Raw genomic sequence first — 57,671 nt, forward strand, 5'->3', positions numbered from 1 at the left:
CACTGCCTTGACCAGATCGCCGATGGAAATCACCCCGTGCACGCGGCCGTTTTCGACCACCGGCAGATGCCGGAAGCGTCCATCGGTCATCAATTGCATGCAACGGTCTACCGTGTCCGATGGCGATACTGTCACCACTTCGTTGCTCATGATCTCGGCAACGCTGGTGGTCGATGAGGCCCGATCGCGCAATACCACTTTGCGCGCGTAATCGCGCTCGGAGACGATGCCAATCAGGCGCGGCCCGTCCATCACCAACACCGCACCGATGCCCTTCTCGGCCATCAAGCGGATCGCCTCGATCACTGCGGCGTCGGCCGCAACCGCAAACACCTCAACCTGTTTGGTCCCCAACAGCTGTCGTACGGTCTGCATGGCCCGCTCCGCGCTTGGTCTGGTGATCGCAGACTACTCCCACCGCGCCGCAGTGGGTATCGACCAGATACAGCGGGCGCTGCTTGGCCTCGTCATACAGCCGGCCCAGGTATTCACCGATCAAGCCCAACGCAATCAGCTGGATCCCGCCCAGAAACAGGATCACCGACATCATGGTCGGCCAACCCGCCACCGGGTCGCCCAGCAAGGCCGCCTTGATCACCACCCAGCCACCGAACAGGAACGCCACCAGTGCGGTCAGCAAACCGAGATAGGTCGCCGCGCGCAACGGCACCGTGGAAAAACTGGTGATGCCATCCAGCGCGAAATTCCACAACCGCCACACCGTGAACTTGCTGCGCCCCGACAGCCGCGGCGCACGCCGGTACGGCAATGCCACCTGACGAAACCCGACCCAGCCGAACAGGCCTTTCATGAAACGGTGGCGCTCGCGCAGCTGCTGCAAGGCCTGCACCACACGCGGCGACAACAACCGGAAATCCCCCGTATCGGCCGGAATCGGCGTGCGCGACAACTGCCGGATCACCCGATAGAACGCATGCGCCGCACTGCGCTTCAACCAGCTCTCGCCCTCGCGAAAAATCCGCGTGCCGAAGATGTTGTCGTAACCGGCGCGCCACAGCGCAACGAACTCCGGGATCAACTCCGGCGGGTCCTGCCCATCGGCATCGAGCAGCACCACCGCGCCGGGTAACACATGATCCAGCCCCGCAGAAATGGCCACTTCCTTGCCGAAATTGCGCGACAACCGCACCGCACTCACCTGCGCATCGGCCTCGGCAAGTGCCTGCAACACAGTCCAGGTGCCATCGGTGCTGCCATCGTCGACATACAGCACGTGCGTGTGCAATCCGCTCAATCCCGCGAGCACCGCGCACAGACGCGGATGCAGCAAAGGAATGCTGGTTTCTTCGTTGTAGGCAGCAATTACCACCGTGAGGCGATCTGCTGCAGCCGGCAGTTGCGCTGTTTCGAACGCGCTCATGCTCATGGCGCCTGCAGATACGCAGGACCGCCCAACTGGCGCGCCTGCCGCTGGATCCATGCCGTGCGCCGCTGCACATAGGCCCCGGGGCGCCGTGCGTCATAGCGACGTGGCGAGGGCAGCACCGCAGCCAGACGCGCCGATTCGGTCGGCGACAACCCTGCCGCGTCCTTGCCCCAGAACTGCCGGGCAGCGGCCTGCGCGCCATACACCCCATCGCCGAATTCGGCCACGTTGAGATACATCTCCAGAATGCGCTGCTTCGGCCACAACAGCTCGATCAGCACCGTGTACCAAGCCTCCAGGCCCTTGCGCACCCAACTGCGGCCCTGCCACAGGAACACGTTCTTGGCGACCTGCTGACTGATCGTGCTCGCCCCACGCACGCGCCCACCGCGCGCATTGTGATCGCGCGCCTTCTCGATGGCCTGCAGATCGAAACCGTGATGTACCGGGAACTGCTGATCCTCCGCAGCCACCACCGAAATCGGCAGGCTGGCAGCAATCTTGTCGTAGTCGCGCCATTGCTGATGCAGCGAAAAATTCCAGTCGCCTTCGCCCCAGGCTTCCAGATAGCGCCCCACCATCATGCTGCTGATCGGCGGATCGACCACCCGCAGCACCAGCACCTGCAACACGCTCGCGGCGGCGAACAACAACGGTGCCGCCAACACCCAGCGCAGCCAGCGCCGAGCGCGCCGCGGTGGCGCTACCTGCTTGCCATCCAATGCATCCGTCCCCATTGTTTGCTACGACCTATCATCCCGATGCCTGCCGCATTATCCGGCAACTAGCGTCCCTTACGTCCGATGTTCCCATGACCGATCACGATCAGCTTTCCCGTTTCCTGCTGCCTGCCGCCGGCGTGCGCGGCGTCCACGTGCGCCTGACCCAGGCCTGGCACGACATCCAGGGCGCAGCCGAGTACCCGCCGGCCGCCCGCCAGTTGCTCGGCGAAGCGGCGGTGGCTGCGGCATTGTTCACCGGCCATACCAAGGTCGACGGACGTCTGTCGGTACAGCTGCGCGGCAATGAAACACTGCGCACCTTGTTCGCCGAATGCACCGCGGCCGGTACCTTGCGCGGCATCGTGCAACTGGCCGATGGCGCCGATGCACCCACCGACCTGCGCGAACTGGGCGAGGCCGCACTACTCGCGATCACCATCGAAAATCCCGGCCTGGACCCGCGCGAACCGCAGCGCTACCAGAGCCTGGTCGGCATGCAGGCCCCGGATCTGGCCGAAGCCTTCGAGACCTACTTCCACCAGTCCGAACAGTTGCCGACCCGCCTGTTGCTGGCCGCAGGCCCGGACCAGGCGGCCGGCCTGTTGCTGCAGAAACTGCCCGGCGACGAGGGCGACAACGACGGCTGGACCCGCATCGGCGCGTTGTTCGACACCCTGGGTGCCCCGGAACTGCTGTCGGTGGCTGGCGAAGACCTGCTGCACCGCCTGTTCCACGAAGAGGAGCCGCAGTTGCTCGGCGACAAGCCGCTCAGCTTCGGCTGCTCCTGCTCGCGCGAGCGGGTCGCTTCGATGCTGCAGTCCCTGGGCGAAGAAGAAGCCCGCGCAGCGGCGGAGGCGACTGGCGAAGTCGAGGTGCGCTGCGAATTCTGCGGGCGTGAGTATCACTTTCCGTTGACCGCCCTCGACGTACTTTTCAGCGCAGCGCAACCTTCGCTGGAAGCGCCGGAAAGGTTGCAGTAGAAAGGTTTGACGGGTGCTTTCTGGGGAACGCACCCACTTGTTAAATAATCATAAACACCCTAGCATTCTCGTCGCCCGCTCTCGGGAACTTAACAACTCCTCCTGGGTCTGAACTCTGGTATGCGACACCTCCTGCGCCTTCCGCTTGCTTTGCTGGTTGCCCTTGCGGCAGCCACGGGTGTGCACGCGCAGTCGGCCGCCTCCCAGCAGCTGCGCGAAAGCACCATCCTGCCGGTGTGGAACAAGGGCAGCGGCAAGGTGGAAGCCTTTCTATATCTGGAGCCGACCGGCGAGCAGAAGGCAGGCGCACGCTGGCATTTCGGCCGCAATTCGCTGGATGCGGCCTTCGGCCTGACCTCCGGCGACTCGCTGGGCCTGATCTGCAACAGCAGCCGCGGCACCAACATCAATGGTCTGGCCAGCCATTGCCTGCTTGCCGGAATCGGTGACGAAGAAGACGACAGCGCTGCCGCATCGCGCCGGGTCTCGGCCACGCTGGGTTTCAATCGTGCTGGCGCCCGCGCTGGCGTCACCGCCGGCACCGGCCGCGACACCTTGCCCGCCTGGCTGATCGGCGCCGGCAAGGCACCGCTGACCCGCGTCGAACAGAACGACCTGACCGTGTTCGGCCAGAAGAACATCGGCCGCGAAGGCTTCGTCTCGATCGGCGGCACCTATGCCCGCGCGCGGCTGGTGCCCTTGGCAGACGTCTCCCCGGCCATCGCAGACCAGTGGGACACCAAGACCCTTAGCGTCGGCGGCGGCTATGGTGCCTTCAGCGCCAACGTCATCGGCCGCGTGGTCGACGTTCCCGGCCAGCCGGAAAAATGGGAAGGCCTGGGCCTCGGTCTGACCTGGCGCACCCCGTGGAGCGGACAGTTGACAGTCGGCGCGGAAAATGTCATCTCCCGCGGCAAGAACCCCTTTGCCCCGAACAACGAAAGCAATAACGACGGCACGATTCCGTACGTTCGGTACGAACAAGACCTGTAAGCTACTGATTCAAAAGTACTTTCCCAGAACGCCACCGGTTAGTAGCCGGTGGCGTTTTTCGTTCTGGATGTTGCCGCGCATCTCCGTTTCACGTCTTTCTTCTTTTTCGTTAACGGGACTTTAATTCTTCGCGCAACGCATATACCATCGGTTCACCCTGACGTTTTGGATCCGCTTCTTTCGGAACCCCCGACAGGCAAACAACCCTTGGCAGTACCCAAGATCACTTGGAGAGAGAGCTAATGAATTGCAAGTCCAACAAGCTGCGCGATGCAGTTGTCCTCGCGCTTGTCGTGGGCGTGGCCGGTACCGGTACCGCCGTCGCGCAGGAAGCCGGCACCACCAACCTCGACAAGATCGAAGTGACCGGTTCGCGCATCAAGAGCGCAGACGTTGAAACCTCGCAGCCGGTTCTGACGTTGACTCGCCAGGACATCGATAAGCAGGGCGTCACCTCTGTTGCAGATGTGCTGCAGCGTGTCGCGGCCAACGGCGCAGCCCTGAATCGCACCTTCAACAACGGCGGCGACGGCAGTTCCGGCATTGCGCTGCGTAACCTGGGCAGCGCGCGTACGCTGGTATTAGTCAACGGCCGCCGCTGGACCACCGGCCTGGACGGCAGCGTCGACCTCAACACCATTCCGACTGCGATGGTCGAGCGCATTGACATCCTGAAGGATGGCGCTTCCACGATTTACGGTTCCGACGCCATTGCCGGCGTGGTGAATATCATTACCCGCAAGAACTTCGACGGCGCCGAAGCTGGCGTCAACGTCGGTCAGTACAGCGATGGCGACGGCCAGCGTCAGGCATACGACTTCACCATCGGCACCACCACCGATCGCGCAAGCCTGTTGATCGGCGCTTCCTATGTCCAGGAAGAGTCGGTGATGGCGGGCGATCGGGAGATCTCTGCCGGCGGCCCGCCGTTCTTCAGCGGCCAGAGCGGCACCGGCTTCCCGGGTTCGTATATCCGGAATGGCTCACGCAACATTCTGATCAATGGCGTCGAAACTCCGTACGTTGCCAATGTTCACGGTTACAACACTGCACCGGACAACTATCTGCTCACTCCGCAGGAGCGCACCTCGCTGTTTGCCCAAGGTAGCTTCAACTTCACCGACAACGTGACGTTCCGCACCGAGGCGATGTACAACGAGCGCAAGTCTGAGCAGCTGCTCGCAGCAATGCCAATCACTGGCCTGACGCTCAGTGCAGATAGTCTTTACAACCCGTTTGGTCAGGATCTGACCGGCGTCAATCGTCGCTTCATCGAGTCCGGTGGCCGCTCTTTCAATCAGAATGTGAAGAACTGGCACTTCTATGGTGGCCTTGAAGGCTTCTTTGAATTTGCCGATCGCAGCTTCGACTGGGACGTGGGCTATCGCTACGACAAGTCGGATGAAAATGTCCTGACCTATGGCTTGTTCAACCTGTCCAATCTAAACAATGCCTACGGGCCGTCTGAGCTGCGCAATGGCGTGCCGGTCTGCGTTTCCGGTCCGGGCGGCGACGTGATTCCGGGCTGCGTGCCGGTCAATCCACTGGGACCCCGCGGCTCGATCACTCAGGATGCGCTGGATTACACCAGTTTCACTGCGCATGATTCGTCGATGGTCGAATCGAAGGGTTATACCGCAAACATCAGCGGCGATATCGTAGACCTGCCGGCAGGCCCGCTGGCCTTCGCTGCTGGCTACGAATACCGTAAGGAAAGTGGCCAGTTCGATCCGGACGCCTTCATTGCCGCAGGCCTGAGTACGGGCAATGGCGCGCGCCCGACGGCCGGCTCCTACAGCCTCGACGAGTTCTACCTCGAACTGTCGGTTCCGGTTCTGGCCGATCTGCCGGGTGCACAGTTGCTGGACTTCAGCCTGGCGACCCGCTACTCGGACTACAGCAACTTCGGCGATACCGTGAACAACAAGTTCGGCTTCCGCTGGAAGCCGATTCAGGACTTGATGATCCGCGGTAACTACAGCGAAGGCTTCCGTGCCCCGAGCATCAACAATCTGTTCGCAGGCAATTCCGATTCGTTCGAGACCTACGCCGATCCGTGCTCGAGCCAGTCCGGCCAGCTGAGCAACCCGGTGGTGGCGCAGAACTGTGCAGCGGCAGGCGTGCCTGCGAACTTCGTGCAGCCTGGTGCAGGCAATGGTGCCAAGCAGACCCTTGAGCCGTTCACCTGGACCTCCAACGATCAGCTGCAGCCTGAAACTTCGACCAGCCGCACGCTGGGCTTTGTGTTCAGTCCGAGCTTCGCGCAAGGCCTGAATGTGAGCCTGGATTGGTGGCAGATCGAGATCGAAAACGCGATCACACGTCCGGAATCCCAGTTCATCCTGGACAAGTGCTATGGCGGCAGTGCGGGTGAGCAGGCCGAGTACTGCGCGCTCATCACGCGCGACCCGAACTATGCCGATGGCGCTTACACCGTCACCAACATCAACATGCCACTGTTGAATTTGTCGTCGTACAAGGTGGAAGGTTGGGATCTGGCCATCAATTACCGCTTGCCGGAAACGGCATTCGGCCAGTTCACCATCAGCTGGGATTCGACTTATCTGTCGAGCTGGGAAACCAAGGCAACTGCCGATTCCGAACTCGAACAGTTCCAGGGTCGTTACCTGAACCAGGATCCTTACTGGCGCATCCGTTCCAACCTGTATGTCGACTGGTCGTTGGGTGACTTCGGTATCAACTGGGGCCTGCGTTACAAGTCCGGTATGGCGGAGTCCTGCCCCTTGTCAGCGGCATTGGCGCAGGCTTACTGCTCCGATCCTGATCGTGTCACGGCCGATGGTGCTGAACCGCGCAACCACATTGGCGCGACGACGTATCACGACATCCAGTTCCGTTACAGCACGCCTTGGAATGCGACCGTATCGCTTGGCTTAAACAACGCGTTCGACAAGGATCCGCCGGTTTCGTACAGCACGTCGGCCAACAGGTTCGACCCGCAGTACGACGTGCCGGGCCGCTATATGTACATGCAGTACCGTCAGCGCTTCTGATCGAAACAGCTGATAAAACCAGCTGCATAAAGTAACTACGGCCCCAATCGGGGCCGTAGTCATGTCTGGGCTTCAAGAAGCGAGCAACTCGCTATCTACTGTTTAGCTCACCCGGGAATCAACGTCTGAATCACATGCTCGACATAGGCTTCGAAGTCTTCGCGGGCCTGCTTGGGTTGCTGTAGTTGCAGCGACAGCTGCAGGAAGCCGACATAGGCGGCATAGGCCAGGCGGGCGCGGTGTTGGGCGTCGGTGCGAGTGAGGCCGGCCTGGCGGAACGAGGCGATCAGGTAGTCGAGGCGGCGTTGCGAGACGCGGTCGATAACCGGGCGCACGGCCGGGTGGTCGAGTGCCTTGAGCAGTTCGCTGTAGATGACATGCGGTTTGACTTCGTGCGCGACCAGTTGGAACAGCGCGCGTAAGCGTGCACTGGGATCCGGGACGTCTTCCAGGCTGCCGAACACTTCTTTTTGTTCGAAGATCTCCCAGCGTTCGAGGGCTGCCTGCAGCAGCGCATCACGCGAGGGAAAGTGCCAGTAGAAGCTGCCCTTGGTGACGCCGAGTCGACGCGCCAGTGGTTCTACGGCGACTGCACCGACACCTTGTTCGGCGATCAGGTCCAGCGCGGCCTGTGCCCAATCGTCTGCGCTGAGGCGCTGACCGCGACCGGAACTGGCGCGGGGCGTGGTGGGGCTGGAATCGGTGATGTCGTTCATTGCGACGATTTAACCATACGCTAGAGTCAGTTGCAGTATGCATCATGAAATGCAGGCACAACCGCCATGATTCAATGGCTTAACCATCCATACCACTGAGTATTGACAGTGAGCGCACTAGATCCATACCATTAGGTATGGTCACCTCTTCCTCTAGCCTCGCCTGCATTACGTCTGTCACCAACATCCGTATTGGTGAGACGTTGCTTGCGGTGTCGGCGCAGGGCGCAGAACGCGCACCGACCGTGCTGTTCGCGCATGGATTCGGCCAGACACGATACGCATGGGAAGGCACGGCCACCGCCTTGGCGGAAGCCGGCTACCGGGCGCTGTCATACGACGCACGCGGGCATGGCGATTCCAGCGTCAACGATGCTGAGGTGCCCTACTCGGCCACGCAATTCACCGACGATCTGATCGTGCTCGCCGGTGAGCAATCCGAGCCGCCGGTGCTGGTCGCCGCGTCGATGGGTGGGCTGTTTGGTCTGCTGGCAGAGGCGCGCTGGCCGGGTTTGTTTCGGGCGATCGTGCTGGTCGACATCACACCACGCTGGGACACGCGGGGCGTGGAGCGCATCCTGAGGTTCATGACTGCGCATCCCGGCGGATTCGCATCGCTGGATGCCGCGGCAGACGCGATTGCCGCATATTTGCCGCATCGTCCGCGCAAGACCGCAGACCAGTTGCAGGCCTTGTTGCGGCAGCGTGCCGACGGGCGTTGGCACTGGCATTGGGACCCGCGCCTGGTCGACGAACTGGCGGGGCAGGATCCGCATACGCAGCAGCAGGCATTGCTGGACGCCGCGTCCCAGGTGCGTTGCCCGATGCTGCTGATCAGCGGCGGGCGCAGCGATCTGGTCACGCCGGACACCATCAGCGAATTCCTGTCGATCGCACCGCATGCGCAGCACGTGCAGTTGCCCGATGCCACGCACATGCTGGCCGGCGACGACAACACCACCTTTACCGCCACCGTGTTGCATTATCTGGATGCACTGCCCTCGGTTGGCACCATCGCAGCGTCCAACATTACCGAGCATGTCACTGGAGCAAGACCATGAGCATCGTTGCACCGTTCCTCCTCGTCATCCTGGCGGCGGGCATCGCTGCCTACCACCGCATGCGCCTTGCCACGTGGGTCGCGCTGAGCGCCTGCGTGCTGGTGGCGTGCTGGTTGCTGGGTGCCAATCTCACCGCAACCATCGTCGCTGCCGTACTGGTGGTGCTGGTGTCGGCGCCTGTCTTGCTGCCGTTCCTGCGCAAGCCGCTGCTGACCACGCCGCTGATGGGCTTCTTCCGCAAAGTGCTGCCGCCGCTGTCGCAGACCGAACGCATTGCGCTGGAAACCGGCTCGGTGGGCTTCGAAGGCGAGCTGTTTACCGGCGATCCGGATTGGCAGAAGCTGCTCAACTACCCCAAGCCGCAGCTGACCGCCGAAGAGCAGGCGTTTCTGGATGGTCCGGTCGAAGAGCTGTGCAAGATGGTCAACGACTGGGAAATCACCCATGTCCACGCCGATCTGCCGCCGGAGCTGTGGGATTACATCAAGAAGCAGAAATTCTTCGGCATGATCATTCCGAAGCAGTACGGCGGCCTGGGCTTCAGCGCGCTGGCGCACCACAAGGTGATCCAGAAGCTGTCCTCGATCTCTAGCGTGGTCAGCTCCACCGTCGGTGTGCCCAATTCGCTCGGGCCGGGCGAGTTGCTGCTGCATTACGGTACGCCGGAACAGAAGGACTATTACCTGCCGCGTCTGGCCATCGGCGCCGAAGTGCCGTGTTTTGGTCTGACCGGCCCGTTTGCCGGCTCCGATGCGACCTCGATCCCGGACTACGGCATCGTCTGCAAGGGCGAATGGAATGGCGCCAATGTGCTCGGCGTCAAGCTCACCTTCGACAAGCGTTACATCACCCTGGCACCGGTGGCTTCGCTGATCGGCCTGGCGTTCCGCATGTATGACCCGGAAGGCTTGATCGGCGACAACAAGGACATCGGCATCACCCTGGCGCTGTTGCCGCGCGAGACGCCGGGAGTGGAAATCGGCCGCCGGCATTTCCCGCTGAATTCCACCTTCCAGAACGGCCCGATCCGTGGCAACGAGGTGTTCATCCCGCTCAGCCAGTTGATCGGTGGCGTGGACATGGTCGGCAAGGGCTGGAACATGCTCAACGAGTGTCTGGCGGTGGGTCGTTCGATCACCCTGCCCTCCACCGCCAGCGGCGGCGGCAAGTACGCGGCGGTGGTGACCGGTGCATATGCGCGCATCCGCAAGCAGTTCGGCCTGTCGATCGGCCGCTTCGAGGGCGTGGAAGAAGCGCTCGCGCGGATCGGCGGCAAGGCGTATGCGATCAGTGCGTTGTCGCAGGCCACTGCGGCGGCGGTGGACCGTGGCGATGTGCCATCGGTGCCGTCGGCGATCGCCAAGTACCACTGCACCACCATGGGCCGCGAAGTGGTCAGCGACATGATGGATGTGATTGGCGGCAAGGGCATCATCCTGGGGCCGCGCAACTTCGCCGGCCGTGCCTGGCAGTCAGCGCCGATCGGCGTGACCGTGGAAGGTGCCAACATCATGACCCGCAGCCTGCTGATCTTCGGCCAGGGCGCAATCCTGTGCCACCCGTGGGTGATGAAGGAAATGAAGGCGGCGCAGGATCCGGATACGCGCCGTGGTCTGGAAGACTTCGATCAGAGCCTGTTCGGTCACATCCGCTTCGGCATTTCCAACGCGGTACGTTCGTTCTGGTTCGGCCTGACCGGCGCACGTATCGGCGCTGCGCCAGGCGATGCGTATACGCGTCGGTTCTTCCGCAAGCTGGATCGCTATTCCGCCAACCTGGCGCTGATGGCCGACGTGTCGATGCTGATGCTGGGCGGCAAGCTCAAGTTCAAGGAATCGCTATCCGGTCGCCTGGGCGATGTGCTGAGCCACATCTACCTGACCAGTGCGATGCTCAAGCGCTATCACGACGAAGGCGCACCGGCCGCCGATCATCCGCTGCTGGCCTGGGCCTTCCATGACAGCGTGCACAAGATCGAAACCGCGCTGTCGGCCGCGCTGCGCAACTTCCCGATCCGTCCGGTGGGTTGGCTGATGTGGGTGCTGATTTTCCCGCTTGGCCGTCGTGCTGAAGCGCCGGGCGACCGCCTGGGGCACCGCGTGGCGTCGATTTTGATGACGCCGAACGAGGCACGCGATCGCTTGGGCCAGGGCGTGTTCCTGACCCCATGCGCCAACAATCCCGGCGGCCGTATCGCCAGCTACCTAGCCAAGGCCGTGTTGGCCGAACCGGTGGAACGCAAGTTCCTCAAGGCGCTCAAGACCAAGGGCATTGAGGCATTGGATTTCCCCGCGCAGCTGGACGAGGCCGTGACCGAGGGGGTGATTACCATCGACGAGCGCAAGCAGCTGGAAGAGTTGCGCGCGATCATGATGGATACCATCACCGTGGACGACTTCGATCCGCATGAGTTGCGTGCGGCCAGCTACTACGACAAGCCGCAGGCACAGCAGCCGCGCGAAGCGGCGTAAAGCGCAGGCCAAGGCGACAGTAGACGACGGCGGGCTTCGGCCCGCCGTCGTTGTTTGTGGAAACCGGCAAGCTCGCGGATACGCTGCCAGCAGCCTTGGTCTGTCGACCAGTTCCCAGCGGCTACACCTTCGTAGGAGCGGGCTTGCCCGCGATGAAGCGTTACCGGTAATGCTTCATCGCGGGCAAGCCCGCTCCTACGAGAAGCGAAGACGCTGCCGGCAGAACCTCAGCGCGGCAACCACACCAACGCCAACGCAATCAGCGCGGGCAACGCCTGCACAAAGAAGATGCGACGGTTGACGCTATAGGCGCCGTAGCAACCCGCCACGACCACACAGCCAAGGAAGAAGCTCAGCACGTCGGTGCGGGCCTGCAACGCGCCCCACAACAGACCGGCGGCCAGGAAGCCGTTGTAGAGGCCCTGGTTGGCTGCCAGCACGCGGGTGGCCTGAGCCTTCTCGAGCGTGTTGCGGAAAGTCTTCAAGCCCAGCGGGTGCGTCCACAGCACCATTTCCAATACCAGGATGTAGACGTGCAGCAGAGCGACGCACAGGCCGGCGACGATGGCGAACAGGGACATGGCAGATTGGCGTAATGAACGTGGCAGCCAGCATAGTCGCGATTGCAGTCGCCCGGTCTGAAGCAACCAATGGAACCTCGCGCTAAGGCAAGATGGCGGAAGAGATGCAAGACCTGCGTGTACGAGTAAAGCGCTGCCATGCGCACACCGGCTACGTATGTTTGACAGCCGCTGTTTGACAGTCGCAGTGGCTTGCTGCCGGCTCCTGGAGTGGCTGATAGAAGGTCGCGAGCTCTCGACCGGTGGCACGTAGGGCGCGCTCAGGATCGGAGTGCCCCGGTGCTACATACCTCGCCGAACACAAACCGCGCCAACCTGAAGGTGAGCGCAGTATTTTGTTGCCGCTCTTCGCGTCATCTGGATGGTCCCAAGCCGCGTTGGTCGAGGGCGCGATGCCCTCGCCGCTCGCGGGACACGCCGCAAGTACGTCCATGTAGGCTCGGTGGCGGCATCCATGCCGCCACACGGTCCCGCAAGCGGTGAGGACACCGCACCAGGGAGTTAATCGGTTGCTTTCTTGCAAACTTGGCCGTTTATCTGCTTGCGTTGGAAAGATGACAAAACGCGCCGTTATCCGAACGCGGACGTCATGACTTGCTTGCACCATGCACACCTACCATCTCCACTGGTCCTTGCCCGCCCACCGTCACGGGACCTTACGCGGCATGGATGCCGCGTAAGAGCCTACATGGACGTACTTGCGGCGTGTCCCGCGATGGTGGGCGGGCAAGGGCCCTGCAGCAAACCCACAGATCAGCCGCTCCAGCCCTGAGATCATCCGCTCTGCAAAAGAGCTATCAACACTGTCCAACTACTCCAAGGCAACAGAGATTTCGCTGCCTTGAAGCGGCTGACAAAACGTCGCGAGTAATGAGCAGGCAGATATGCACGGCGCTCTCAGAACCAGCTGTATCAGTGGTACACGCCGTACCCAGCAACAGTCGCGCCCGCCTGATGGCGGCAAGTAGTCTTGCCAGCCATTCTTAGTCGGACACCTGCCTGACGGTCTGCGCATCGCGCTCGGCAGGCAGCTTGCGCGCCTCGCGCAGCAGACCGAATGCGCCCAGTGTCATGCCCGAGGCCACCAGCAGACCGACGCCGAACACGGCACTGGAGCCGAATGCCGATACCAGCTTGTGCACCCACACGAAGGTGAGGTCGCCACCGCGGTAGATCACGGTGTCGATCGCCGCGCCGGCCTTGTAACGCCATTCCCGGTCAACGCGCGTGTACAAGGTCTCGCGCGCCGGCTTGGCCAGTGCGAACTCGCTGGAGCGGGTGATCACCTGCACGATCGCGATCATCATCGGCAACGGCGAGGCTGTCAGCACGGCATAGCCCAGCGTGATCGCCACACCCGGAATCAACAGCGCCGGTGCGATACCGAAACGCGACAACAGCGCGCGCGTCACCAGCAACTGCAGCACCAGGGTGAGCGCGTTGATCGCCAGATCAATGCTCGCGTAATAGGCGGTAGCCGCCGCTGCGTCGGTGTATAGCCGCCGTACCAGCGCTGCCTGCTCGTTGTAGAGCAAGGTGCCGACGCCCACACCGAACAACACCATGAAGGCCAGCCAGCGCAGCAACGGCTCGCGCACGATCAACTTGAGCCCGCCGAGCACATCGCCGCCCATCGGCACTTCGCCGGAGCTCAGCTGTCGCTCCTGCTCGCGCGCAACCGCCCACAAGCGCAGACGCAGCACGCAGACCACGCACACCGTCAGAAACCCGGCCGACACCAGCATCAGATGCGCGATACCGACGCGCTCAACCAGGGTGCGGGTGAGGATCGGCCCGAGAAACGCACCCAGCGTGCCGGCCGCACCGATGTAACCGTAGTAACTGCGCGCTTCGGCATTGCTGAAGACGTCGGCCATGAAGCTCCAGAACACCGCCACCGCAAACAGGTTGAAGACGGTCACCCACAAAAAGAACGCCATGCCGCGCCCGGGCACGCCGCTATCGAACAACACGTAGAACAGCAACAGGGTCGCGATGAAGAAGCCATACACCACCGGCAGGAACACCCGGCGCGGATAGCGGCTGACCAATGCGCCGTAGACCGGCTGCAGCAACACCATGATCAGGAAGGTGCAGGTAAACAGCACCTGCAGGGTGAAGTCCTTGAGCGGCATGCCATGCGCGGCGAAGAAGGCGATCATGCCGGTGGGAAAGATCGCTTCCACATCCGCCGAGGCGCTCATCGCCTCGCGCACCGGGCGCAGCACGTAATACCCGCTGAGCAGGCAGAAGAAATACAGAAAACTCCACGCCAGCGGCGGCGAGCTGCGCAACGCGCCGCTCAAACGGCCAGCCGCAGACTGCGACGAAGAAAATCGGCTGGTCATGGTGAACAAATCGCCTGCACAAACGGGCCCGACAGCAAGGACATGGCAGCGGCGGCACCCGCGAAGGAAGCGCGCAAGTTAGCCGATGCGGCGCAGCACCACCAGCGCCGCGGTGCAGAACACAACGGACTGACCGTGCATCCAGTCGGCACGCCGCTTGCAGCCACATCTGCATAAGTGCCGAGGCGCACTCGAAGCGCTCCGCGCCGCCCGATTTCTGAACCTAAAATCATCAATAGGATCAATATGATGCCCATTCATCTTCTGGCAGTTTGTGCTATTGCGAAGCGCGGCGCTAGAATCGCCGGAGGCAGTGGAACAGGCGGGACAACCATGACTGAAATGCGCAGGCCCCGACGGTTTCGTCCGTTGGCCATCGGGCTGCTCGGGGCGTTATTGCCCCTGGCCCTCTCTTCCACCGCGCAGACGCCCGCGCCAGCTGCCTTTGCGCTGCAGCCGGCCACCGCCGCACAGTCGCCCACCGCTCCGCTGCAGTATCGCGCCTCGCTTCCGGCCAGCAGTGTGCTGGCACCGGCGGCCGGCTTCGATGTGGCCGCATTCGAATCGATGGCCAATCAGTTGACCTACGGCAACCGCGTGCCCGGCATTGCGATGGCGATCGTGCAGGGTGGCAAGGTGCTCAGCGCGCGCGGCTATGGCGTCACCGACGTCAATCATCCGCAGCCGGTCGATGGCCACACCGTGTTCCGCCTCGCCTCGCTGTCCAAGGCGTTCGCGAGCACCATGGCCGGCCTGTTGGTCAACGACGGCGTGCTGCGTTGGGACAGCAAGGTGGTCGATTATGTGCCCGGCTTCCAGCTCAGCGATAACGTCGCCACCCATCAACTCACCGTCGCCGAGGTGCTCAGCCATCGCGTTGGCCTGACCCGCAATGCCTACGACCGCGATATCGAGTCCAACGTCGACTACTACTCGCTCAGCCACAAGCTCGCCGCTGCACCCTTGCGCTGCGCGCCGGGCGATTGCTATGCGTATCAGAACGTGGCCTTCAGTCTGGTCGGCGATGTGGTGTTCGCCGCTTCCGGCAGCTTCTATGAGCAGTCGGTGGAGCGCCGCATCTTCAAGCCGTTGGGCATGAATGACGCGAGCATGGGCCTGGCCGGTATCCAGGCCAGCCCGCACGCGGCACGCCCGCATGTGCGCAGCCGCGGCGGTTGGGTGGCACTGACGCCCAAGCCGACCTACTACCGCCTGGCGCCCGCTGCCGGCGTCAATGCCAGCGCCAGCGACATGGCGCAGTGGTTGCTTGCACACACCGGTCACCGCACCGACGTGCTGCCTGCGCCGCTGCTGGCGACGCTGCATGCGCCGTTGATCTCCACACCGGGCGAGATGCGCTCGGGTTGGCGCCATGAGCGTGTGGACGCTGCCAGCTACGCGCTGGGCTGGCGCGTGTTCGATTACGCCGGCCATCAAGTCATCTTCCATGCCGGCGCGGTGCAGGGGTATCGCGGCCTGGTCGCGCTGCTGCCCGAGCGCGACCTTGGCATCGCCATCATGTGGAACGGTGAGAGCGGTCTGCCGTCGGGCATGCTGCCGACCATCCTGGATCGCGCACTCGGCCTGCCGGCCAAGCGTTGGCTGGACATCGATGTGGATGGCGACTTCGGCAGCGAGAACATGCTGGCCGAGCGTCCCGATCCTGCAGGCAAGGGTGCCTCGTCCGGCAAGTCGGTGGCATCGCCGCGCTGAGTTGGCGTCGCAGCGATTCAAGACAGAGGCGGCTTCGGTCGCCTTTGTTGTTTTTGGCGTTCGCGATTGTTGAGAGCGACCCAATAAAAAAGCTCCCTCCCCGCTGGGCGTCGGGGAGAGAGCTCGATGTTTACGGCGATCGGGTGTTGCAGATCAGATCAGCGGCGCCGGAGTTGCGGGCAGCGCGACCGGAGCGGCCTTCTTCTTGCGAACGGCCGGCTTCTTCTTGGCGACCTTCTTTACGGCAGTCTTCTTGGTGGCGGACTTCTTGGTCGCCTTCTTCGGAGCTGCTGCTTTCTTGGCGGTCTTCTTGACTGCTTTCTTGGCGGCCGTCTTCTTGGTCGCCTTCTTGGCAGTCTTCTTCACTGCCTTCTTTGCGGTCTTCTTCACTGCCTTCTTGGCGGCAGTCTTCTTGGTTGCCTTCTTGGCAGTCTTCTTCACTGCTTTCTTGGCGGTTGCCTTCTTGGCAGTCTTCTTGACGGCCTTCTTGGCAGCAGCCTTCTTCACTGCCTTCTTAGCGGTTGCCTTCTTGGCGACCTTCTTGACGGCCTTCTTGGCGGCAGTCTTCTTCACTGCCTTCTTGGCGGTGGGTTTCTTTTTTGCAGCTTTTTTAGTGGCCATGTAATTGGCTCCTCGTCAGTGAACTATGGAGGTGAAACGCCCAGTTGAACCAAACCCCGCAACGGCATGCCGTCGTCGGGAACCATCCGCAGGTGATGCGCGACGGGACGGATACAGAAACACCCGCATCGAACGGCGACACGGGTGCGTGATCGGAACGACTGCTGCTTTCTTGGAGAGAAGCGGACCCGACTCCACCGTGGATAGCGCTTCGGTGGACATCTGGAACAAGCGTGTCGGCTTGATGTCGATTCTGCTCACTCTCTTTCGCAGCAACGTCTGCTGGGCGAAACCTAATCACGCTTTTTTTTACTGTCAACACTCTTTTGCAATTTTTTTTCAGCCAGCCATCGCAATGCGGCGCGTCGAGGTGATCCAGACAGGCCTTGCACTGGCATGCGCGTGCGAGCGACGCGCGCATTCGTGCAATCGGGTTTTCAGAAAACCACTTCTTTTGTGCTGTTTTTTTAAAGCGGTCAAAAATGCAGCGACTGGATCGGCATGACGGACGCGTCGCAAGGTGCAAGGCAGTGATGTCTCGCGTCGCCTGTCCGCCAGCTGAAAATTTTTTATCCAACGACTGCGCTTGGGGCATCGCATCAGCACAAATGCGCAAACTTATTGCGCTCTTCGATCGCCTTGCATGCGTCTGCATGGACGACTCGACGCATGCATGCATGCCTTGCATCGCGTCCAACGATCGACCATCGACGCATGCGAGCGCCAGTTTTTTTCACCACACACACGCCGCGCCCTCACGATTGGCTCACGCCAGAAATCCGACGCGCCTGCATGCGGACATCCTTCGACGCGGTGGTGGTGATGCGTGCCTGGCGCGTGCGGTGTTTTTCGATCTGCCGCCGAACGCGGCGACAGAGACCGGCATCTGGCATGCCGGCATCGTTCGAGAACTCGGCAACGCGGCAGTTCGCTGGCCACTGCAATCGATACCGGCGCGCCGGCGCAGCCTGCCTGGCGTGCAAAAAAAATGGCCGCTCCAGGAGCGGCCATCCGAGGTTGCGATGTACCAGGCGCGATCAGTGCGCGTCTTCTTCCAGCAGCTCGGCATAGTCGTCCGGCGACAGCAGGTCGTTGAGCTCTTCCTTGTCGTCGAGTTCGACCACGAAGATCCAGCCATCGCCGTAAGCGTCTTCGTTGATGGTTTCCGGCTTGTCGCTGAGTGCGCTATTGACCTCGACGACGGTACCGCTGACCGGGCTGTAGACGTCGGAGGCGGCCTTGACCGACTCCACCACTGCCGCGCCGTTGCCGGCCTGCACGGTGTCGCCGACGCCCGGCAATTCGACGTAGACCAGGTCACCCAGCAAGCCCTGCGCGTGGTCGGAGATACCGACGGTCACACGGCCGCTGTTTTCGACGCGGGCCCACTCGTGGGATTTGAGGAACTTGAGGTCGCCAGGGATCTCGCTCATGTGTGCTCCGGGGGAACTGGGGTTAGGGACAGGTGGCTAGTTTAGACCGCGCGACAAGACAGGTGCACGCGCGCGCAGGACTGCTTGGTTGCTACCGATGTTGCGCGCTGCCGAACGTCTGCACGCCCGGCAGCGTTTGACTCATTGCCCGAGCACGCCGGGCTGTGCCTGGCCATCGCGCACGAACGGAAACTTCACCGCGCGCAACGGCACCTGCTTGCCGCGGATGTCCACGCGCAGGTCGTCGATGCTGCCGGCCGGCACGCGCGCGAATGCGATCGCCTTGCCGAGCGTGGGCGAGAAGGTGCCGGACAGGATCTCGCCTTCGCCGCTGGCGGTGAACACGCTCTGGCCGTGCCGCAGCACGCCCTTCTCATCCATGACCACACCGATGAGTTGACGCGGCGCGCCCTGCGCCTTTTGCGCTTCGAGCACGGCGCGACCGATGAAGTCGCGGCCTTCGTCCAATGTGATCGTCCACGCCAACGCAGCCTCATAAGGCGTGACCGCGTCGTCCATGTCCTGCCCATAGAGATTCATGCCTGCCTCCAGACGCAAGGTATCGCGCGCGCCCAGACCGGCCGGCTTGACGCCTTGCGCGAGCAGCGCGTTCCAGAACGCGACCGCCGCGTCCTGCGGCAACACGATTTCGAAACCATCTTCGCCGGTGTAGCCGGTGCGTGCGAGGAACAGTGCGATGCCATCGCGCGAATGTGTCTGCAGTGCAGCGAAACGGCCGAGCTTGCTGGCTGCAGCGCTGTCGGCAGGATCCACCAGCTCGATGACCTTGGCGCGTGCGTTGGGACCTTGCACCGCGATCATCGCAAAGTCGCTGCGCTCTTCCACGCGCACATCGAAGCGCGCGGCCTGCTCACCGATCCACTGCAGATCCTTTTCGCGGGTGGCGGCGTTGACCACCAGGCGGAAGAACTCTTCGCTCATGAAGTAGACGATCAGGTCGTCGATCACCCCGCCCTGCGGATTGAGCATGCAGGTGTACAGCGCCTTGCCGGAGACCTTGAGCTTGTCTACCGAGTTGGCCAACAGGTAGCGCAGAAATTCGCGCACGCGCGCGCCGTGCAGATCGACCACGGTCATGTGGCTGACGTCGAACATGCCGGCGTCGCGACGCACCTGATGGTGCTCGTCCAGCTGCGAGCCGTAATGGATCGGCATGTCCCAACCGCCGAAGTCGACCATCTTGGCGCCGAGCGCACGATGGGTGTCGTTGAGGATGGTCTTCTGGGTCATGCGCGCCGGTCCAAGGGAAAGAGGACCATTATCGCCGCCCGGCCGTGCTTGCGGGAACGGCGTGTTCGCCGCGCCGCAGCAATTTGCGACGCCACTCCTATGAGCTGCCATCGAGTCCCTGCATTCACACGTTGCGATGCTCAGCGCGTCGCAAGCGTGGCGCTGCGTCAGCCGCACGAACTCGCCATGCGCGCGCTCAGACGCTGCGCGGCGAAAACATGATGATGGTCATGCCAAGCAGGCAACAGGCGGCGCCCAACAGATCCCAACGCGTCGGCGTCACCCGGTCCACCCACCACAACCACAACAAGGCGCTGGCGATGTAGACGCCGCCATAGGCCGCATACACGCGCCCGCTGGCCTCGGGATGCAGGCTCAACAACCATACGAAGATGGCGAGGCTCAACGCCGTCGGCAGCAACAACCAGATGCTGCCGTCTTTGCGCAGCCATAGATAAGGAAGGTAGCAACCGACCAGTTCGGCGACCGCGGTGGCTGCGAACAGCAGCAGCGTGGTCGGTGCGGAATTCATGCGCGGTCTGGCTTATCGAAATCTGGCTTGTTCAAATCTTGCTGGTCGCGGTCTGTCTGATGCGGGTCGGAGACATCGAGACCTTGCTCGCCGACGGCTGACTGATAGGTGGCAGGTTTGCCGGCGACCAGCGGGTCGAAAGCAGCCGGATCCTCACCTCGCTCGCCGCGCTTGACCTGTTGCCACAGCGCTTCCTGTTGGTCCAGGGACAGTGCTGCCAGGTTGGTGTCTGCGGTCTGCGCGAGCGCTTCCATGGCGCGAAAGCGGCGCTCGAATTTGAGATTGGCATGGCGCAGTGCGGCGCCCACATCGACCTTGGCGTGCCGCGCCAGGTTGGCGCAGACAAACAACACATCGCCAAGCTCGTCTTCCAGCCGTGCCTGGTTGTCGGCGACCGGGCCGCGTGCGAACTCCACGCGCAGCTCTTCGATTTCTTCCTGCAATTTTTCCAGCACCGGTGCCGGGCCGGGCCAATCGAAGCCGACCCGCGCCGCGCGCGACTGCAGCTTGGTGGAGCGCTGCCACTCCGGCAGGCCGCGTGCGATGCCGGCAAGTGCGGAGTCGTCCTGATGGCCGGCTGCACGCCGCTCTTCGCGCTTGATCTGCTCCCAGTTGGCGCTCACGGTCTGCGCGCCGTCGACCTGTTGATCGGCGAAGACATGCGGGTGGCGGCGCACCAGCTTGTCGCTGAGCGTGGCGACCACGTCGGCAAAGTCGAATGCGCCCTGCTCTGCTGCCATCTGTGCATGGAAGACCACCTGCAGCAGCAGGTCGCCCAATTCGTCGCGCAGGCCCGGCAGGTCGTTGCGATCGATGGCGTCGGCGACTTCGTAGGCTTCTTCGATCGTGTACGGCGCAATGCTGGCGAAGGTCTGCTCCACATCCCAGGGACAGCCGTGCTCGCGATCGCGCAGACGCGCCATCAACTGCAGCAGGCGCTGGATGTCGCCGGTCGGCGGGGTCTGAGGCATAGCGACGCTCATACCAGCCAACTGCGCCAGGGCAGATTCGGATCGCCCAGCGCGATGAAATCACCGTTGAGCAAGGTATCGCGGCGGTTGTAGCGGAACGGTTTGCCGGAGCCCCCCGCCAGCAATACGCCGCCGGCGGCGTGCAGCACACACTGGCCGGCAGCGGTGTCCCACTCGGACGTGGGGCCGAAGCGTGGATAGACGTCGAGATCGCCTTCGGCGATGCGGCAGAACTTCAATGACGAGCCCTGCGCCACCACATCGATCTCGCCCATGCGCTCAAGTGCGGCCGCGGTGCGCGCGTCGCGATGCGAGCGGCTGGCGGCCACCCGCAATGGGGTGGCGGCGGGCGTGCGCGTCTGCAGCATTTCGTCGCGATGGCCATCGCGGCGGTAGGCATTCTCCCCGCGCGCCGCGTACCAGACCCGGCCATCGACCGGCGCCTGCACCACGCCGAGCACCGGCGCGCCCATGTGGATCAGCGCGATGTTGACGCTGAACTCGCCGTTGCGCTTGACGAACTCGCGGGTGCCGTCGAGCGGGTCGACCAGCCAGTAGCTGGTCCAGAACTGGCGGTCTTCCCAGGCGATGTGCGCGGATTCTTCCGACAGCACCGGCACGTCCGGCGTGACCCGGCGCAGCGCATCGACGATGACGCGATTGGCGGCCAGGTCGGCCTGGGTCAGCGGGCTGGCGTCGTCCTTGATCTGCACCGCGAAGTCCTGCGCGTACACCTGCATGATCGCATCACCCGCCTCGCGGGCGATGGCGATCACGGTTTCGCGCAGTTCCATCGGAATGCGGATCATGGATTGCGCTCCAGCCACTCGCGCGCAATGAACAGGGCAGCCAGCGAACGGCCTTCGGAGAAATCGTCGCGCAGCATCAAGTCGTCCAGACGGGCAATCGGCCAGGGAATCACTTCCATCTCTTCGGGCTCGTCGCCAACCAGCCGTTCGGGGTAGAGATCGCGTGCCAGCACCAACCAGGATTGGTGACTCATATAAGTAGGAGCGAGCGTCATCGCGCGCAGCACCTGCACCTGGCGCGCGCCGTAACCGGCTTCTTCCTTGAGTTCGCGGTCGGCCGCCTGCTCCGGCGTCTCGCCGGCATCGATGCGGCCCTTGACCAGACCCAGCTCGTAGCGATGCACACCGGCGGCGTACTCGCGCACCAGCAGCACGGTCTGCGCATCCAGCATCGGCACCACCACCACCGCGCCGTGGCCCTGGCTGAGTTGGCGCTCGTACAAGCGGCGCTCGCCGTTGGAAAATTCCAGATCCAGTTGCTGGCGACGGAACGGCCCGTCACCGAGATCGGTGATCTTGTGGATGGTCGGCAGACGCGGGCTCATGCGTGACACGCAGGGGCTGGGGCGACCGATAGAATAGGCGTATGCATCGACATGTTCATGAGCCCGAAATCCTAGCAGACCCGGCAGCCTCTCAAACTGCCGAACATTGGCGGCAACGCGATCTTGAGGTGCTGTGGCACCCCTGCACGCAGATGCGCGAGCACCCGCACACACTTCCACTCGTACCGATCGCGCGTGGCGACGGGGCGTGGCTGGTCGGCTACGACGGCCGCCACTATCTGGACGCGGTCAGCAGTTGGTGGACCAACCTGTTCGGCCACACCGAACCGCGCATCGGCGCGGCCATCGCGCGCCAGGCCGGCGAGCTGGAGCAGGTGATGCTGGCCGGCTTCACGCATGCGCCGGCAGTGCAACTGGCCGAGCGCCTGTTGGCGATTGCGCCACGTCAGGCCGGCCGCGCGCCGCTATCCAAGGTGTTCTATGCCGACAATGGGTCGGCCGGCGTGGAAGTGGCGCTGAAGATGGCCTTCCATTATTTCCACAACCGCGGCGAGCATCGCCGCACCCGCTTCGTGGCGCTGGAAAACGGCTACCACGGCGAGACCATCGGCGCGCTGTCGGTCGGCGACATTCCGCTGTATCGCCGCGTCTATGCGCCGCTGCTGCTGGAATCGATCTTTGCGCCCTCGCCGGATGCGTATCTGGCCGAGCCCGGACAGAGCGCAGAAGACTATGCGCTGCAGGCCGCCGATGCGTTGCAGGCGTTGTTTGAACAATCGCCAGGCGAAATCTGCGCACTGATCCTGGAGCCGCGCGTGCAATGCGCAGGCGGCATGCGCATGTATCACCCGGCTTACTTGCGGCGTGCGCGCGAACTGTGCGATGCGCATGGCGCGTTCTTGATCGCCGACGAGATCGCCACCGGCTTCGGCCGCACCGGCACCTTGTTCGCCTGCGAGCAGGCCGGTGTCATGCCGGACCTGCTGTGTCTGTCCAAGGGATTGACCGGTGGCTTTCTGCCGTTGTCGGCGGTGCTGGCCACGCAGCAGTTGTACGACGCGTTTCTCGATGATTCGCGCGAACGTGCGTTTCTGCATTCGCATAGTTACACCGGCAATCCGCTGGCCTGTGCGGCGGCACTGGCCACCTTGCAGATTTTTGCAGACGACGATGTGATTGCGCGCAATCAACACACGGCCGCGCGCATGCGCGCATTGGCCGCGCAGATCGGCGAACACCCCGCCGTGGCGGACGTGCGCCAGGCCGGCATGATCGTGGCGTTCGAGCTCACCCAGGGCGGCGACAAACGCACGCCGTTCCCGGCAGCGGCGCGGGTGGGCCTGAAGGCCTATCGCGCGGCCCTCGACAAGGGCGTGGTGCTGCGGCCGCTCGGCGATGTGCTGTACTGGATGCCGCCGTATTGCGTGGACGAAGCACAGCTTGCGCTGCTGGCCACCACCACCCGCCATGCCATCGAAGAGGCCGTTGCATGCGCCTGACCCGCTCGCATGTCGCGCTACCACTGCACTGCGATCAAGAGGTGACGCTGCCCGAAGAGTCGGCCAATCACCTGCTGCGTGTCCTGCGGCTGCGCGAGGGCGATGCCTGCATCCTGTTCAACGGCGACGGCAGCGACTACCACGCGCGTATCACGCTGGCAGGCAAGCGCGAGGCGCGCGCACTGGTGGAACGTGCGCAGCCGCTGTGCAACGAATCGCCGCTGTCGATCACGCTGATCCAGGGGATTGCACGCGGCGAGAAGATGGACCTGATCCTGCAGAAGGCAACCGAGCTAGGGGTTGCGGCGATCGTGCCGGTCAACGCCGAGCGCACCGAGGTCAAGCTGGATCCGGCGCGGATGGAAAAACGCGTGGCGCACTGGCGCAGCGTGGTGATCTCGGCCTGCGAACAATCCGGGCGTGCACGCGTGCCCACGGTCGCTGCGCCACTGGGCCTGCAGGACGCGGCGCAGGCCAGCGATCCGCATGCGCTACGGCTGACGCTGGACCCGCATGGCGAGCATCGCCTGGCCACGCTGCCGGTCGCCGCGCAACAGGCTGTGATCGTGGCGATCGGGCCGGAAGGCGGCTGGTCGCCGCGCGACCGCGCAATCCTCGGCGAGGCCGGTTTCAGCGGGTTGCAACTGGGTCCACGTATTCTGCGCACCGAAACCGCAGGGCTTGCGGCGATTGCCGCACTGCAGTCGCGGTTTGGGGATCTATAGGGCGATGCTGCGGGTCATCTGACGCTCGCCCTACATCGTAGGAGCGCCCTTGGGCGCGATGAAGCGTTATCGATAAAGCCCATCGCGCCCAAGGGCGCTCCTACGAGAATGCGGAATTCGATCGAATCAGCGCCCGTGCTGCAAAAACCAGCTGGCCGCGCCGATCACACCGAGCTGGCCATGTTCGACGATGCTGACCGGCACCTGCTCCAGCGCCGGACGCAAGGCGCCCTTGTCGAGCAGGCGCGCGACGAAGTCGCTTTCGGCAATGAAGGCAGCGATCTGCGGCAGGAAGCCGCCAGCCAGATACACACCGCTGCGCACGCCGTACAGCAGGATCATGTCGCCGACCACGCTGCCCATGAAACCGCAGAACGCCTGCAAGGCATCGCGTGCCAACGTGTCGTTACCGGCCAATGCGGCGGCGGTGACATCGGATGGGCTGGCGTGCACGGCCGGCTCGCCGCGCAGCGCGGCCAGCGCGGTATAGAGATTCAACAAGCCCGGGCCGGAAAGCAGATGTTCGGTGGCCACGTGCGTGCGCGTGCGGCGCAGTTGCTGCAGTAACGCCACTTCCAGATCGCTGGCTGCCGCGAGTGCGGCGTGGCCGGCTTCGGTCGGCAACACCACCGCGTTGGCGCCGTTGGGAATCCACAACGCTGCGCCCAACCCGGTGCCGGGGCCCAGGATCAGCGCCGGACCTGTTGCACCCTGCGGCGGGCCAGACAACTGCAGAACCTGATTGCCGACCATGTAATTGGCCGCATAGGCAACCGCTTCGAAATCGTTGACCAGATGCAAGGCCTGCATGCCGAGCTGGCTGCGGATCTGTCCCGGTGCCAGCACCCACGGCAGATTGGCGGTGATCACGCTACCGTCTTCCAGCGCGTAACCGGCGCTGGCGATGACACCGCGCTTCACCGGCGCACAGCCCAGCTCCGCGAAGAAGGCCGACATGATCTCGGCCAGTCCCGGGTAATCGGCGCAGCGGTACTTGCGGTAGTCCAGCACAGTGACCGGCTTGCGTGGATCGATGCTTTCGCACACCAGCGCCAGGCGCACATGCGTCCCGCCCACATCTGCGGCAACGAAGGTTTCGGTGCGCGGAAAAGACACCGCGTCCATTGGGCTGCTTGCGCTCACGCGTTCTCCTGATAAATGGCAGCGGGCCGGTGTCATGTCCCGTTAGCCGACGAACGGTAACGGGTAGACAACGTTGTCAGCAATCGCCCTGTAACGCAACCGTCGCGATCACGATTTATGTGGGGCGCCGTTGACTTCATCATCCACCAAAAATCCGCATCTGTGGCAGCGATTTCCGCACAAATCAGCGTCGGGACGCATTGCATTGCGAATTCACCATAGAAACAGCGAATCGCGACGCGCACGTTCTCACGCCGTGCTGCGCAACTGCATCGGCGCAAACGGAACCCTGTCGCAAATTTGCTGCATTGCAGCGCAATCGCAGGCGCTTCAGAGATCTGTGACGATGTGTTGACAACGCTGTCAACGCTACGCGAGACTCGATCCAAATCAGGGTTCTGGCAGGAGGGGCCATGGACTGTTCGGGACTGAACATCGGGCCATTCCCTCGCCTGCCGATTCCAGATTCGTGAGTGGTGCGTCACCCGACGTTCGACTCGCTGAAGTCGCATTCGCCACACCGCTTCACCACACGGGGGACACCTCCTCTACCACGCGAATCGCCTGGACCCGCTTCTCACGACGCGTGCCAGCGCAATCACCGCGATCGGTCAGGGCGTGTTGTTTTGCCGGCCACGCCGAGCGCGTTGCGCCCCACTACGGGCCAGGCGCGCTCAAAGCACTAACCAATGAGGTTTAGCCATGCACAGCCGCACCACGACGTTAGCACTCTGTATCACCGCCGCTCTGTACTGCTCCGGCTCTGCCATGGCTGCCGGACAAGAACAGCAGGCCACTCCCAGTGCGCCCTCGGCCACCACCGAGCTGGACACCATCACCGTCACCGGCTACCGCGCGTCGCTGGAGAAGAGCCAGGCGGTCAAGCGCTCGGCCAACTCGATCGTCGATGCGATCAGCGCCGAAGACATCGGCAAATTCCCGGACATCAATGCGGCCGAATCGTTGTCGCACCTGCCGGGCATCAGCGTCGACCGCCAGTTCGGCGAAGGCGAAAAGGTCAGCATCAACGGCACCGATCCGGCGTTGAATCGCGTGCTGCTCAACGGCCAGACCATCGCCTCGGGCGACTGGGGCGGCAACCCGACCGACACCAGCGGCCGTACCTTCAACTACACCCTGCTGTCGCCGGAAATCATCGGCCTGATGGAGGTCTACAAGACCCCCGAGGCACGTATCGACGAAGGCTCGATCGGCGGCACCGTGATCGTGCATACCCGCAAGCCGCTGGACCTGCCCAAGAACACCATCCGCGGCTCGATCGGCTACAACTACAACGACCGCTCGGAAGAAGGCAATCCGCGCGGTTCGGCGCTGTGGAGCTGGAAGAACGACGACGAAACCTTCGGCGCGTTGATCTCCGCCACGCACGACAAGCAGGACCTGGCGCGCGCCGGTATCGAGTACTTCGGTTACACCACCGGCCGGAACGATAGAGGCCTGGGCATTCCGCCGACAGCCACCATCACCGGCGACGGCAGCGATGTGGCCACCGCCCGCGTGCCGGCCGGCATCAGCAGCGCGTTCTTCCAGCAGACCCGCGAGCGCAGCGGCCTGCAGGGCGCATTGCAGTGGAAGCCGAACGAGCAGAACGAATTCAACCTGACCGGCCTGTACATCAAGGGCAAGTACAACAACTTCAGCCAGGCGCGTTATGTGTGCCCGGCCTGTAACGACGACCTCCAGAAGGTCACCCAGGCCAATGTGCAGAACGGCGTGGTGACCTCGGCCACGGTCAGCGATGGCGCAGCCGGCCAGCCGTACGCGCAGCTGGATGCCAACTACCGCGAGAGCACCGTCACCACCAAGAGCCTGAACCTGCGTCACGACTGGTCCGGTGAAAAGTGGGTGTTCACCACCCAGGTCGGCAACACCGAAGCGACCGGCGGCAAGAACCCCGAATACCTGATGAAGTTCCTGATGCAGGACGGCGGTTACAACTACGCCTTCGATGGTCAGAACACCGCAGTGAACTACGACAACGGCGGCGCCTCGAACTGGGTGTTGCCGGGCAATCCGGCGGGCCTGGCTCCCGGCCAGCAGGGCAATGTCCCCGGCACCAACACCGGCATCATGCAGGCCGGCGGTATCGCGTACCAGAAGAGCAAGGACGAGGAAAAGTACTTCCAGTGGGATGCCTCGCGCGACCTGGAACTGGGCCCGTTCACCAAGCTGCAGTTCGGCTACAAGTACATCAACCACAACAACGGCGTGGACGCACGCGGCAACCGCATCAACTCCACCGACGCGGTCTCGCTGACCCAGTTCAATCCGGGTAGCACACCGAGCAGCCTGTACGACGGCCTCGGCGCCAGCGGCGACCTGACCACCTGGCCGACCGCCAGCCTGAACTCGGTGCGCAACTATCTGTTGTCGCAGCCGCAGGGCCCGTACCGCACCGATTTCGGCGCCTCGTTCCAGGTCAAGGAAATCACGCAGAACGTCTACACGCAGTTGAACTTCGAATCCGGCCAGTGGCGCGGTAACGTGGGTGTGCGCCTGGTCGACACCACCGACAAGTCCGAGTTCTGGCAGAGCAACGATGGCGGCACCAACTTCGACCGTGTTGCCGAGACCAACGACTATCGCAAGGCGCTGCCGAGCTTCAACATCGCCTACGACATCACCGACGACACCGTGCTGCGCTTCTCGGCAGCCAAGGTCATCGCGCGTCCGCGCTACGCCGATCTGGCCGGCACCTTCACCATCAACAGCGGTACCGGCGATCTGACTGCCAATGGCGGCAACCCGGATCTGAAGCCGTACGAGTCCACCAACTACGATCTGGCGGCCGAGTGGTATTTCGCCCCGTCCAGCATGTTGTCCGGTGAAGTGTTCTATCGCGACATCAGCTCCTACATCGTCAGCACCACCACCAGCCAGCAGCTGAATCCGGCACCGCCGGCCATTGCCGGCCTGTATCAGGTCACCACGCCGGTCAACGTGTCGGACGCCAAGGTCACCGGCGTGTCGGTCAACTACCAGCAGACCTTCGGTCTGGGTTTTGGCTTGCAGGCCAACTACACCTTTGCCGAATCCGATTCCAGCTCCGGCTTGAACCTGCCGTACCTGTCGCGCGATACCTACAACGTGATTCCGTACTGGGAACACGGCGACTGGACGGTGCGCGTGAACTACAGCTACCGCTCGAAGTACTTCACCCAGATCGGTCGCCTGCAGTCGCGTGACTTTGCAGATGCCTACAAGCAGCTGGATTTGAACGCCTCGTATCAGATCACCGATTACATGGGCATCACCTTCGGCGCGACCAATCTGCTGGATTCCACCTACCGGGTCTTCAGCAACACCCGCGATACCCCCACGGCGTTCTACAAGAACGGCCGCGGCTACCAGGCCCAGTTGAACTTCAAGTTCTGATGTAGTCCCGGCGCGCCACCGTCCCTCCACGGTGGCGCGCTTTTTTTTGCCTGTCGTTGCGCCTGCAGCGCCAGGCCATCGGTTGCATGCAGAAGTGCCACTGGCCATATCCCTTCGCGCTTGAAGGACTATCGCCAGGCCCGCTTCCGCCATCCACGTGCCGGTTGCCGTCTTGCCAACACGTTTCGCTTACAGGAGTGCAGTTCCCATGACGACCGATAGCCGCCCTGCGGCTCCATCCCGCCGCCACGCCGGAGCTGTACCCAGGAGTCGCGCGCTTGCGCTCGCTCTGCTGGTGGCCTGCCCGGTGCTGTCGTTGCACGCTCAATCGCCAACCGCGCCCACTGCGCCGACCGCCGCCACGCTCAGCCCCGAACAGATCGACCAGCAGTGGCTCAGCGCCACCGCCAAGTACGCACCCGAGCGCGAGCGCCTGGTGCGCGAAGCAGAACAAGGCGCACGCAAGGGCCCGTTCCGCCCCGACTGGGCGGTACTGAAGAACTATCAATCGCCGGCGTGGTACGACAACGCCAAGTTCGGCATCTTCATCCATTGGGGCGTGTTCTCGGTGCCGGCGTTCGGCAGCGAGTGGTACTCGCGCAATATGTATCTGCAAGGTTCCAAGGAGTTCGCGCACCACGTGGCGACCTATGGCCCGCAGGCGAGCTCCGGCTACAAGGATCTGATTCCCAAGTTCACCGCGCCCAAGTTCGACCCGAATGGCTGGGCCAAGCTGTTCCGCGCGTCCGGCGCGCGTTATGTGGTGCCGGTGGCCGAACACCATGACGGCTTCGCGCTGTACGACTCCAAGCTCTCCGATTGGACCGCGGTGAAGATGGGGCCTAAGCGCGATCTGCTGGGCGAGTTGTCAAAGTCGATCCGCGCGCAGGGATTGCACTTCGGGCTTTCCTCGCATCGCGCCGAGCACAACTGGTTCTTCGACGGCGGACGCAAGTTCGATTCGGACGTCAACGACCCGCGCTATGCGGCGCTGTACGGCCCGGCGCAGGTGCGCTTGCCGGGCAAGGACGATGCCGATGTGGCCAACGACTGGACGCCGGTGTCGCAGGCGTGGCTGGACGACTGGTTGGCACGCACCACCGAATTGATCGACACCTATCAGCCGGACCTGATCTATTTCGATTGGTGGATTGCCCACCCCACCTTCCGCAGCAGCCTGCCGACCATGCTGGCCTACTACTACAACCAGGGCGCGGCGCGTACCGAGGCCGATCGCGGCGTGGTAGTGAACTACAAGCTCGGCGCGTTCCCGGAAGGCGCCGGCACGCTGGATATCGAGCGCGGCCAGCTCACCGGCATCCATCCCACCCATTGGCAGACCGATACCTCGGTGAGCAATGCCTCGTGGGGCTACATCGAAAACGACACCTACAAATCGCCGACCTTCATCATCCACATGCTGGCCGATGTGGTGGCCAAGAACGGCAACCTGATGCTCAACATCGGCCCGCGTGCCGATGGTTCGATCCCCGAGACCGAGCGCGGCATCCTGCTTGCGATCGGCAAGTGGCTCAAGACCAACGGCGGCGCGATCTACGACAGCAAGCCGTGGCGCGTGTATGGCGAAGGCCCCACCGAAGTGGTGGGCGGCACCTTCCAGGACGTCAAGACCAAGCCGTATACCGCCGAAGATTTCCGTTTCACCACGCGCGATGGTGCGCTGTATGCGATCGAACTCGGTTGGCCCGCCGGCGGCAAGGCGGTGATCCGCTCGCTCACCCCCACCGATGGCGTGCGCGGCGTGACGCTGCTGGCCAACGGCAAGAAGGTGCCGTTCGAGCAGCAAGCCGACGGCCTGCATCTGAGCCTGCCTGCCAAGCCGGTGGGCGAACACGCCTACGTTTTCCGCATCGACCTTTCTTCTTCCACTCCCTGACGGATGCTGTTTTCATGAGCAAGCGATTGACCTGGATACTGCTCGCGCTGGCGTTAGCCTGCGCGCCTGCCTTGGCCAAAAACCCCACGGCGTTGTTCTATCTGATGAACACGCAGAAATCGACCAACTCGTTCATCGCCAACGTCGACAAGATCGATGTGGTGGTGCCGACCTGGTACGGCGTGGATCAGAACGGCCTGGTCAACGGTACCCCCAACACCTACCTGTACGACATCGCCAAGCAGAACAAGCTGCGGGTGATGCCGATCCTGTCGATGACCACCGGCCGCGACGGCTTCCACAAGCTGATGCACGACGAGGCCGCCAAGAAGCGCATGATCGAATCGCTGCTGATCCACGGCAAGCAGCACAAGTACTACGGCTTTCAGTTCGATTTCGAAAACATCGCCTGGACCGACCGCGACGCCTACACGCTGATGGTCAAGCAGACCGCCGATGCGCTGCACAAGGCCGGTTTCAAGATGTCGGTGGCGGTGGTGCCGAATGCGCCGGGCCATGCCGAAGGCGGCCAGTTCTCCAAGTGGATGTGGGAATACTGGCGCGGTGCGTATGATCTCAAGGCGCTGGGCCAGGCCGCGGATCTGGTCAGCATCATGACCTACGACCAGCACACCCGCTGGACCACGCCGGGCCCGGTGGATGGCATGGTGTGGATGAAGAGGCATCTGGATTACGCCATCACCCAGGTGCCGAAAGAGAAGCTTTCGCTCGGCATCGCCACCTACGGCTACCGCTGGTACACCGGTAACCCGGTCAAGGAAGACGGCACCGAAGCGTCGAACATCGCGGCAACCTATATCGATGCCGACGAATCGTTCCCGCTGGCGATCGAACAGAACGCCACCGTGCAGTGGGATCCGGTCGAGCAGGAATCGTGGTTCTACTTCTATCGCGACGATATGCGCGAGTGGGTGTTCCGCCCGGACGCACGCAGCTTCAAGGCGCGCTACGACATGGTGAAGCAGTACGGTCTGGAAGGTTTCAGCTGCTGGGTGCTGGGCGCCGAAGACCCTAAGGTGTGGGACGAGTTGCCGAGCGCGCAGCGCTAAGAGCAGCCAACAAACCTACTGCGCTCACCGCCAGGCGGGCGCGGTTCGGTGCGCGGTTCGGTGCTTGAATCGGGACAGACACACGATTCCTGCATCGCCCGCGCTCGCGTTGCAGCTGCTGACGAGAGTGCATGCGCCTCTCCCAAACGCAGCACGCACCCTGCGCGCACCCCAACGAAGCGTGCGCCAGTCCCTGCGTCATCCGGCATGGCTTTGCTACTGTGCGTGGCTGCCGTGTTCTCGCCGCCACATCGGGATGTGATTGCATGAAGTCGAACTCCGCACCTGGCTTGCGCTTGTCGTTATCGCGCCTGCTGTCGCTGCGCAAGCCATCATTGAGCATGCGGTCACTGAGCATGCAGTCGTCGAGCCTGCTGTTATCGAAGAGGCAGTCGTCGCGCCTGCTTGCGCTGGCATTTGCTGCGATGGTGGTGGCTGGTTGCGGCCAACGCGATGCAGCGAGCACGCCGGCTGCGGCCAGTCCCGGCAGCGCCTCGACACTGCCTGCCACCAATGCACCGCTTCCCCTGATTCCCGCCCCGGCCGAAGCCAGGCGCGGCAGTGGCAGTTTTCGCGTCGGCACCGGCACGGTGATCTCGATTCCCACCGGCAACGCCGAAGTGCGCCGCAGCGCCGAGACGCTGGCCAGCCTGCTGCAACGCACGCGCGGCCTGACCCTGGAAGTGCGCACCGAAACCAGCGCCTCGCCGCACAGCATCCGCCTGGAGCGCACACCGCAGGCACCGGTGGCGCACAAGGAAGGCTATAGCCTGGACGTGGATGCCAAGGGCATCCGCATTGCCGCACGCGATGGTGCCGGCTTGTTCTATGGCGCGATCAGCGCCTGGCAACTGATGACACCGGACGCGCGCAAGGGCGAGGTCGAGGTGCCGTCGGTGGCGATCCGCGACTGGCCGCGTTTCAGCTGGCGTGGTCAGCATCTGGATGTGGCCCGCCATTTCCATGATGTGGCCACGGTCAAGCATGTGCTGGATGCAATGGCCGCGCACAAGCTCAATGTGCTGCATTGGCATCTCACCGACGACCAGGGCTGGCGCATCGAAATCAAGCGCTATCCCAAGCTCACCGAGGTTGGTGCATGGCGCACCCCACCCGGTGCCGGCCGGCACGGCACACCCGAGCGTTACGGCGGTTTCTATACGCAGGAACAGATCAGCGAGATCGTTGCCTATGCGGCGCGTCTGCACATCACCGTGCTGCCCGAGCTGGACATGCCCGGGCATGCGCAGGCCGCGGTGGCGGCGTATCCGGAAGAGGTGGGCGTGCCCGGCCAGCGCACGCAGGTCGGTGTGAACTGGGGCGTCAACCCGTATCTGTTCAACACCAGCGAGCGCAGCCTGAGCTTCATCACCAACGTGCTGGATGAAGTGCTGACGTTGTTCCCGTCGGCGTACATCCACATCGGTGGCGATGAGGCGGTCAAGGACCAATGGGAAGCCTCGCCTGCGGTGCGCGCGCAGATGCGCAAGCTCGGGGTCAAAGATGCGCACGCGATGCAGGGCTGGTTCAACGCGCAGCTGGCGCAGTACCTCACCCAGCACGGCCGGCGCATGATCGGCTGGGATGAAATTCTGGAAGGCGGCGTGCCGGCCAGTGCATCGGTGATGTCGTGGCGCGGCGTCGAAGGCGCGGTGGTGGCGGCAAAGCAAGGTCACGATGTGGTGCTTGCACCAGGTGACTGGCTGTATCTGGACAATCTGCAGACCACGCGCAGCGACGAGCCCAACGGCCGCCTGACGATTCTGCCGCTGTCGAAGGTCTACGCGTTCGACCCGGTACCAAAAGAACTCAGCGCCGAGCAGGCCACGCATGTCCTCGGTGCGCAGGGCGCGTTGTGGTCCGAATACATTCCATCGAGGTGGCATATCGATCACGCGCTGTTCCCACGCCTGTCTGCCGTTGCGGAAGTGACGTGGTCGCCGGTCGCTGCGCGCAACTGGAAGGGTTTTCTGGCGCGCCTGCCGGCGCAATTGCAGCGCTATAAGGCATTGGGCATCGACTATAGCGACGGTGCATTCGCTGCCGATATCGCGCTGGAATCCGGCCCCAACCCGGTGCTGGCCGGTGGCCCGGCCAAGGTGGCGCTCCGCACCCAGACTGGCGCGGGCACGCTGCACTACACCACCGACGGCAGCGATCCCACGCCGGCATCGCCGCGCTATGAGGCGCCGTTTACGATCCAGCTGCCGACCACGGTCAAGGCTACTGCCTTCGAATCCGATGGCACAGCGCTGGCCGCCACGCGCAGCCGCACGTTCGATCGTGCCGGGTTGTTGCGCGTGGATACGCAAGGCCTGCGCGATTGCGTCGAAACAGGGGCGCTCGGCCTGCGCTTGCCGCTGCTACCGGAAATGACCGCTGCCGATACGCCGGTCTACAACGTCGATCTGTTCCATGCCTGCCGCCTCTATCCGCACGCGCGCCTGGACGGCATCGGTGCGATCAGGGTCGAGGCCGCACGTCTGCCGAACAACTTCGGTCTGGCCCACGAGCAATCCAAGGTCGTGCAGTACCCGGCCAAATCGCGCGGCGGTGAGCTGGAAGTGCGACAAGGCTGCGAGGGCGAACTGCTGGCCAGCGTACGTCTGCCCCAGGGCGACAGCGTGGGCGAGCAGCTCACGCTGGAAACCCCATTGCCTGCACGCACCGGCGTCCATGATCTGTGTCTGCGTTTCACCGCACCGATTCGCGGCCCGTTGTATGCCATCGGCGCCGTCCAGTTGATTGAAACCACCGCGCAGGCGCCCCCCGCCGCCACGCGCTGATCCATCCAAGGAGAGTCATCCATGCCCCTGTCCCGTCATCGTTTCGTCCCCGCACCCGCCCGTCTCGGGCTTGCCCTGGCCTTCGCCATCTCGCAGGCCTGGGCCGCGCCGCCCACGGCAACGACCCTGGACACCGGCTGGCAGGTGCGGCTGGTGCCGGGTCAGGAACAGGCCAAGACCTATCCGAAAGCGGCGGCGTGGTTGCCGGCGCAGGTGCCGGGCGCGGTGCAGACCGATCTGATCGCCGCCAAGATCGTGCCGGACCCGTTTTACCGCGACAACGAAGGCAAGATCCAGTGGGCGGGCCTGAGCGATTGGCAGTACCAGACCCGCTTCAACGTCGATGCGGCCACGCTCAAACGCGAGCATGTCGAACTGGTGTTCGATGGCCTGGATACCTTTGCCGAGGTCACCCTCAATGGCAAGCCTCTGCTCAGCGCCGACAACATGTTCCGGCAGTGGCGGGTGGATGCGAAATCCCTGCTCAAGCGCGGCGACAACGTGCTCGAGGTCAAGCTGTTCTCGCCTATCAAAAAGATCCAGCCGTGGCTCGCCAAGCAGCCGTACGCGCTGCCGGGTGCCTACGATTCGGCATTCGGCGACGAGCCCGAGTCGCGGCATAGCTCCACCTACGTGCGCAAGGCGCCGTACAACTTCGGTTGGGACTGGGGCCCGCGCATGGTCAATGCCGGCATCTGGAAAGACGTGCGTGTGGAAGCCTGGGATGCCGTGCGCGTGGACGGGCTGCATATCGCCCAGCAACGTGTGGACGCCGACAGTGCGCAACTGCAGGCGCAGCTGGAACTGCAGGCCGGCCGTAGCGGGCCGGTGCAGGTGACGCTGGATGTGCTTGGGCCGGATGGGAAGAGTGTCGGCCAGTTCACCCAGCAGGCGGTGGTCGACCCGGGCCAGAACCGTATCGATCTGCCGGTGCGCATCGCCAAGCCCAAACGCTGGTTTCCGGCCGGCTACGGTGCGCAGGACCGCTACACCTTCGTGGCCAGCGTGCGCGATGCCGATGGCGACAGCCAGCAGATCAAGCGCATCACCGGCCTGCGTTCGGTGGAGTTGCGTCGCGAAAAGGACAAGTACGGCAAGAGCATGGAGATCGTGATAAACGGCATCCCGATCTTCGCCAAGGGCGCCAACCTGATTCCGCTGGATGCGTTCCCCGCGCGCGTGAGTCACGAGCGCATGCGCAGCACGTTGCAGGATGCGCGCGACGCCAACATGAACATGCTGCGCATGTGGGGCGGCGGGCATTACCAGGACGACCATTTCTACGAGGTGGCCGACGAGCTGGGCATCATGATCTGGCAGGACTTCATGTTCGGTGGCGCGGTGCCGCCGTACGACGTGGAGTTCCGCGAGAACACCCGGCAGGAGGCGATCGAACAGGTCAAACGGCTGCGCGACCATCCCAGTATTGTTCTCTGGTGCGGCAACAACGAAGTGCAGACCGGTTGGGAAAACTGGGGCGACAGGGTCAAGTTCAAGCAGTCGGTGGATCCGGAAGAACGCACCCGCATCGAGCGCGGTATGACCACCTTGTTCGGCACGGTGTTCCGCGAAGTGGTGGCCACCTACGATAGCGACGTGCCGTACTGGTCCACCTCGCCGGGCACCAATTTCGACGGTGCCGCCGATCAGGCCAACGACGGCGACATGCACTACTGGAAGGTCTGGGGCGGCCCTGCGCTGCCGGTCACAGAATATCTCAACGTCACCCCGCGCTTCATGTCCGAATACGGACTGCAGTCGTTCCCGGATATGCGCACCGTGCGCGCGTTCGCCGAACCCGGCGACATGGATCCGGAATCGCCGGTGATGCGCGTGCATCAGAAGTTCGACAAGGGCAACGGCAACAAGCGCCTGATGCTGTACATCCGCCGCGAATTCGGCGAGCCCAAGGACTTCGAGAGCTTCGTCTACCTGAGCCAGCTGATGCAGGCCGAGGGCATCAACCTGGCCGCCTCGCATCTGCGCGCCTCGCGCCCGCAGTCGATGGGCTCGTTGTACTGGCAGCTCAACGATGTGTGGCCGGGTGCCTCGTGGTCCAGCGTGGATTATTATGGCCGCTGGAAGGCGCTGCACTACCACGCCCGCCGCTTCTACGCGCCGGAACTGATCGCCGCACTGCGTAACGACAAGGGCCAGACCGAGGTGTCACTGGTGTCCGACCGCACCACCCCGCTGGCCGCACGCTGGCGCATGCGCGTCATGAGCATGGATGGCAAGCTGCTGAGCAAGCGCGAAGAAAAGACCACGGTCAAGCCGCTGAGCAGCCTGCAGGTGGGCAACTTCAGCGACAAGCAATTGCTCGGCAGCGCCGATCCTAAGCGCAGCTATGCGGTGTTCGAATTGTTGGACGGCGAGACGCTGTTGTCGCGCGAAGTGGTGTTCTTCGCACCCGCCAAACAAGTGGCCTTGCCGAGCGCGAAGATCGACAGCCAGTGGCGCGCCGATGGCGATGGCTATGCGCTGACGCTGTCCAGCCCCACGCTGGCGCGCGAGGTGTGGCTGTCGTTCGGCGATGTGGATGCCACGCTGTCGGACAACGCCTTCGACCTATTGCCGGGCGAGCCGTTGACCGTGCACGTGAGCAGCAAAGCTGCGCTGGCGCAGTTGCAGTCCACGCTGCAGGTGCGCGACCTTGCGAGCACGCTGGCCGGTGCACCGCCGGAGGCGGCCGAGACGAAGTAAGGCGCCGGAAAAGGCGTCGGCTGATTGCGCAGCGCTCGCACAAGGGCGCTGCGCGATCAGCGAAGACGGCGGTTTGCGCAACGCAGCGAGCGGTCGTCAGGTGGATGCGGGCGACGCGCTCAGAACCGGAGTCTACGAGTGGTACATGCCGGTTCCGAGCACCGACCGCATCCGCCTGGCGGTGAGCGCAGCGGTTTTGTTATCCGCTCTTAGTGTCACTAACCGCTGCCCGCAGTGTCACTGCGGGCAACCCAAGAACAACGCGTGGCGGCCAGTGCCGTTGCGCAGGAGTGAGCAGATGTCGTTGTCAGTGTTTCCATGCCGCCTGGCGGTCGCGCTGAGTCTGGGCCTGCCGCTGATCGGCGTGCCTGCATTCGCCGCAAAGTCCACAAATGAAGCGCCGGAGCAACGCGCCGCCGCTTTGGTGGCGCAGATGAGCCGAGAGGAAAAAGTCGCGCAGGCGATGAACGATGCACCGGCGATTCCACGCCTGGGCATCCCCGCCTACGAATGGTGGAGCGAGGGCCTGCACGGCATTGCGCGTAATGGCTACGCCACGGTGTTTCCGCAGGCGATCGGCCTGGCCGCCAGCTGGAATACGCAGCTGATGCAACAGGTAGGCACGGTGGTCTCCACCGAGGCGCGCGCCAAGTTCAATCAGGCCGGCGGCCCGGGCAAGGACCACAAGCGTTATGCGGGCCTGACCATCTGGTCGCCCAACATCAACATCTTCCGCGACCCGCGTTGGGGCCGCGGCATGGAAACCTATGGCGAGGATCCCTTCCTCACCGGGCAGCTCGCAGTCGGCTTCATTCGCGGGCTGCAGGGCGACAATCTCGATCACCCGCGCACCATCGCTACGCCCAAGCACATCGCCGTGCACAGCGGGCCGGAACCGGGCCGGCACAGCTTTGATGTGGATGTGTCGCCGCGCGATGTGGAAGCGACCTATACACCCGCCTTCCGCGCTGCATTGATCGACGGCCAGGCCGGCTCGGTGATGTGTGCGTACAACTCGCTGCACGGCACACCGGCCTGCGCGGCCGATTGGTTGCTCAACGGCCGCGTGCGTGGCGATTGGGGCTTCAAGGGCTTTGTGGTGTCCGACTGCGATGCGGTGGACGACATGACCCAGTTCCATTACTTCCGCCCCGACAACGCCGGCTCGTCGGCTGCATCGCTCAAGGCAGGTCACGATCTCAATTGCGGGCATGCCTATCGCGAACTCGGCACGGCGATCGAACGCGGCGAAGTGGACGAAGCCTTGCTCGACCAATCGCTGGTGCGCCTGTTTGCCGCGCGCTATCGCCTGGGCGAACTGGAAGCGCCGCGCAAGGATCCGTATGCAAAGCTCGGCGCCAAGGACATCGACAACGCCACCAACCGTGCGCTGGCGCTGAAAGCGGCCGCCGAATCGATCGTGTTGCTCAAGAACGACGCCAACACCCTGCCGTTGAAAGCCGGCGCGCGGCTGGCGGTGATCGGCCCGAATGCCGATGCGTTGGCGGCATTGGAAGCAAATTATCAAGGCACCTCGTCCACGCCGGTCACCCCGTTGCTCGGCCTGCGCCAGCGCTTCGGCGTGCAGCAGGTGAGTTACGCACAAGGTGCACCGCTGGCGGCGGGCGTGCCCGGCATGATTCCGGAAACCGCGCTGCGCAGCGATGACAAGCCGGGATTGCGTGGCGAGTATTTCGACAATGTGGACATGGAAGGTGCGGCGCGCGTAGTGCGACAGGACCGCGCCATCAGCTTCAACTGGGACCAGGTCAGCCCGGCCAAGGGCGTGCCGGCCGATCGTTACGCAGTGCGCTGGAGCGGCGAGTTGCTGCCGCCGAGCGCTGGCGACTACACCTTGGCGGTACGGGTGGCGCGCTGTTTCGACTGCGCCGGCCACGATCCGGTGCGCCTGTACATCGACGACAAGCTGGTGGTCGCCGGCAACGCCGAAGACAAGCACGTGCCGGCCGGCATGCATAACGCCGATGGCCGCAGCGTGGAAACCGTGCTGCATTTCGAAGACACCCGCCCGCGCAAGATCCGGCTGGAAATGGAACACCGCGGCCAGGATCAGGGCGTGCGCCTGGAGTGGCTGGCACCGGCGGCCGCGCAGTTGGCCGAGGCCGAACAGGCGGTGGCGCAGGCCGATGCGGTGGTGGCCTTCGTCGGCCTGTCGCCGGATGTGGAAGGCGAAGAATTGCGTATCGACGTGCCCGGCTTCGACGGCGGCGACCGCAACGACATCGCCCTGCCCGCGCCGCAACAGGCGCTGCTCGAGCGCGCCAAGGCCTCCGGCAAGCCGCTGGTGGTGGTGCTGATGAGCGGCAGCGCGGTGGCCTTGAACTGGACCAAGACGCATGCCGACGCGATCGTGGCGGCGTGGTACCCGGGGCAATCCGGCGGCACCGCCATTGCGCGCATGCTGGCCGGCGACGATAACCCCGGCGGGCGCTTGCCGGTGACGTTCTATCGCTCCACCAAGGACCTGCCGCCGTACGTCAGCTACGACATGAAGGGCCGCACCTATCGCTACTTCAAGGGCGAGCCGCTGTTTCCGTTCGGCTACGGCTTGAGTTACACCAGCTTTGCCTACGGCGCGCCGCAGCTCTCCACCACAACGCTGCAAGCCGGCAGCACCTTGCAGGTGACCACCACCGTGCGCAACACCGGCACGCGCGCCGGCGATGAAGTGGCGCAGGTGTATCTGCAGTATCCGGATCGCCCGCAATCTCCCTTGCGCAGCCTGGTCGGCTTTCAACGCGTGCATCTAAAACCAGGTGAGCAGCGCACGCTCACCTTCACCCTGGATGCGCGCGCCCTGAGCGATGTGGATCGCACGGGACAGCGTGCGGTGGAAGCCGGCGATTACACGCTGTTTGTCGGTGGTGGCCAGCCGGGGACCGGCGCGGTTGGTGAAGCGGCGGCGTTTTCGATTTCGGGCCGTTCGCCGTTGCCGAAGTAAGAAGTTCGACTGCAGCACATCAACAGGCGTCGGCTGTCATGGCTGGCGCCTGTTGCGTTACACACGCGTGTTGCGGTGCATCGCAAAACGCTGGTATTGCGCCTGCGCGCTGTCGAATTGGTGATCTATCCGCAGGCAATACGATGATCTCCGCACACACTTCACACCTGCTTGACAGACGCGAAAACGAGGTCTATCACTGACCGCAGTCAGCAACACGCGCCATCGGCGATGCGCTCGACGTACCTTGATGGCAACAGCGTTTCCACGCAGCACCTGCACTGGGAGATGGTTGGATGCAGCATCGTCGTATCGACCAGCGCTTGCGTGTTGCAGCTCTTGCAGTGCATCGCACTCACGCATGCCACGCTGCCGTCACGCTGGTGCAGCCGTCATGACCAAGCATTACAAATTGAGCGCGATGCGCTCGCGCTCCAAGTGCATCGCTGGGTACTCCCCGCCTCGCCACTGACGCCTGCATAGCTGTCCAAGCTGGCAGACGCTCCGGCGCCAATCCCGTTCGGCAACTCGCACACGCGTTGATCGCGTGCTGTGCAATGCCGTGCGCGCATACAGCCGTGCAGACCGTCTGCCCTAGAGCAAGGCATCGGAGGGCGTTGCCGTCGGCAACGTTGCCCAGCATCTGGCGAGGTGGCACGTGGAAAAGCGTGAGCGTACGAACGGCAAGCAATGGATCGTGGCAATCCTGACCGTGACCGGCATGGCCTCGGCCGCGGCCGCAATGGCCGGCACCGTGGAGGGAGACCTGAAAGAAAGCAGTAGCGGCAAACCCGCAGCCAATGCGAAGGTGCGCATCGTCGGTACCGCCTACAGCGCGGTCGCCGATGCGCGCGGGCACTTCGTCATCCGCGATGTGCCTGCCGGGCAGTACGCACTGAATCTGGACTACCCAGGCTTCAGCGCAGCCGAAACCAGCGTGCAGGTCGGCGACAGCGGCACCGCCTCGGTGGCCATCGCGTTGGAGGAGGTCAAGCAACTCAAGGCAGTCAGCGTGGTGAGCAATCGCTACGACGCCAGCGACCTGAAGATCAACGCTGCCAACACGGTGGACGTGCTGTCGGCCAACGACCTGCAACGCACCGCCGTGCACAACGTGGCCGAAGCGCTGGGCCTGATCGCCGGCATCAACATCACCAGCACCGGCTCGGGGTACTTCGGCGGTATCGACGGCGCAGCGCGGGGCGAAGGCATGTTTGCCTCGGTGCGCGGGCTGCCGTCCGAATACAACGTCAACATGATCGACGGCGTCACCGTGGCGCAAGGCATGCCGTACAGCCGCAGCGTGCAGCTCAGCCTGTTGCCGCCAAGCGGCCTGCAGACCATCGTCGCCAACAAGACCTCCACTGCCGACATGGACGGCGATGCGATCGGCGGCACGCTGGATTTCCGCACGCCCACCGCCTACGACTACAAGGACACCACCAGCGGCAGCATCACCGGCAGCGGCCGGGTGGAAAGCCGTGCGCGCGATTACGGCGGCGACGGCCTGGGCGGCGGCTTCGGCGGCGAGTTCCAGCACAAGTTCGGCGATGCGCAACAGTTTGGCGTGTATGCCAGCGCGTATTACGACTACCGCACCACAACCAACAGCGAAGTGGCCCCCGCCACCAGCGCGCTCAACGACGGCTCGTGGGAATATTTGAACACCGATGCCGATGGCCGCAACGCCGCCGGTTTCGATCCGCAGCACAACCTCACCAGTACCGGCATGAATGTGGGCATCGCCGCCGGTTGGGAGCGCCGCTACGGCGGCAATGCCTCGTTCGACTGGTATGTGGACGACAGCCTGTCGCTGTACGCGCGCATGACCTACGCCTATGCCAAGACCGAGCAAGGCACCACCTTCGTACAGTTGCTGCCGCAGGATGTGAGCTACGTGCCGACCGGTACGCCGGGCGTGTTTACACCGAACATCGGCCGCATCGCTTCACGCTTCTGGTACGAGACCAACCCGGAAATCGCCGACCTGGCCACCTTCCAGATCGGCGCAAAAAAGACCGCAGGCGGTTGGACCTTCATGCCTAACCTGTTCTACAGCTTCGGTAACAACGACCGTCCCGACCATGTGGAAATCGACGGGCGCGAAGACAAGTTCACCCAGGACAACTACGCCTATTCCGGTAACAGCTTCGTGCGCTATGGCGGCGGTGCATTCCCGTATCCGCAGCTCACGCCCGCACTGCTGTCGCAGGTCAACAACATCCCGGCGTTGTTTGCCAGCAGCTATGGCGAGCAGACCAAGATCTACTCCGGCCAGAAAAAAGGCGGTGCGCGTTTCGACACCCGCTACGACTTCGAAGATGGCGCGCTGCGGTCAGTGCAGTTCGGGGTGAAGTACAGCAAGAGCAGCCGCCGCTACACCAATCGCGACTGGTATACCGGCGGCGTGGACGGCAACACCACGCTGGGCGATCTGGGCATCTTCACCGGCACCTATGCGTCGATCTTTCCCGGCAAGTACAACTGGAACACGCCGCGCGTAAGCGAAGCCGCAGTGGCCGGCGTGATCGCCCAACACCTCACCGACGACGATCTTGATACCTGCGGTAGCACGTTCTACGTCAACAACTACAACTGCAACACCATGCGCGGCACCGAGGCCGTCAGCGCGGCCTATGCCACTGCCACCTTCACCATGGGCAACCTGGATATCGTGCCCGGCGTGCGCTTCGAGCACACTGCCATCGACAACACCTTTTGGGTGAGTCCGGTGGATGCAGACGGCAACGAGATCGTCGGCTACTTCGATCACAACAGCACCTCGTATAACGAACCGCTTCCCAGCGTGTTCCTGACCTGGCGGCCGGATCTGCGCACCGCGTATCGCGCCTCGCTGTGGACCAGCTACACCCGGCCGGCCTTCGTGCAACTGGGCGGCGGCAGCCAGATCGACATCTCCAACGGCGTTACCACGATCACGCAAGGCAACCCCGATCTGAAGCCGATCGAATCCACCAACCTGGATCTGTCCGGTGAGTGGTCCACCGAGCGCGGCGGCTTCTTTTCGCTGGCCGGCTTCTACAAGCAGTTGCGCAACTACATCTACGATGCCGGCTCGGCCCAGGCCAACGGCAACACTACCGGCAGCGGCACGGTGCTGTACCACATGCCCACCAATGGCGGCGACGGCAAGATCTACGGTGTGGAACTCAGCGCGCGGCAGAAATTTCAGGATCTGCCCGCGCCCTTCGACGGCCTCGGCGTGAGCGCCAACGCCACCCGCCAGCATGCGCGCGCAGACCTGGGGCTGGATGGCTTCGACAATGAGCACATGCAATCGGCGCCGTCTGCGATGGCCAACCTGGAGTTGTTCTACGAGCACAACGGCTTCTCGTTGAACCTGAGCTACCACTTCAGCAGCTCGTACCTGCTGGGCTACGACTTCCTGCATGAAGGCGCACCGTGGAACGACCTGTGGGCGCGCCCGACTCGGCGCGTCGACCTGCACACCGGCTACCGCTTCGACAACGGCGTGAGCATGGATCTGTCGATCTCCAACCTGACCAAGGAATACAGCTACTGGGCGCATGTGGGCCGCAACAATCTGGCGATCTCCGACATCGTCGATGCCGGCAGTACTGCGTTGTTCACGGTCAAGTACGCGTTCTAGCAGCAGGCCGCACTGCGCACTGCAGTGCAGTTCGACAGTTGCTCACCCTGGTTGGAGAGACGATGAAACGCAGAAGCCTGTGTACGTTCGGCCTGCTCGCACCGTTCGGTCTGGCGGCCGCGCCGGCGGTGCTGTCGTCGCTGCATGCGCCGCTGCCGGATGGCCGCCCGCACGCATTCGGATTCGAGCATGGTCAGTTCGTGCTGGATCAGCAGCCGTGGCAACTCCGTAGCGGCGAAATGCATCCGCTGCGCATTGCCCGTGCGGACTGGCTGCAGCGCATCCGCATGGCCAAGGCAATGGGCTTGAACACCATCGCGCTGTACCTGATGTGGAATGCCTACGAACGCGAGCCGGGGCAGTTCGATTTCGACACCGGCGAAGGCGATTTCGTTGCCTTCATCCGGCTGTGCCGGCAGGAAGGGCTTTGGGTGTATCTGCGGCCCGGCCCGTATGTGTGTGCCGAGTGGACGCTGGGCGGGCTGCCGCCGTATCTGTTGCGCGAGCCGGGCATGCGCCTGCGCGATGCCAGCGATGCGCGCTACATGGCAGCAGTAAAGCGATATATCGCCGCGGTGGCGCCACGCATCGCACCGCTGATGGCCAGTGCCGGCGGACCGGTGTTGATGCTGCAGATCGAGAACGAATACAGCATGCAGGGCAGCGATGTGGGCTATCTGCAGGCGCTGGCCGCACTGTGGCGTACGCACGGTATCTATGGTCCGTTCTCATTGGCCGAAGGCATGAAGGATCTGCGCCGGCGCAAGGCCTATCTGCCCGACGCCGCGCTGGGACTGGATGGCGCCGATCTGGCTGAACTGCAGGAAGCAAAACAGATCGCAGGCGATGCACCGGTGTGGGTGGCCGAAGGTTATCCCGGTTGGCTGACACACTGGGGCGAAGACGCGTTCGCGCAGCGCGATTACGCGCCGATGCTGCAACAGCTGATGGCCGTCGGTTACTCGTTCAATCTCTACGTGGTGCACGGCGGCAGCAATTTCGGTTTGAGCGCCGGTGCCAATGCCGAAGACGACGGCTCTCACTTCCAGCCCGCACTGACCAGCTACGACTACAGCGCACCGATCGACGAAGGCGGACGCGCCACGCCTGCGTACATGGCGCTGCGCAAGATCATCGCCCAGCACAGCAGCACTGCGCTGCCAGCGATCCCGGACGCACCAGCGCGCACGCGCTTTGCATCGGTCCTTGCACGCCCGGTCGCCGCACTCTGGGATAACTTGAGTGTCGGCCCCGTACACACCGAGCGGCCCACCGACAACCAGACCCTGCTCAAGCAGAACCTGGGGCTGGTGGTGTACCGGCGCCGCATCGCGGCCGGCACGCAGCTGGATCTTGGCAAGGTGCACGACTACGCGACGGTGCACCTCAATGGTGACGAAATCGGGCATGTCTCGCGCGTGCAACATGCGCGCCTCAACAGCACGCCAAAGCTGCCACTTCCAAGCGCTGCATCCAATGAGCGGACGCTGGAGGTGCTGGTCGACACCTTCGGGCATATCAATTTCGGCCCGGCCCTGGGCGATGCCAAGGGATTGCTCGGCCCGGTGCGGCTCGATGGCAAGGAGCTGCGCGACTGGCAGGTACATGGCTTGCCGCTGGATGGCGACAACGCACCCACGCTACGCCCGCTGCAGGCACCACCCACACGGCCCGGCCTGTTCTTCGCGGCCGACATCGCGCTGGAAACAGTCGGCGACATCTACATCGACATGAGCCAGTGGCGCAAAGGCTATCTGTGGGTCAACGGACGCCTGCTCGGGCGTTACTGGGAGATCGGCCCGCAGCAGTGTCTGTTCTGCCCGAGCGCGTGGCTGAAGCAAGGCAACAACGCAGTGCTGGTGCTGGATCTGCATCAGCGGCAACCCACCGCGATTCACTGCGCAGACGGGCTGACATCGACACGCATTGCCACCAACGCAGCGGCAGTCGCACATGCAGAGCGCCACGCATGCTGACCGCACCCACCATGTTGTCTGCGAATCCACAGGCATCGGCACCACCGCGCACGCTCGGTTTCTGGAGTGCGCTGTCGGCCAACCTGCTCAACATGATCGGCATCGGGCCGTTCATCACAATCCCGCTGGCGTTGTCGGCACTGGCCGGGCCGATGGTGTTGGCGGGGTGGGTCGCCGGCGCGCTGCTGTGTCTGTGCGATGGCCTGGTGTGGGCCGAACTGGGCGCGGCAATTCCGCGCTCGGGCGGGCCGTATCACTATCTGCGCGAGGCCTACGGCCGCGAACGTTGGGGGCGCTTGTTCGGCTTTCTGTATCTGTGGCAGACCCTGCTGACCGCACCGCTGTCAGTGGGTTCTGCGGCGGTGGGCTGCGTGCAATACCTGGCGTTCCTGATGCCGGGGCTGGGCCATACCCAGCTCACCGCGATCGCGATGGCGCTGTGCGCGTTCAACACGCTGCTGCTGTATCGCAAGGTGCGCTCGGTGCAAGTGCTGTCGCTGCTGGTCAGTGCGGTGGTGATCGGCGCCTGCGTGTGGATCATTCTCAGCGGCGTGCTGCATTTCGATTTCGGCATTGCATCGGCGTTCTTGCACGCGCGCCCCGCGTCGCCGCATGGATTCTGGTTGGGCTTCGGTGCGGTGGCGTTGATCGCGGTCTACGACTACGGCGGCTACAACAACGTGTGCATGCTGGGTGGGGAAATCCGCAAGCCGCGGCGCACGATTCCACGCGCGGTGCTGATCTCGATCCCGATCGTGGCGCTGCTGTATCTGGGCCTCAACATCACCTTGCTCGGTGTACTGCCCTGGCAGCAGGCAGCGCAATCCAAAGCGGTGATGGCCGACTTCATGCAGGCCATCTACGGGCCCATCGGCAGCACCGTGGCGGTGGCGCTGATCGTCGTCGCCAGTTGGGGCTCGGCGCTGGTGGTGCAGTTGGGTTATTCGCGGGTGCCGTATGCAGCCGCGGCGGCCGGGCAGTTCTTCGGCGTGTTTGCAAGGCTGCATCCGCGCGGCGGGTTTCCCACCGTGTCGCTGCTGTTCGTCGGTGCGACCTCGGCGCTGGCCTGTCTGCTGTCGCTGGACGATCTGATCGCCACCTTGATGATCATCCAGATCCTGTTCCAGTTTCTGGCGCAATGCCTGGCGGTGGTGCTGTTACGCCGCAAGCGACGTCGGCGGGCCTTTGCGATGCCGCTGTATCCGTGGCCGCTGTTGATCAGCGTGTTCGGCTGGCTGTATCTGCTGGCGACCAGCCCGGGGCGACGCCTGCTCGCCGCCGTGGTGGCACTGTGCGTGGGCAGCGCCTTGTATCTGATCCAGGCACGGAGGCAGCGCGCATGGCCGTTCCAGCTGCAATGAACACAATGAACACCGCGCAACTCGTGGTGGTCGGCGAAGTCTATCTGGACCATATCTTCAGCGGCTTCGAACGCTGGCCGGCACCGGGCGAAGAAGCGCTTGCCCGCCATTACAAGCGAGAACTGGGCGGCGGCACCATCATCACCGCCTGCGCGTTGGCGCAGCTGGGTTGCAATGTGCGCGTGATCGGCGCGATCGGTGCGCAGGACCGCGGGTTGTTCGAACAGCGTTTGGGCGAGTTCGGTGTCTCGGCCGATGGTTTGATCGACTCGACTGCCGGCACTGGCGTGACCACCAGCGTGTCGCTGCATGATGATCGTTCGTTCTTCACCTATATCGGCGCCAACGCCGAGTTGAGCGCGTTGCTGCTGCGCGAGGACTGCATCGCCGCGATGTCGGCGGCCACGCATGTGCACTTTGCGATGCCGTTGCCGGCCGCATTGGCAGCCACGTTATTGCCGCTGTTGGCACGTGCCGGCTGCACCACCTCGCTGGACGTCGGCTTCAGCTCGGCATGGCTCACCGATCCGGCTAACCACGCCACCTGCCGTGCGGTGACCTGGTTCCTGCCCAACCAGAAAGAAGCCGCGCTGATGGGCTGCGGCGACGGCACCGATGCGTGCCTGGCCTGGGCACGCGCGCTCGGCCTGCGCCAGACGGTGATCAAGCTCGGCGCCGCCGGCGCGATGGTCGTCGATGACGCAGGCGCGCGCCTGATCGCCGCCCCCGCCGTGCAGGTGCGCGACACCACCGGCGCCGGCGACGCCTTCGATGCCGGCTTCATCGCCGCGTACATGCACGGCCAGCCGCTGGATGCCTGCGCGCAACAAGGCTGCCGTAGCGGCGCGGCGTGCTGCAGCGCGCTCGGCGCGCTGGACGGTCTCTTCCAACTCTCTCCCCCCACACACGAGGACGTTCCATGAGCAGTTCTGTCGACAATCGCAAACTGACCCTGATCGGCGGCGGCGGCGTGCGCACACCGTTGGTGGTGTACGGCGTCAACGAAGCCGCCGAAGCGCTGGGCGCGCGCGAGATCGTGCTGTACGACCCCGACCAGGAGCGCCTGGCGCTGATGGTGGCGATGGGCCGCGCCATCGTCGCCGAGTCCGGTGGCGCGCTGCAGGTGCACGCCGCGCCATCGCTGGAAGCGGCGATCGAAGGCGCGCATTTCGTGCTCAACAGTATCCGCGTCGGCGGCATCGCCCAGCGCGCCTCCGACGAGAAAACCATCATCGGCCACGGTTATTCCGGCCAGGAAACCACCGGCCCCGGCGGCGTGGCCAAGGCGCTGCGCACGGTGCCGGTGGCGATCGAACAGGCGCGCATGATCGAGCGCCTGAGTCCGGACGCCTGGCTGGTCAGCTTCACCAATCCGGCCGGGCTGATCACACAGGCCATCAGCGCCCACACCCGCGCACGCGTGGTCGGCATCTGCGACACGCCGGTGGAGCTGTTCCACAACATCGCGCGCGCACTCGGCGAGCCGGCCGCCGATGTGGAATGCGAGTACGTCGGCCTCAACCACCTGGGCTGGATCCGCGCGGTGCGCCTGCGCGGGGTAGACATCATCGACCGCGTGCTGGCCGACGACGCCATCCTGCGTCAGCTCTATCTGGCGCCGTTGTTCGACTTCGACATGCTGCGTGCGCTGCGCTTGATCCCCACCGAGTACCTGTATTTCTTTTACGAACGCCGCCGCGCCCTGGACAACCAGCGCGCCAGCGGCGCCAGCCGCGGTGGCGAGATCGAACGGCTCAACCGCAGCCTGATCGGCGACCTGCGCAGCCGCCTGGACGCCGGCGACACCACCGGTGCGGTGCAGACCTATGCGGCCTATCTGGCGCAGCGCTCCGGCTCGTACATGAAGCTGGAGGCCGAGGCCGGCTCGGCGTTCGCGCCCGACCTGGCGCCGCAGCCGGACCCGTTCCGCGCCAGCACCGGCTATCACCGCATCGCGGTGGACGTGATGAGCGCGCTGACCGGCGCCCGCCCCAGCCGGCACGTGGTCAACGTGCGCAACCGGGGCGCGATGGCCGAGCTGGCCGACGACGACATCGTGGAAATCGCCGCCGACATCGATCGCGACCGCATCGTGCCGATCCCGGCCGCACCGCTGCCCAGCGCGGTTCAGGGCCTGGTGCGCTCGTTCAAGGCCTACGAACATGCCGCGATCGAGGCAGCGCTCAGCGGCAGCCATCTGGACGCCTGCAAGGCGATGCTGATCCACCCGGCGATCGGCGAGTGGAGCCCGTCGCGACGCATGCTGGATGAGCTGTTCGGGCATGAGCACGACGATGGCCACTGCGCGGGGCCGGCGCATTGGCGTGCGCATGCGGCTGGTTGATGGGGAGCCGTGTCGGCTGTTGGCCGCAACCCACGCATACGGCGCCGAATTGTGCGAACGCACTATGCACATTCGGCGCACACGTTGTATGGTCATCGGGAATTGGTCCTGCATAGGTCTCATCGTCGGTCCGGCGCGCAACGCCGCTGATGCGGAGGTGCCGCTGTGCAGACCGCTTGCAGAATCCAAGGAGCCTCCAGGTCATGCACACCCGCCGCGACATCCTTCAGTTGCTGGGCGCCAGCGCGGGCGCCGGCCTGCTGGCCGGCGCACTGCCCGCCTTCGCCGCCGCGCCCGCCGCCGGTACCTCCACGGCCGCCGGCAACTTCGTCAGCAAGCGCCCGCCCAAGGCGCAGCGCCGCTTCGTCAGCAAGGCGGTCGAGCAGCAGATCGTGCAGATCAAGTCGCGCATCGCAGACCCGGAATTGGCCTGGCTGTTCGAAAACTGCTACCCCAACACGCTAGACACCACGGTGGAAACCGGCACCCGCAACGGCAAGCCGGACACCTTCGTCATCACCGGCGACATCCACGCGATGTGGCTGCGCGACTCCTCCGCGCAGGTGCACCCGTATGTGCCGCTGGCCAGGCGCGACCCCGCCTTGCGGCGCATGTTCCATGGCCTGATCCAGCGCCAGGCCGCGTGCATCCGGCTCGACCCGTATGCCAATGCATTTCTGCCCGATGGCCAGACCCAGCGCCTGAAGTGGTCGCTCAACGACATCACCGAGATGAAGCCCGGTGTGGGCGAGCGCAAATGGGAAATCGATTCGCTGTGCTACCCGATCCGCATCGCGCACGAATACTGGCGCGCCACCGGCGATGCCTCCCCGTTCGACGACGACTGGCGCGCGGCGATGCACGTGGTGGTCAAGACCTTCCGCGAGCAGCAGCGCAAAGAGAATCGCGGCCCGTACGTGTTCCAGCGGCCCTCGCCGCTGGCGACCGAAACCCTGGTGCTGGAAGGCTACGGCCAGCCGACCAAACCCAACGGCATGATCCACTCGATGTTCCGCCCCTCCGACGATGCCTGCGTGTATCCGCTGTTCGTGCCGGCCAACCTGTTCGCGGTGGCCTCGCTGCGTCAGCTGGCGACGATGAGCACGGCCTTGCACCGCGATACCGAGTTTGCCGCCGACTGCACCGCACTGGCCGATGAAGTGGAAGCGGCGACACGCAAGTTTGGTCAGCAACGCGACGCCGATGGGCAGGCGTACTGGGCATTCGAAGTGGACGGTTACGGCAACCAGCTGTTCATCGACGACGCCAACGCCCCCGGCCTGCTCAGCCTGGCCTACCTGGGCTGCTGCGACCGCGCCGACCCGGTGTTCCTGCGCACCCGCCAGCTGGCCTGGAGCGAACGCAACCCGTATTTCTCGCGCGGCACTGCAGCCGAAGGCGTCGGCAGCCCGCACAGCGGCATGGGCACGATCTGGCCGATGTCGATCATCCAGTACGCGCTGGTCAGCGACGACGACGCACAACTGCGCCAGTGCCTGCAGTGGCTGAAAACCACCCATGCCGGCACCGGCTTCATGCACGAAGCCTTCGACAAGGACAACCCGAGCACCTTCACCCGCGACTGGTTCGCCTGGGCCAACACCTTGTTCGGCGAACTGATCATCGACCTGCACCAACGCAAACCACAGCTGCTGCGCAGCGCCTGATTCCCCACCGGAAGGGCACAGCGTTCGACGCTTCCCTTCTCCCGCCGGGAGAAGGTGCCCGAAGGGCGGATGAGGGTACGGCGCACCCACCTCGTGACATCAGAGACCACACCACATGGCAACACGACGCGGTTTTCTCCAAGGCGCCATCGCAGCGGCACTGTTCGGTAGCGGTGCTCTGGCAACCGGCCTCGCCCGCGCACGCGCCGGCAACTACGCACTGCCGGCCGATGCGCGCACCCGCGCCGACCTCACCCGTCACGTCGATGTCTTCATCGGCACAGGGGGCCATGGCCACACCTTCCCCGGCGCGACGCTGCCGTTCGGCATGGTGCAACTGAGCCCGGACACCTACAACGCCGTGTGGGATTCGTGCTCCGGCTATCACGAGTCCGACGGCTCGATCATGGGCTTCTCGCACACGCATCTGTCCGGCACCGGCATCGGCGACATGCTGGATTTCCTGCTGGTGCCCGCCACCGGCGAGGTGAAGCTGGTGCCCGGCGCGCTCGACGCACCGGACAGCGGCTACCGCTCGCGCTACGACCATGCCGATGAAGCCGCATCCCCCGGTTACTACCGCGTGCGGCTCAAGGACAGCGGCGTGCATGCCGAACTCACCGCCACCGCGCGCGCCGGCCTGCATCGCTATCACTTCCCCAAGGGCAAGCCGGCGCACGTGCTGCTGGACCTGTGCCATGGCATGCAGGACAAACCCGGCATCCCCACCCGCATCACCGACGCACAGCTGCGCGTGGTGGACGAACGCACCCTCACCGGTGGCCGGCGCGTCTATCAATGGGCGCAGGGCCGCTACATCTATTTCGCCATGCGCCTGTCACGGCCGTTCAAACACGTGCAGCTGTACAACGAAGACCAGCCGCTGGCCGCAGGCACGCGCAGCGCCGATGGCTTGCATCTCAAGGCCGCACTGCATTACCCGGATGCAGCAGACGCGCCGCTGCTGATCAAGGTCGGCATCTCGGCGGTGAGCGCCGACAACGCGCTGGCCAACCTGGACGCCGAACTGCCGGACTTCGACTTCGCACGCGTGCACGCGCAAGCCGTAGCCGCCTGGGAAAAGGAACTCGCACGCGTCCGTATCGACAGCGACGACGACGCGCAACGCCGCATCTTCTACACCGGCCTGTATCACAGCCTGCTCGCACCCACGCTCTTCAGCGACGTGGATGGCCGTTACCGCGGCATGGATCTGCAGATCCACACCGCGCCCAAGTGCTATCACAACTACAGCACCTACTCGCTGTGGGACACCTACCGCGCCGCGCACCCGCTGCTCACCCTGGTGCAGCCCGAGCGCGTGCCGGACCTGGTGCAATGCCTGGTGCGCGGCGCCAACGAATGCCCGGACGGCGTGGGCATCTGGCCGCTACAAGGCGTGGAAACCGGCTGCATGATCGGCTACCACTCGGCGGTGGTGCTGGCCGAAGCGCATGCCAAGGGCTTCACCGGCATCGACTACAAAGCCGCCTGGCCGGCGTACCGCAAGCGCGCGATGGACGACACCACCCACGGCCTGGCGTACTACCGCAAGCTCGGTTACATCCCCGCCGACAAGGTGGACGAAGCGGTCAGCCGCACGCTGGAATACGCCTACGACGACTGGGCCTGTGCACATCTGGCGCAGGCCGCCGGTGCCCCCGACGATGCACGCGCACTGCGCGAGCGCTCGCGTAACTACCGCCACGTGTTCAATCGCGACAGTGGCTTCGTGCAGGCGCGGCTGGAAGACGGCAGCTGGGCCACACCGTTCGACCCGCGCGGCATGGGCCACCTCACCCAATGGCGCGATTTCACCGAATCCAATGCCTGGCAGGCCACCTTCCTCAACCAGCACGACCTGTACGGCTACATGGACCTGTACGGCGGCCGCGACGGCTTCGTCGCCAAACTCGACGAACTGTTTTCCACCAGCTCCGAACTGCCTGCCGATGCACCGCCGGATATCGACGGTCTGGTCGGCCAGTACGCGCACGGCAACGAACCCAGCCATCACGTGGCGTATCTGTTCGCCTACGCCGGCCAACCGTACAAGACCCAGGCGATGGTGCGCCGGCTGCTGCGCGAGCAATACCACGACGCGCGCAATGGCCTGTCCGGCAATGAAGACTGCGGTCAGATGAGCGCATGGTTCGTGCTCAGTGCGCTGGGGTTGTATGCGGTGGATCCGGTCAGCGGCAACTACATCCTCGGCAGCCCGCTGTTCAAGCGCGCAGAACTGGATGTCGGCAACGGCCGCACCTTGCGCATCGTGGCCAACAACAGCAGCGCGCAAAACGTATACGTGCAATCGCTGACCTGGAACGGCAAACCGATCAACCGCAGCTGGATGCGCCATGCCGATCTGGCTGCTGGCGGCACGCTGGAATTCACCATGGGTGCCAAGCCGAATCCGTCCTTCGGTGCGAACAAGGAAGATCTGCCGCCTTCGTTTGGTTGATGCTCGTTCTTACTCGTTACAAGTCACTCGTCACCGCCGAGAATTTCCCATGTTGCGCACCACCCTTGCACCGCTCGTTCTGGCCCTCGCGTTCGCACTTCCCGTCACCGCGATTGCCGCTACTACCGACACCTGGCCCAGCTTCGGCACCCAAGGCACGCAGTTCGTGCGCGACGGCAAGCCGTATCAGATTCTCTCCGGCGCCATCCATTTCCAGCGCATTCCGCACGAATACTGGAAGGACCGCCTGCAGAAGGCACGCGCACTGGGCTTGAACACGGTGGAGACCTACGTGTTCTGGAATCTGGTCGAACCGCAACAAGGTCAGTTCGATTTTGCCGGCAACAACGATGTGGCCGCATTCGTGCGCGAAGCCGCCGCGCAAGGCCTCAACGTGATCCTGCGCCCCGGCCCCTACACCTGCGCCGAGTGGGAAGCCGGCGGCTACCCCGCGTGGTTGTTCGGCAAGGACAATATCCGCGTGCGCAGCCGCGACCCGCGCTTTCTCGCTGCCAGCCAGGCCTATCTGGATGCCGTGTCCAAACAGGTGCATCCGCTGCTCAACCACAACGGCGGGCCGATCATCGCCGTGCAGGTCGAGAACGAATACGGCTCCTACGACGACGACCATGCCTATATGGTCGACAACCGCGCCATGTACGTCAAGGCTGGTTTCGACGACGCGCTGCTGTTTACTTCCGACGGCGCCGACATGCTCGCCAACGGCACCTTGCCGGATACCTTGGCGGTAGTGAATTTTGCGCCAGGCGAAGCCAAGAGCGCCTTCGACAAACTGATCAAGTTCCGCCCCGACCAACCGCGCATGGTCGGCGAATACTGGGCAGGCTGGTTCGATCACTGGGGCAAGCCGCACGCCAGCACCGATGCCAAGCAACAGACCGAAGAACTGGAGTGGATCCTGCGCCAGGGCCATTCGGCCAATCTCTACATGTTCATCGGCGGCACCAGTTTCGGCTTCATGAATGGTGCCAATTTCCAGGGCAATCCCAGCGACCATTACGCCCCGCAAACCACCAGCTACGACTACGACGCCATCCTCGACGAGGCCGGTCGCCCCACGCCCAAGTTCGCATTGATGCGCGATGCCATCACCCGCGTCACCGGCGTGCAACCGCCTGCATTGCCGGCGCCGATCGCCATCGCCGCCCTGCCGGAAACCCAACTGCGCGAATCGGCCTCGCTGTGGGACAACCTGCCCGCGCCGATCGCCATCGACACCCCGCAGCCGATGGAGCACTTCGGCCAGGATTACGGCTACATCCTCTACCGCACCACCGTCACCGGCCCGCGCAAGGGCGCGCTGTACCTGGGCGAGGTGCGCGATGTGGCGCGCGTGTATCTGGACAAGAAGCCGGTCGGCAGCGTCGAACGTCGCCTGCAGCAGGTCTCCACCAACGTGGATATTCCGGCCGGCGAACACACGCTCGATGTGCTGGTGGAAAACAGCGGCCGCATCAACTACGGCCCGCGCATGGCCGACGGCCGCGCCGGCCTGGTCGACCCGGTGCTGCTGGACAACCGGCAACTGACCGGCTGGCAGGCCTTCCCGCTACCGATGCGCTCGCCCGACAGCCTGCGCGGCTGGACCCGCAATCACGTCGACGGCCCGGCCTTCCATCGCGGCACCCTGCGCATCGGCACACCCACCGATACCTATCTGGACATGCGCGCCTTCGGCAAGGGCGTGACATGGGCCAACGGCGTCAACCTGGGCCGCCACTGGAACATCGGCGCGCAACGTGCGCTGTATTTCCCGGCCCCGTTCCAGCGCAAGGGCGACAATGCCGTGGTGGTGTTCGATCTGGACAGCACCGCCAAGCCCAGCGTGCGCGGGCTGCAGCAGCAGGTGTGGATTACGCCGAAGGAATAAGAGCAGCTCTCCACACTACTTTGCGGCCGTGAGGCGGGCGCGGCTGTTGTCAACGACATCCAGGTGGATCCTCGGTACGGCATGTACTGCTTGTACATGTCGCTCCAAGTGCGCCGTCCATCCCCAGCTGCCGACGGTTCGCTACGTTGTGTCGGCTACTTTCAAGACTGCGAGATCTTGCTTGCCTTGGGAGGGTTGGACGGTGTGGATGCGTCGGTTGCAGAGCGGCTGATCTGCGCTTGGCTGCAGGGTCCTTGCCCGCCTACCATCGCAGGACATGCCGCAAGTACGTCCGTGTAAGCTCTTCTGCGGCATCCATGCCGCATAAGGTCCCGCGACGGTGAGCGGGCAAGAACAAGTCAAGATGGTCGGTGTGCATGGTTGAGAGCAGTGCGCGTTGTGCGGGTGTCTGATGAGCTGCGTGCCAGCTGGCAGGCGGTAAAACCAACTGCCAGGCAACCCGAATAGCACTCATGGGACTGCCGGGACTTCAGACTGCCGCGCGCCCGCCGTTATCTGGACGTCCGCCGCCTGCGCAGCGTCTGCTACCAATTGTTGTATCGAACGGATGGCATTCCAGGCAAGATCACCGGCTCACGCCGTTGTGGAAGGCAGTGGCGCATTCCCGTCGTTCCATCGAGCGACGGTCGGTTGGTGAGTTCCAGGAGCGTTTCATGTCGTCGTCCACCGTTACGCAAGACCCTGTCTCCGCGGTTCCGGAGCAGACCCAGCACGCCTTTGCCGAACACGTCCACAGCAAGCCCGCGCCCAGCCAGCCGATCGGCAGCACCGAAGCGGCGCACCTGATGACGTTCCTGTGCCAGACCCACTCGGCCAAACAGCCGCAGATCCTGCTGCCGCCGCAAGCGCGCGACGACGACGCGGCCTGAGCGAGACGACGCGCTCGCGTCAGCAACAGCAACATTGGCGACAGCACTGCAGCTGTCGCCAATCGCCATTACTTGCCGCCGTTGAATGCATTGAGCACGGTGAGCAGACTGGTCAAATTGTCGGCGACGCCCGCTTGCGCGACCTTCTCGACATCCGCCGCCGAGGCGGTCGTATCGAGGCTATAGATCTGCATCACGCCCTGCGTGGTTGCTGCCTGCGCCAAGGTGTATTGCTGTTGTTGCGCCGCGTTCTGAAACAGGGTGCCGGTCGCATGCGCCATGCTCTGGTAGATCGTACCCATCGCCATTGCAGGCGCTTCGCCGATCACCTTGACGTTGGTCTGCGTGACGACATCGGTGATGTGATCGTTGACTGCGGTTGGAAAAGCCATGTACGCGCTCCTGAGTGGACGGATACACGGCATGCGCGTTTGCAGACCGATCTGCGCTGGAAGCCAACCGCACCTGCCTACTGCGCGCGGTGCGCTGACCATGCAGCAGCCCACGCACACCGTGTCATCTCGATAACGGCCCGCGCGCGTGCGACTGAATCCCCACAACACCACTACGCAATGCACGTCACAGGCGCAGCGAAGTTCTGCGCGATGGCGGTAGGCAGGGTCAACGCGGTCAGGCCAAGTGCGGCCAGTCAGCGCAATGGGGAGAGCGGGTGTGACGACATCGCGGGTCCTCGCAGTGGTCGGCGACCACGGCCGCCTGGGTTGACCAGAGCACATGGTATTTAATAGATGATAAATAGGTATCTTTAAAACCTACACAGGACTGGACCACAATGCCGCTGTCACGCCTGCTGACCTGCCTTGTTGCGAGCCTTGCTGCCTACGCAGTTCAAGCCAAATCGCCCATGCCGCCGCCCTCACCGATCGTGCTCAGCGAGTTCATTGCCGACCCGGCACCGACGCCGCAAGCGCACGCCTCCACGCTATTGGAAACCCGCGACGGCACGCTGCTGGCGGCCTGGTTCGGCGGCACGCACGAAGGTGCGGCCGATGTCGGTATCTGGCTCGCCCAACGCGGCCCGCAGCACTGGCAAACCCCGCGCCGCATCGCCGACGGCGCGCACGCAGGCGTAGATGGTGCCGCCCTACCGGCCTGGAACCCGGTGCTGTTTCAGTCCCGCACCGGGCCGGTGCAGCTGT

The 57,671-nt window shown here is 64.0% G+C and carries 39 protein-coding genes and 2 other RNA genes (2 of these 41 cut by a window edge); 25 read left to right on the forward strand and 16 right to left on the reverse strand.

Annotated features, from left to right (window positions below; genetic code table 11):
• The 3 genes in view from AC1KVG_RS09935 to mtgA are tightly spaced (at most 2 nt apart) and all read right to left on the reverse strand, a layout consistent with a single transcriptional unit that may run on beyond the window.
• On the reverse strand, window positions 1–375 hold the 5' portion of the coding sequence (locus tag AC1KVG_RS09935; protein ID WP_104549838.1) for a CBS domain-containing protein. 54 nt of this gene lie to the left of the window's left edge; 375 of the gene's 429 nt are visible here — the first part of the coding sequence; its start codon is at window positions 373–375; the stop codon falls past the left edge of the window.
• On the reverse strand, window positions 335–1,381 hold the full coding sequence (locus AC1KVG_RS09940) for a glycosyltransferase family 2 protein (protein ID WP_481094290.1): 1,047 nt from the start codon (window positions 1,379–1,381) through the stop codon (window positions 335–337). Before AC1KVG_RS09940 ends, AC1KVG_RS09935 begins: the two co-directional genes overlap by 41 nt.
• Window positions 1,382–1,383: 2 nt before the next feature.
• Window positions 1,384–2,124, reverse strand: a complete 741-nt coding sequence (gene mtgA, locus AC1KVG_RS09945) for a monofunctional biosynthetic peptidoglycan transglycosylase (protein WP_481094291.1) — start codon at window positions 2,122–2,124, stop codon at window positions 1,384–1,386.
• 74 nt (window positions 2,125–2,198) lie between these two features.
• Between mtgA and hslO the strand changes: the two genes are divergently transcribed.
• The 3 genes from hslO (at window position 2,199) to AC1KVG_RS09960 (ending at window position 7,096) form a co-directional block, all read left to right on the forward strand.
• Entirely contained in the window at window positions 2,199–3,089 is an 891-nt protein-coding gene (hslO, locus tag AC1KVG_RS09950) for an Hsp33 family molecular chaperone HslO (RefSeq protein WP_481094292.1), read from the forward strand.
• Between the two features lie 153 nt (window positions 3,090–3,242).
• Window positions 3,243–4,082 (forward strand): XOO1806 family protein, encoded by an 840-nt coding sequence (locus tag AC1KVG_RS09955; RefSeq protein ID WP_043889850.1) that lies wholly within the window; start codon window positions 3,243–3,245, stop codon window positions 4,080–4,082.
• Between the two features lie 242 nt (window positions 4,083–4,324).
• A complete protein-coding gene (locus AC1KVG_RS09960; RefSeq protein WP_043889354.1) occupies window positions 4,325–7,096 on the forward strand; it encodes a TonB-dependent receptor in 2,772 nt (923 codons plus the stop codon).
• Between the two features lie 107 nt (window positions 7,097–7,203).
• Here the strand turns inward: AC1KVG_RS09960 and AC1KVG_RS09965 are convergent, their stop codons facing one another.
• The gene (locus tag AC1KVG_RS09965; protein WP_481094293.1) at window positions 7,204–7,812 is read right to left on the reverse strand and encodes a TetR/AcrR family transcriptional regulator; all 609 of its coding nucleotides are present in this window, start codon (window positions 7,810–7,812) and stop codon (window positions 7,204–7,206) included.
• A 137-nt stretch (window positions 7,813–7,949) separates the two neighbouring features.
• On the opposite strand from AC1KVG_RS09965, the gene AC1KVG_RS09970 reads away from it, so the two are divergent.
• Together AC1KVG_RS09970 and AC1KVG_RS09975 are read left to right on the forward strand one after the other, a co-directional pair.
• Complete coding sequence (locus AC1KVG_RS09970; RefSeq protein WP_481094294.1) at window positions 7,950–8,873, forward strand: alpha/beta fold hydrolase; 924 nt, start codon at window positions 7,950–7,952, stop codon at window positions 8,871–8,873.
• Window positions 8,870–11,344 (forward strand): acyl-CoA dehydrogenase, encoded by a 2,475-nt coding sequence (locus tag AC1KVG_RS09975; protein WP_481094295.1) that lies wholly within the window; start codon window positions 8,870–8,872, stop codon window positions 11,342–11,344. The genes AC1KVG_RS09970 and AC1KVG_RS09975 overlap by 4 nt, the downstream gene beginning before the upstream one ends.
• A gap of 227 nt (window positions 11,345–11,571) precedes the next feature.
• Here the strand turns inward: AC1KVG_RS09975 and AC1KVG_RS09980 are convergent, their stop codons facing one another.
• Window positions 11,572–11,925 (reverse strand): DUF1304 domain-containing protein, encoded by a 354-nt coding sequence (locus AC1KVG_RS09980; RefSeq protein WP_104549834.1) that lies wholly within the window; start codon window positions 11,923–11,925, stop codon window positions 11,572–11,574.
• Between the two features lie 983 nt (window positions 11,926–12,908).
• Window positions 12,909–14,273, reverse strand: coding sequence for an NTP/NDP exchange transporter (locus AC1KVG_RS09985; protein WP_481094296.1), 1,365 nt, complete (start codon window positions 14,271–14,273; stop codon window positions 12,909–12,911).
• 333 nt (window positions 14,274–14,606) lie between these two features.
• Between AC1KVG_RS09985 and AC1KVG_RS09990 the strand changes: the two genes are divergently transcribed.
• Complete coding sequence (locus AC1KVG_RS09990; RefSeq protein WP_006451457.1) at window positions 14,607–15,986, forward strand: serine hydrolase domain-containing protein; 1,380 nt, start codon at window positions 14,607–14,609, stop codon at window positions 15,984–15,986.
• 153 nt (window positions 15,987–16,139) lie between these two features.
• Here AC1KVG_RS09990 and AC1KVG_RS09995 read toward each other — a convergent pair whose 3' ends face one another.
• The 7 genes from AC1KVG_RS09995 to nudE all read right to left on the reverse strand — a co-directional run bounded on the left by AC1KVG_RS09995 (window position 16,140) and on the right by nudE (window position 22,148).
• Window positions 16,140–16,607, reverse strand: a complete 468-nt coding sequence (locus AC1KVG_RS09995) for a hypothetical protein (protein ID WP_023904733.1) — start codon at window positions 16,605–16,607, stop codon at window positions 16,140–16,142.
• Between the two features lie 1,037 nt (window positions 16,608–17,644).
• Window positions 17,645–18,040, reverse strand: coding sequence for a glycine cleavage system protein GcvH (gene gcvH / locus AC1KVG_RS10000; protein WP_023904736.1), 396 nt, complete (start codon window positions 18,038–18,040; stop codon window positions 17,645–17,647).
• Between the two features lie 141 nt (window positions 18,041–18,181).
• Window positions 18,182–19,291, reverse strand: coding sequence for a glycine cleavage system aminomethyltransferase GcvT (gene gcvT / locus AC1KVG_RS10005; protein ID WP_043909544.1), 1,110 nt, complete (start codon window positions 19,289–19,291; stop codon window positions 18,182–18,184).
• Between the two features lie 196 nt (window positions 19,292–19,487).
• Window positions 19,488–19,823 (reverse strand): YnfA family protein, encoded by a 336-nt coding sequence (locus AC1KVG_RS10010; protein ID WP_481094297.1) that lies wholly within the window; start codon window positions 19,821–19,823, stop codon window positions 19,488–19,490.
• Complete coding sequence (mazG, locus tag AC1KVG_RS10015) at window positions 19,820–20,794, reverse strand: nucleoside triphosphate pyrophosphohydrolase (protein WP_481094298.1); 975 nt, start codon at window positions 20,792–20,794, stop codon at window positions 19,820–19,822. The genes AC1KVG_RS10010 and mazG overlap by 4 nt, the downstream gene beginning before the upstream one ends.
• An 8-nt stretch (window positions 20,795–20,802) precedes the next feature.
• Entirely contained in the window at window positions 20,803–21,603 is an 801-nt protein-coding gene (cysQ, locus tag AC1KVG_RS10020; protein ID WP_481094299.1) for a 3'(2'),5'-bisphosphate nucleotidase CysQ, read from the reverse strand.
• Window positions 21,600–22,148: an ADP compounds hydrolase NudE gene (gene nudE / locus AC1KVG_RS10025; protein ID WP_043889357.1), complete on the reverse strand. Its 549-nt coding sequence runs from the start codon at window positions 22,146–22,148 to the stop codon at window positions 21,600–21,602. Before nudE ends, cysQ begins: the two co-directional genes overlap by 4 nt.
• Before the next feature lie 41 nt (window positions 22,149–22,189).
• On the opposite strand from nudE, the gene bioA reads away from it, so the two are divergent.
• Both bioA and AC1KVG_RS10035 read left to right on the forward strand, forming a co-directional pair.
• The gene (gene bioA, locus AC1KVG_RS10030; protein WP_481094300.1) at window positions 22,190–23,608 is read left to right on the forward strand and encodes an adenosylmethionine--8-amino-7-oxononanoate transaminase; all 1,419 of its coding nucleotides are present in this window, start codon (window positions 22,190–22,192) and stop codon (window positions 23,606–23,608) included.
• The gene (locus tag AC1KVG_RS10035) at window positions 23,599–24,333 is read left to right on the forward strand and encodes a 16S rRNA (uracil(1498)-N(3))-methyltransferase (RefSeq protein ID WP_481094301.1); all 735 of its coding nucleotides are present in this window, start codon (window positions 23,599–23,601) and stop codon (window positions 24,331–24,333) included. The genes bioA and AC1KVG_RS10035 overlap by 10 nt, the downstream gene beginning before the upstream one ends.
• Window positions 24,334–24,459: 126 nt before the next feature.
• Here the strand turns inward: AC1KVG_RS10035 and AC1KVG_RS10040 are convergent, their stop codons facing one another.
• Complete coding sequence (locus tag AC1KVG_RS10040) at window positions 24,460–25,458, reverse strand: glucokinase family protein (protein ID WP_481094385.1); 999 nt, start codon at window positions 25,456–25,458, stop codon at window positions 24,460–24,462.
• Window positions 25,459–26,178: 720 nt separating this feature from the next.
• On the opposite strand from AC1KVG_RS10040, the gene AC1KVG_RS10045 reads away from it, so the two are divergent.
• The 5 genes from AC1KVG_RS10045 (at window position 26,179) to AC1KVG_RS10065 (ending at window position 37,328) form a co-directional block, all read left to right on the forward strand.
• Window positions 26,179–28,872 (forward strand): TonB-dependent receptor, encoded by a 2,694-nt coding sequence (locus AC1KVG_RS10045; protein ID WP_481094302.1) that lies wholly within the window; start codon window positions 26,179–26,181, stop codon window positions 28,870–28,872.
• A 208-nt stretch (window positions 28,873–29,080) separates the two neighbouring features.
• A complete protein-coding gene (locus AC1KVG_RS10050) occupies window positions 29,081–30,769 on the forward strand; it encodes an alpha-L-fucosidase (RefSeq protein WP_481094303.1) in 1,689 nt (562 codons plus the stop codon).
• Between the two features lie 14 nt (window positions 30,770–30,783).
• Window positions 30,784–31,839, forward strand: a complete 1,056-nt coding sequence (locus AC1KVG_RS10055; RefSeq protein WP_481094304.1) for a glycosyl hydrolase family 18 protein — start codon at window positions 30,784–30,786, stop codon at window positions 31,837–31,839.
• Window positions 31,840–32,180: 341 nt separating this feature from the next.
• Complete coding sequence (locus tag AC1KVG_RS10060) at window positions 32,181–34,625, forward strand: family 20 glycosylhydrolase (protein ID WP_481094386.1); 2,445 nt, start codon at window positions 32,181–32,183, stop codon at window positions 34,623–34,625.
• A gap of 21 nt (window positions 34,626–34,646) precedes the next feature.
• Window positions 34,647–37,328 carry a beta-mannosidase gene (locus AC1KVG_RS10065; protein WP_481094305.1) on the forward strand — a complete coding sequence of 894 codons (2,682 nt, stop codon included), beginning with the start codon at window positions 34,647–34,649 and terminating at the stop codon, window positions 37,326–37,328.
• Window positions 37,329–37,398: 70 nt separating this feature from the next.
• Here AC1KVG_RS10065 and AC1KVG_RS10070 read toward each other — a convergent pair.
• Window positions 37,399–37,475: non-coding RNA, sX9 sRNA (locus tag AC1KVG_RS10070), on the reverse strand.
• 151 nt (window positions 37,476–37,626) lie between these two features.
• Between AC1KVG_RS10070 and AC1KVG_RS10075 the strand changes: the two genes are divergently transcribed.
• From AC1KVG_RS10075 to AC1KVG_RS10125, 11 genes are all read left to right on the forward strand, one after another.
• Window positions 37,627–40,290 carry a glycoside hydrolase family 3 C-terminal domain-containing protein gene (locus tag AC1KVG_RS10075; protein ID WP_481094306.1) on the forward strand — a complete coding sequence of 888 codons (2,664 nt, stop codon included), beginning with the start codon at window positions 37,627–37,629 and terminating at the stop codon, window positions 40,288–40,290.
• A 742-nt stretch (window positions 40,291–41,032) separates the two neighbouring features.
• Complete coding sequence (locus tag AC1KVG_RS10080) at window positions 41,033–43,921, forward strand: TonB-dependent receptor (protein ID WP_481094387.1); 2,889 nt, start codon at window positions 41,033–41,035, stop codon at window positions 43,919–43,921.
• Between the two features lie 62 nt (window positions 43,922–43,983).
• A complete protein-coding gene (locus AC1KVG_RS10085) occupies window positions 43,984–45,897 on the forward strand; it encodes a beta-galactosidase (protein ID WP_481094307.1) in 1,914 nt (637 codons plus the stop codon).
• The gene (locus AC1KVG_RS10090; protein ID WP_481094308.1) at window positions 45,891–47,258 is read left to right on the forward strand and encodes an APC family permease; all 1,368 of its coding nucleotides are present in this window, start codon (window positions 45,891–45,893) and stop codon (window positions 47,256–47,258) included. The genes AC1KVG_RS10085 and AC1KVG_RS10090 overlap by 7 nt, the downstream gene beginning before the upstream one ends.
• A 5-nt stretch (window positions 47,259–47,263) precedes the next feature.
• The gene (locus AC1KVG_RS10095; RefSeq protein WP_481094388.1) at window positions 47,264–48,181 is read left to right on the forward strand and encodes a carbohydrate kinase family protein; all 918 of its coding nucleotides are present in this window, start codon (window positions 47,264–47,266) and stop codon (window positions 48,179–48,181) included.
• Window positions 48,178–49,602 carry a 6-phospho-beta-glucosidase gene (locus AC1KVG_RS10100; RefSeq protein ID WP_481094309.1) on the forward strand — a complete coding sequence of 475 codons (1,425 nt, stop codon included), beginning with the start codon at window positions 48,178–48,180 and terminating at the stop codon, window positions 49,600–49,602. The genes AC1KVG_RS10095 and AC1KVG_RS10100 overlap by 4 nt, the downstream gene beginning before the upstream one ends.
• A gap of 203 nt (window positions 49,603–49,805) precedes the next feature.
• Window positions 49,806–51,269 (forward strand): glycoside hydrolase family 125 protein, encoded by a 1,464-nt coding sequence (locus AC1KVG_RS10105; protein WP_481094310.1) that lies wholly within the window; start codon window positions 49,806–49,808, stop codon window positions 51,267–51,269.
• A gap of 115 nt (window positions 51,270–51,384) precedes the next feature.
• Window positions 51,385–53,730 carry a GH92 family glycosyl hydrolase gene (locus AC1KVG_RS10110; protein WP_481094311.1) on the forward strand — a complete coding sequence of 782 codons (2,346 nt, stop codon included), beginning with the start codon at window positions 51,385–51,387 and terminating at the stop codon, window positions 53,728–53,730.
• 49 nt (window positions 53,731–53,779) lie between these two features.
• The gene (locus AC1KVG_RS10115; protein WP_481094312.1) at window positions 53,780–55,621 is read left to right on the forward strand and encodes a glycoside hydrolase family 35 protein; all 1,842 of its coding nucleotides are present in this window, start codon (window positions 53,780–53,782) and stop codon (window positions 55,619–55,621) included.
• 81 nt (window positions 55,622–55,702) lie between these two features.
• Window positions 55,703–55,778: non-coding RNA, sX9 sRNA (locus tag AC1KVG_RS10120), on the forward strand.
• Between the two features lie 517 nt (window positions 55,779–56,295).
• On the forward strand, window positions 56,296–56,511 hold the full coding sequence (locus tag AC1KVG_RS10125; protein WP_016904393.1) for a hypothetical protein: 216 nt from the start codon (window positions 56,296–56,298) through the stop codon (window positions 56,509–56,511).
• A gap of 68 nt (window positions 56,512–56,579) precedes the next feature.
• On the opposite strand, the gene AC1KVG_RS10130 is transcribed toward AC1KVG_RS10125, so the two are convergent.
• Window positions 56,580–56,903 (reverse strand): RebB family R body protein, encoded by a 324-nt coding sequence (locus tag AC1KVG_RS10130; protein ID WP_481094313.1) that lies wholly within the window; start codon window positions 56,901–56,903, stop codon window positions 56,580–56,582.
• A 401-nt stretch (window positions 56,904–57,304) separates the two neighbouring features.
• Here AC1KVG_RS10130 and AC1KVG_RS10135 point away from each other — a divergent pair, with 401 nt between their 5' ends.
• Window positions 57,305–57,671, forward strand: partial view of a sialidase family protein gene (locus tag AC1KVG_RS10135; RefSeq protein ID WP_481094314.1) — the start only. The gene runs 719 nt beyond the window's last position; only the first 367 of its 1,086 coding nucleotides appear in the window; the start codon lies at window positions 57,305–57,307; the stop codon falls past the right edge of the window.

The organism is Xanthomonas sp. NCPPB 3959 (assembly GCF_056675575.1).

Excerpts from the sequence above, each read along its gene's own strand:
- AC1KVG_RS09940 (WP_481094290.1), bottom strand. The coding sequence starts at position 1,381 with ATGAGCGCGTTCGAAACAGCGCAACTGCCGGCTGCAGCAGATCGCCTC.
- mtgA (WP_481094291.1), bottom strand. The coding sequence starts at position 2,124 with ATGGGGACGGATGCATTGGATGGCAAGCAGGTAGCGCCACCGCGGCGC.
- hslO (WP_481094292.1), top strand. The coding sequence starts at position 2,199 with ATGACCGATCACGATCAGCTTTCCCGTTTCCTGCTGCCTGCCGCCGGC.
- AC1KVG_RS09960 (WP_043889354.1), top strand. The coding sequence starts at position 4,325 with ATGAATTGCAAGTCCAACAAGCTGCGCGATGCAGTTGTCCTCGCGCTT.
- AC1KVG_RS09965 (WP_481094293.1), bottom strand. The coding sequence starts at position 7,812 with ATGAACGACATCACCGATTCCAGCCCCACCACGCCCCGCGCCAGTTCC.
- AC1KVG_RS09970 (WP_481094294.1), top strand. The coding sequence starts at position 7,950 with ATGGTCACCTCTTCCTCTAGCCTCGCCTGCATTACGTCTGTCACCAAC.
- AC1KVG_RS09975 (WP_481094295.1), top strand. The coding sequence starts at position 8,870 with ATGAGCATCGTTGCACCGTTCCTCCTCGTCATCCTGGCGGCGGGCATC.
- AC1KVG_RS09980 (WP_104549834.1), bottom strand. The coding sequence starts at position 11,925 with ATGTCCCTGTTCGCCATCGTCGCCGGCCTGTGCGTCGCTCTGCTGCAC.
- AC1KVG_RS09985 (WP_481094296.1), bottom strand. The coding sequence starts at position 14,273 with ATGACCAGCCGATTTTCTTCGTCGCAGTCTGCGGCTGGCCGTTTGAGC.
- AC1KVG_RS09990 (WP_006451457.1), top strand. The coding sequence starts at position 14,607 with ATGACTGAAATGCGCAGGCCCCGACGGTTTCGTCCGTTGGCCATCGGG.
- AC1KVG_RS09995 (WP_023904733.1), bottom strand. The coding sequence starts at position 16,607 with ATGGCCACTAAAAAAGCTGCAAAAAAGAAACCCACCGCCAAGAAGGCA.
- gcvH (WP_023904736.1), bottom strand. The coding sequence starts at position 18,040 with ATGAGCGAGATCCCTGGCGACCTCAAGTTCCTCAAATCCCACGAGTGG.
- gcvT (WP_043909544.1), bottom strand. The coding sequence starts at position 19,291 with ATGACCCAGAAGACCATCCTCAACGACACCCATCGTGCGCTCGGCGCC.
- AC1KVG_RS10010 (WP_481094297.1), bottom strand. The coding sequence starts at position 19,823 with ATGAATTCCGCACCGACCACGCTGCTGCTGTTCGCAGCCACCGCGGTC.
- mazG (WP_481094298.1), bottom strand. The coding sequence starts at position 20,794 with ATGCCTCAGACCCCGCCGACCGGCGACATCCAGCGCCTGCTGCAGTTG.
- cysQ (WP_481094299.1), bottom strand. The coding sequence starts at position 21,603 with ATGATCCGCATTCCGATGGAACTGCGCGAAACCGTGATCGCCATCGCC.
- nudE (WP_043889357.1), bottom strand. The coding sequence starts at position 22,148 with ATGAGCCCGCGTCTGCCGACCATCCACAAGATCACCGATCTCGGTGAC.
- bioA (WP_481094300.1), top strand. The coding sequence starts at position 22,190 with ATGCATCGACATGTTCATGAGCCCGAAATCCTAGCAGACCCGGCAGCC.
- AC1KVG_RS10035 (WP_481094301.1), top strand. The coding sequence starts at position 23,599 with ATGCGCCTGACCCGCTCGCATGTCGCGCTACCACTGCACTGCGATCAA.
- AC1KVG_RS10040 (WP_481094385.1), bottom strand. The coding sequence starts at position 25,458 with ATGGACGCGGTGTCTTTTCCGCGCACCGAAACCTTCGTTGCCGCAGAT.
- AC1KVG_RS10045 (WP_481094302.1), top strand. The coding sequence starts at position 26,179 with ATGCACAGCCGCACCACGACGTTAGCACTCTGTATCACCGCCGCTCTG.
- AC1KVG_RS10050 (WP_481094303.1), top strand. The coding sequence starts at position 29,081 with ATGACGACCGATAGCCGCCCTGCGGCTCCATCCCGCCGCCACGCCGGA.
- AC1KVG_RS10055 (WP_481094304.1), top strand. The coding sequence starts at position 30,784 with ATGAGCAAGCGATTGACCTGGATACTGCTCGCGCTGGCGTTAGCCTGC.
- AC1KVG_RS10060 (WP_481094386.1), top strand. The coding sequence starts at position 32,181 with ATGCGGTCACTGAGCATGCAGTCGTCGAGCCTGCTGTTATCGAAGAGG.
- AC1KVG_RS10065 (WP_481094305.1), top strand. The coding sequence starts at position 34,647 with ATGCCCCTGTCCCGTCATCGTTTCGTCCCCGCACCCGCCCGTCTCGGG.
- AC1KVG_RS10075 (WP_481094306.1), top strand. The coding sequence starts at position 37,627 with ATGTCGTTGTCAGTGTTTCCATGCCGCCTGGCGGTCGCGCTGAGTCTG.
- AC1KVG_RS10080 (WP_481094387.1), top strand. The coding sequence starts at position 41,033 with ATGGCCGGCACCGTGGAGGGAGACCTGAAAGAAAGCAGTAGCGGCAAA.
- AC1KVG_RS10085 (WP_481094307.1), top strand. The coding sequence starts at position 43,984 with ATGAAACGCAGAAGCCTGTGTACGTTCGGCCTGCTCGCACCGTTCGGT.
- AC1KVG_RS10090 (WP_481094308.1), top strand. The coding sequence starts at position 45,891 with ATGCTGACCGCACCCACCATGTTGTCTGCGAATCCACAGGCATCGGCA.
- AC1KVG_RS10095 (WP_481094388.1), top strand. The coding sequence starts at position 47,264 with ATGAACACCGCGCAACTCGTGGTGGTCGGCGAAGTCTATCTGGACCAT.
- AC1KVG_RS10100 (WP_481094309.1), top strand. The coding sequence starts at position 48,178 with ATGAGCAGTTCTGTCGACAATCGCAAACTGACCCTGATCGGCGGCGGC.
- AC1KVG_RS10105 (WP_481094310.1), top strand. The coding sequence starts at position 49,806 with ATGCACACCCGCCGCGACATCCTTCAGTTGCTGGGCGCCAGCGCGGGC.
- AC1KVG_RS10110 (WP_481094311.1), top strand. The coding sequence starts at position 51,385 with ATGGCAACACGACGCGGTTTTCTCCAAGGCGCCATCGCAGCGGCACTG.
- AC1KVG_RS10115 (WP_481094312.1), top strand. The coding sequence starts at position 53,780 with ATGTTGCGCACCACCCTTGCACCGCTCGTTCTGGCCCTCGCGTTCGCA.
- AC1KVG_RS10125 (WP_016904393.1), top strand. The coding sequence starts at position 56,296 with ATGTCGTCGTCCACCGTTACGCAAGACCCTGTCTCCGCGGTTCCGGAG.
- AC1KVG_RS10130 (WP_481094313.1), bottom strand. The coding sequence starts at position 56,903 with ATGGCTTTTCCAACCGCAGTCAACGATCACATCACCGATGTCGTCACG.